53 protein-coding genes (2 of these 53 cut by a window edge) are annotated in these 57,671 nt (G+C 50.2%); 37 read left to right on the top strand and 16 right to left on the bottom strand.

Annotation, left to right across the window (positions count from 1 at the left end):
• From BLV87_RS04405 to tadA, 5 genes are all read left to right on the top strand, one after another.
• Positions 1–72: the 3' end of an NAD(P)/FAD-dependent oxidoreductase gene (locus BLV87_RS04405; RefSeq protein WP_093065789.1), read on the top strand. The gene continues 1,569 nt to the left of window position 1, outside the view; the window shows 72 of its 1,641 coding nt (coding positions 1,570–1,641); the start codon falls outside the window, past its left edge; its stop codon occupies positions 70–72.
• Positions 35–805 carry a ferredoxin--NADP reductase gene (locus tag BLV87_RS04400; RefSeq protein ID WP_093065787.1) on the top strand — a complete coding sequence of 257 codons (771 nt, stop codon included), beginning with the start codon at positions 35–37 and terminating at the stop codon, positions 803–805. Before BLV87_RS04405 ends, BLV87_RS04400 begins: the two co-directional genes overlap by 38 nt.
• 71 nt (positions 806–876) lie before the next feature.
• Complete coding sequence (locus BLV87_RS04395; RefSeq protein WP_093065785.1) at positions 877–1,830, top strand: acetyl-CoA carboxylase carboxyltransferase subunit alpha; 954 nt, start codon at positions 877–879, stop codon at positions 1,828–1,830.
• Positions 1,831–1,839: 9 nt separating this feature from the next.
• Entirely contained in the window at positions 1,840–3,090 is a 1,251-nt protein-coding gene (tilS, locus tag BLV87_RS04390) for a tRNA lysidine(34) synthetase TilS (RefSeq protein WP_093065783.1), read from the top strand.
• Complete coding sequence (tadA, locus tag BLV87_RS04385; protein WP_093065781.1) at positions 3,081–3,566, top strand: tRNA adenosine(34) deaminase TadA; 486 nt, start codon at positions 3,081–3,083, stop codon at positions 3,564–3,566. Before tilS ends, tadA begins: the two co-directional genes overlap by 10 nt.
• Here tadA and BLV87_RS04380 read toward each other — a convergent pair.
• The 4 genes from BLV87_RS04380 to BLV87_RS04365 form a co-directional block, all read right to left on the bottom strand.
• Positions 3,546–5,225 carry a hypothetical protein gene (locus BLV87_RS04380; RefSeq protein ID WP_093065779.1) on the bottom strand — a complete coding sequence of 560 codons (1,680 nt, stop codon included), beginning with the start codon at positions 5,223–5,225 and terminating at the stop codon, positions 3,546–3,548. The genes tadA and BLV87_RS04380 overlap by 21 nt on opposite strands.
• A gap of 72 nt (positions 5,226–5,297) precedes the next feature.
• Complete coding sequence (locus BLV87_RS04375; protein ID WP_093065777.1) at positions 5,298–5,756, bottom strand: MEKHLA domain-containing protein; 459 nt, start codon at positions 5,754–5,756, stop codon at positions 5,298–5,300.
• Complete coding sequence (parE, locus tag BLV87_RS04370) at positions 5,753–7,648, bottom strand: DNA topoisomerase IV subunit B (RefSeq protein WP_093065774.1); 1,896 nt, start codon at positions 7,646–7,648, stop codon at positions 5,753–5,755. The genes BLV87_RS04375 and parE overlap by 4 nt, the downstream gene beginning before the upstream one ends.
• 82 nt (positions 7,649–7,730) lie before the next feature.
• On the bottom strand, positions 7,731–7,979 hold the full coding sequence (locus tag BLV87_RS04365; RefSeq protein ID WP_093065772.1) for a hypothetical protein: 249 nt from the start codon (positions 7,977–7,979) through the stop codon (positions 7,731–7,733).
• Between the two features lie 59 nt (positions 7,980–8,038).
• On the opposite strand from BLV87_RS04365, the gene BLV87_RS04360 reads away from it, so the two are divergent.
• Genes BLV87_RS04360 through lolD form a run of 3 tightly spaced genes read left to right on the top strand, consistent with a single transcriptional unit; the run spans position 8,039 to position 11,223 of the window.
• Positions 8,039–9,286 (top strand): lipoprotein-releasing ABC transporter permease subunit, encoded by a 1,248-nt coding sequence (locus BLV87_RS04360; RefSeq protein WP_093065770.1) that lies wholly within the window; start codon positions 8,039–8,041, stop codon positions 9,284–9,286.
• Entirely contained in the window at positions 9,279–10,550 is a 1,272-nt protein-coding gene (locus BLV87_RS04355) for a lipoprotein-releasing ABC transporter permease subunit (protein WP_093065768.1), read from the top strand. Before BLV87_RS04360 ends, BLV87_RS04355 begins: the two co-directional genes overlap by 8 nt.
• Positions 10,543–11,223: a lipoprotein-releasing ABC transporter ATP-binding protein LolD gene (gene lolD / locus BLV87_RS04350; RefSeq protein ID WP_093065766.1), complete on the top strand. Its 681-nt coding sequence runs from the start codon at positions 10,543–10,545 to the stop codon at positions 11,221–11,223. The genes BLV87_RS04355 and lolD overlap by 8 nt, the downstream gene beginning before the upstream one ends.
• Here the strand turns inward: lolD and BLV87_RS04345 are convergent.
• A complete protein-coding gene (locus BLV87_RS04345) occupies positions 11,220–11,759 on the bottom strand; it encodes a DUF2062 domain-containing protein (protein WP_093065764.1) in 540 nt (179 codons plus the stop codon). The genes lolD and BLV87_RS04345 overlap by 4 nt on opposite strands.
• 55 nt (positions 11,760–11,814) lie before the next feature.
• Between BLV87_RS04345 and BLV87_RS04340 the strand changes: the two genes are divergently transcribed.
• The 7 genes from BLV87_RS04340 (at position 11,815) to BLV87_RS04310 (ending at position 23,757) form a co-directional block, all read left to right on the top strand.
• Positions 11,815–14,103, top strand: coding sequence for a DNA internalization-related competence protein ComEC/Rec2 (locus BLV87_RS04340; protein WP_093065762.1), 2,289 nt, complete (start codon positions 11,815–11,817; stop codon positions 14,101–14,103).
• A 126-nt stretch (positions 14,104–14,229) separates the two neighbouring features.
• On the top strand, positions 14,230–16,554 hold the full coding sequence (locus BLV87_RS04335; RefSeq protein ID WP_093065760.1) for a coiled-coil domain-containing protein: 2,325 nt from the start codon (positions 14,230–14,232) through the stop codon (positions 16,552–16,554).
• 101 nt (positions 16,555–16,655) lie between these two features.
• On the top strand, positions 16,656–17,045 hold the full coding sequence (gene queF, locus BLV87_RS04330; protein WP_093065758.1) for a preQ(1) synthase: 390 nt from the start codon (positions 16,656–16,658) through the stop codon (positions 17,043–17,045).
• Positions 17,046–17,118: 73 nt separating this feature from the next.
• Positions 17,119–17,742 (top strand): peptidylprolyl isomerase, encoded by a 624-nt coding sequence (locus BLV87_RS04325; RefSeq protein WP_175517837.1) that lies wholly within the window; start codon positions 17,119–17,121, stop codon positions 17,740–17,742.
• Between the two features lie 184 nt (positions 17,743–17,926).
• Positions 17,927–19,438 carry a circularly permuted type 2 ATP-grasp protein gene (locus BLV87_RS04320; protein ID WP_093065756.1) on the top strand — a complete coding sequence of 504 codons (1,512 nt, stop codon included), beginning with the start codon at positions 17,927–17,929 and terminating at the stop codon, positions 19,436–19,438.
• Positions 19,438–20,397: an alpha-E domain-containing protein gene (locus tag BLV87_RS04315; RefSeq protein WP_093065754.1), complete on the top strand. Its 960-nt coding sequence runs from the start codon at positions 19,438–19,440 to the stop codon at positions 20,395–20,397. Before BLV87_RS04320 ends, BLV87_RS04315 begins: the two co-directional genes overlap by 1 nt.
• Complete coding sequence (locus BLV87_RS04310; protein WP_093065752.1) at positions 20,398–23,757, top strand: transglutaminase family protein; 3,360 nt, start codon at positions 20,398–20,400, stop codon at positions 23,755–23,757.
• Positions 23,758–23,827: 70 nt separating this feature from the next.
• Here BLV87_RS04310 and pckA read toward each other — a convergent pair whose 3' ends face one another.
• Positions 23,828–25,441, bottom strand: a complete 1,614-nt coding sequence (gene pckA, locus BLV87_RS04305) for a phosphoenolpyruvate carboxykinase (ATP) (protein WP_093065750.1) — start codon at positions 25,439–25,441, stop codon at positions 23,828–23,830.
• 254 nt (positions 25,442–25,695) lie between these two features.
• Between pckA and BLV87_RS04300 the strand changes: the two genes are divergently transcribed.
• From BLV87_RS04300 to BLV87_RS04285, 4 genes are all read left to right on the top strand, one after another.
• Entirely contained in the window at positions 25,696–27,003 is a 1,308-nt protein-coding gene (locus BLV87_RS04300) for a DEAD/DEAH box helicase (RefSeq protein ID WP_217629934.1), read from the top strand.
• Between the two features lie 5 nt (positions 27,004–27,008).
• Positions 27,009–27,890: a hypothetical protein gene (locus BLV87_RS04295; protein ID WP_093065748.1), complete on the top strand. Its 882-nt coding sequence runs from the start codon at positions 27,009–27,011 to the stop codon at positions 27,888–27,890.
• A gap of 92 nt (positions 27,891–27,982) precedes the next feature.
• Positions 27,983–29,440, top strand: coding sequence for a DegQ family serine endoprotease (locus BLV87_RS04290; RefSeq protein WP_093065746.1), 1,458 nt, complete (start codon positions 27,983–27,985; stop codon positions 29,438–29,440).
• Between the two features lie 196 nt (positions 29,441–29,636).
• Complete coding sequence (locus BLV87_RS04285) at positions 29,637–30,242, top strand: hypothetical protein (RefSeq protein ID WP_093065744.1); 606 nt, start codon at positions 29,637–29,639, stop codon at positions 30,240–30,242.
• On the opposite strand, the gene BLV87_RS04280 is transcribed toward BLV87_RS04285, so the two are convergent.
• On the bottom strand, positions 30,232–31,659 hold the full coding sequence (locus tag BLV87_RS04280; protein WP_245706914.1) for an FAD-binding oxidoreductase: 1,428 nt from the start codon (positions 31,657–31,659) through the stop codon (positions 30,232–30,234). The genes BLV87_RS04285 and BLV87_RS04280 overlap by 11 nt on opposite strands.
• Before the next feature lie 136 nt (positions 31,660–31,795).
• On the opposite strand from BLV87_RS04280, the gene BLV87_RS04275 reads away from it, so the two are divergent.
• Positions 31,796–32,788 (top strand): zinc-binding metallopeptidase family protein, encoded by a 993-nt coding sequence (locus BLV87_RS04275; protein ID WP_093065742.1) that lies wholly within the window; start codon positions 31,796–31,798, stop codon positions 32,786–32,788.
• On the opposite strand, the gene BLV87_RS04270 is transcribed toward BLV87_RS04275, so the two are convergent.
• Positions 32,774–33,523, bottom strand: a complete 750-nt coding sequence (locus tag BLV87_RS04270) for a proteasome-type protease (RefSeq protein ID WP_093065740.1) — start codon at positions 33,521–33,523, stop codon at positions 32,774–32,776. The two genes, BLV87_RS04275 and BLV87_RS04270, sit on opposite strands and share 15 nt — an antisense overlap.
• A gap of 123 nt (positions 33,524–33,646) precedes the next feature.
• Here BLV87_RS04270 and BLV87_RS04265 point away from each other — a divergent pair, with 123 nt between their 5' ends.
• Positions 33,647–34,375, top strand: a complete 729-nt coding sequence (locus BLV87_RS04265) for a UDP-2,3-diacylglucosamine diphosphatase (protein WP_093065738.1) — start codon at positions 33,647–33,649, stop codon at positions 34,373–34,375.
• Between the two features lie 108 nt (positions 34,376–34,483).
• On the top strand, positions 34,484–34,846 hold the full coding sequence (locus BLV87_RS04260) for a hypothetical protein (RefSeq protein WP_093065736.1): 363 nt from the start codon (positions 34,484–34,486) through the stop codon (positions 34,844–34,846).
• A gap of 93 nt (positions 34,847–34,939) precedes the next feature.
• On the opposite strand, the gene mscL is transcribed toward BLV87_RS04260, so the two are convergent.
• The 3 genes from mscL to BLV87_RS04245 all read right to left on the bottom strand — a co-directional run bounded on the left by mscL (position 34,940) and on the right by BLV87_RS04245 (position 37,726).
• Positions 34,940–35,353 carry a large-conductance mechanosensitive channel protein MscL gene (gene mscL / locus BLV87_RS04255; protein ID WP_093065734.1) on the bottom strand — a complete coding sequence of 138 codons (414 nt, stop codon included), beginning with the start codon at positions 35,351–35,353 and terminating at the stop codon, positions 34,940–34,942.
• A gap of 147 nt (positions 35,354–35,500) precedes the next feature.
• Positions 35,501–36,244 carry a HesA/MoeB/ThiF family protein gene (locus BLV87_RS04250; protein ID WP_093065732.1) on the bottom strand — a complete coding sequence of 248 codons (744 nt, stop codon included), beginning with the start codon at positions 36,242–36,244 and terminating at the stop codon, positions 35,501–35,503.
• Between the two features lie 135 nt (positions 36,245–36,379).
• The gene (locus BLV87_RS04245) at positions 36,380–37,726 is read right to left on the bottom strand and encodes a hypothetical protein (protein ID WP_093065730.1); all 1,347 of its coding nucleotides are present in this window, start codon (positions 37,724–37,726) and stop codon (positions 36,380–36,382) included.
• A gap of 319 nt (positions 37,727–38,045) precedes the next feature.
• Between BLV87_RS04245 and BLV87_RS04240 the strand changes: the two genes are divergently transcribed.
• A complete protein-coding gene (locus BLV87_RS04240; protein WP_093065728.1) occupies positions 38,046–39,248 on the top strand; it encodes an SEL1-like repeat protein in 1,203 nt (400 codons plus the stop codon).
• 135 nt (positions 39,249–39,383) lie between these two features.
• Positions 39,384–39,887, top strand: a complete 504-nt coding sequence (locus BLV87_RS04235; protein WP_093065726.1) for an Rrf2 family transcriptional regulator — start codon at positions 39,384–39,386, stop codon at positions 39,885–39,887.
• Positions 39,888–39,995: 108 nt separating this feature from the next.
• Here the strand turns inward: BLV87_RS04235 and BLV87_RS04230 are convergent, their stop codons facing one another.
• Positions 39,996–40,310, bottom strand: a complete 315-nt coding sequence (locus BLV87_RS04230; RefSeq protein ID WP_093065724.1) for a BolA family protein — start codon at positions 40,308–40,310, stop codon at positions 39,996–39,998.
• 92 nt (positions 40,311–40,402) lie between these two features.
• Here BLV87_RS04230 and BLV87_RS04225 point away from each other — a divergent pair, with 92 nt between their 5' ends.
• The 7 genes from BLV87_RS04225 to BLV87_RS04195 all read left to right on the top strand — a co-directional run bounded on the left by BLV87_RS04225 (position 40,403) and on the right by BLV87_RS04195 (position 48,151).
• Positions 40,403–41,374: an AAA family ATPase gene (locus BLV87_RS04225; protein ID WP_093065722.1), complete on the top strand. Its 972-nt coding sequence runs from the start codon at positions 40,403–40,405 to the stop codon at positions 41,372–41,374.
• Positions 41,374–42,309: a DUF58 domain-containing protein gene (locus BLV87_RS04220; RefSeq protein WP_093065720.1), complete on the top strand. Its 936-nt coding sequence runs from the start codon at positions 41,374–41,376 to the stop codon at positions 42,307–42,309. Before BLV87_RS04225 ends, BLV87_RS04220 begins: the two co-directional genes overlap by 1 nt.
• The gene (locus BLV87_RS04215; RefSeq protein WP_093065718.1) at positions 42,306–42,782 is read left to right on the top strand and encodes a DUF4381 domain-containing protein; all 477 of its coding nucleotides are present in this window, start codon (positions 42,306–42,308) and stop codon (positions 42,780–42,782) included. The genes BLV87_RS04220 and BLV87_RS04215 overlap by 4 nt, the downstream gene beginning before the upstream one ends.
• Positions 42,775–43,758 (top strand): vWA domain-containing protein, encoded by a 984-nt coding sequence (locus BLV87_RS04210; protein WP_093065716.1) that lies wholly within the window; start codon positions 42,775–42,777, stop codon positions 43,756–43,758. The genes BLV87_RS04215 and BLV87_RS04210 overlap by 8 nt, the downstream gene beginning before the upstream one ends.
• Before the next feature lie 4 nt (positions 43,759–43,762).
• Positions 43,763–45,541, top strand: coding sequence for a VWA domain-containing protein (locus BLV87_RS04205; RefSeq protein ID WP_245706913.1), 1,779 nt, complete (start codon positions 43,763–43,765; stop codon positions 45,539–45,541).
• On the top strand, positions 45,535–47,226 hold the full coding sequence (locus tag BLV87_RS04200; RefSeq protein WP_093065714.1) for a BatD family protein: 1,692 nt from the start codon (positions 45,535–45,537) through the stop codon (positions 47,224–47,226). The genes BLV87_RS04205 and BLV87_RS04200 overlap by 7 nt, the downstream gene beginning before the upstream one ends.
• 82 nt (positions 47,227–47,308) lie before the next feature.
• The gene (locus BLV87_RS04195; RefSeq protein ID WP_093065712.1) at positions 47,309–48,151 is read left to right on the top strand and encodes an XAC2610-related protein; all 843 of its coding nucleotides are present in this window, start codon (positions 47,309–47,311) and stop codon (positions 48,149–48,151) included.
• On the opposite strand, the gene BLV87_RS04190 is transcribed toward BLV87_RS04195, so the two are convergent.
• From BLV87_RS04190 to BLV87_RS04175, 4 genes are all read right to left on the bottom strand, one after another.
• Positions 48,148–49,497 (bottom strand): TrpB-like pyridoxal phosphate-dependent enzyme, encoded by a 1,350-nt coding sequence (locus BLV87_RS04190; RefSeq protein ID WP_093065710.1) that lies wholly within the window; start codon positions 49,495–49,497, stop codon positions 48,148–48,150. The two genes, BLV87_RS04195 and BLV87_RS04190, sit on opposite strands and share 4 nt — an antisense overlap.
• Positions 49,498–49,596: 99 nt before the next feature.
• Entirely contained in the window at positions 49,597–51,597 is a 2,001-nt protein-coding gene (gene rep / locus BLV87_RS04185) for a DNA helicase Rep (RefSeq protein ID WP_093065708.1), read from the bottom strand.
• Between the two features lies 1 nt (position 51,598).
• A complete protein-coding gene (locus tag BLV87_RS04180; protein ID WP_093065706.1) occupies positions 51,599–52,279 on the bottom strand; it encodes a DUF3226 domain-containing protein in 681 nt (226 codons plus the stop codon).
• Entirely contained in the window at positions 52,279–53,328 is a 1,050-nt protein-coding gene (locus tag BLV87_RS04175) for an AAA family ATPase (RefSeq protein WP_093065704.1), read from the bottom strand. The genes BLV87_RS04180 and BLV87_RS04175 overlap by 1 nt, the downstream gene beginning before the upstream one ends.
• A gap of 83 nt (positions 53,329–53,411) precedes the next feature.
• Here BLV87_RS04175 and BLV87_RS04170 point away from each other — a divergent pair, with 83 nt between their 5' ends.
• The 6 genes from BLV87_RS04170 to ribD all read left to right on the top strand — a co-directional run.
• A complete protein-coding gene (locus BLV87_RS04170; RefSeq protein ID WP_245706912.1) occupies positions 53,412–53,756 on the top strand; it encodes a thioredoxin family protein in 345 nt (114 codons plus the stop codon).
• On the top strand, positions 53,753–54,328 hold the full coding sequence (gene ampD / locus BLV87_RS04165; RefSeq protein WP_093065700.1) for a 1,6-anhydro-N-acetylmuramyl-L-alanine amidase AmpD: 576 nt from the start codon (positions 53,753–53,755) through the stop codon (positions 54,326–54,328). The genes BLV87_RS04170 and ampD overlap by 4 nt, the downstream gene beginning before the upstream one ends.
• Before the next feature lie 144 nt (positions 54,329–54,472).
• Complete coding sequence (locus BLV87_RS04160; RefSeq protein ID WP_093065698.1) at positions 54,473–55,075, top strand: META domain-containing protein; 603 nt, start codon at positions 54,473–54,475, stop codon at positions 55,073–55,075.
• 118 nt (positions 55,076–55,193) lie between these two features.
• Complete coding sequence (glyA, locus tag BLV87_RS04155) at positions 55,194–56,471, top strand: serine hydroxymethyltransferase (protein WP_093065696.1); 1,278 nt, start codon at positions 55,194–55,196, stop codon at positions 56,469–56,471.
• Positions 56,472–56,477: 6 nt separating this feature from the next.
• Positions 56,478–56,987: a transcriptional regulator NrdR gene (gene nrdR, locus BLV87_RS04150; protein WP_093065694.1), complete on the top strand. Its 510-nt coding sequence runs from the start codon at positions 56,478–56,480 to the stop codon at positions 56,985–56,987.
• A protein-coding gene (gene ribD, locus BLV87_RS04145; RefSeq protein WP_217629933.1) for a bifunctional diaminohydroxyphosphoribosylaminopyrimidine deaminase/5-amino-6-(5-phosphoribosylamino)uracil reductase RibD crosses the window boundary here: on the top strand, positions 56,984–57,671 show its 5' portion. The gene runs 428 nt beyond the window's last position; the window shows 688 of its 1,116 coding nt (coding positions 1–688); the start codon lies at positions 56,984–56,986; the stop codon falls past the right edge of the window. Before nrdR ends, ribD begins: the two co-directional genes overlap by 4 nt.

Below are 57,671 nucleotides of genomic sequence, written 5' to 3'. Positions count from 1 at the left end.
GAGGCATTAGCGACTCAAATGCTGGAGGCTCACCATGACCGGAATCATTCGCACCACCTGGCACAACGCTGAAGTACTGAGCAATCAGCGCTGGACGGAGCGTTTGTTGACCTTACGTATTCGTACCGAACCGCTGCCGTTTACGGCGGGTCAATTCGTCACCTTGCGACTACCTATCACCACAGGTGACGCTACAGAACTGGTGGCGAAATCCTATTCGCTAATCAATGCACCTGACGAAGAGGCATTGGAAATTTTCTACAATATTGTCCCCAACGGTAAACTCTCGAACGCTTTAGCACGATTGCAGCCGGGTGATAGTCTGGAAATTTCGCAACCTGCCAAAGGTTTTTTTGTGTTGGATGAAATTCCCGCAGTGCCGAATCTGTGGATGATTGCCACAGGTACTGGCTTGGGACCTTATTTGTCGATTCTCAAAACCCCGCAGCCTTGGCAGCGTTTCCAGAAAATCGTGTTGGTACACGGTGTGCCGCTGGTGAATGAGTTGGCGTATGCCGAATTGATCCAAACGTTTGCTACACAATACCCTGAGCAATTCCGTTTTATTAGCTGTGTGACCCGTGAAGCCAATCCGCACGGGCTGGAAGGGCGGATTACCACTCACCTAGAATCTGGCACGTTGGAACAAACGGCAGGCACAACCATTACCGTAGACGATACCCACGTCATGCTGTGCGGCAACCATAATATGCTCAATGATATGAAAGCCTTGCTGGGCAATCGCGGGATGCAGCGCCATTTGCGCCACAAGCCGGGGCATATCACCACAGAACAGTATTTTTAAAGTCGTAATCTGGGCGCAAGCACTGTAAAATTAACCGCTTGATTACATGGGTCAACGGATAAACAACAGGCATGAACCCGGATTTTCTGGATTTTGAACAACCGATCGCCGAATTACAGGCGAAGATCGAAGAGCTGCGTTACGTCGGTGACGCTGAAATTAACCTGAGCGAAGAGATTGGCAAGCTGGAAGAAAAAGCTGCCTCGTTGACCCGTTCCATTTTTTCCAAACTGACCCCGCGTCAGATTTCGCAGCTTGCGCGGCATCCCAAACGCCCGTATACGCTGGATTTAATCCGTTATTTGTTTGAGGATTTCAAAGAGTTGCACGGTGATCGTGCCTTTGCGGATGACAAGGCGATTATTGGTGGCATGGCACGGTTTCGTGGTCAATCGGTCATGGTCATCGGGCATCAGAAAGGGCGTGATACCAATGAAAATATCAAGCGCAACTTCGGAATGCCGCGACCAGAAGGGTATCGCAAAGCCTTGCGCTTGATGCGGATGGCCGAAAAATTCCAACTGCCGATCATTACCTTTATCGACACCCCCGGCGCATACCCCGGTATCGGCGCGGAAGAGCGCGGTCAAAGTGAAGCGATTGCCCGCAATTTGTACGAAATGGCGAAATTGCGTACTCCGATTATTTGCACAGTCGTGGGCGAAGGCGGTTCGGGTGGTGCGTTAGCCATTGGGGTGGGCGACCGGGTGATGATGTTGCAATACGCGACGTACTCGGTGATTTCGCCGGAAGGTTGCGCGTCAATCTTGTGGAAAAGTGCGGAAAAAGCGGCGGATGCGGCGGATGCGATGGGCATTACGGCAGATCGTTTGAAATCGTTGGGTTTGATTGAGCAGATTATTCCTGAGCCATTAGGCGGGGCGCACCGTGATATGGAAGCGGCGGCGCAACATATCGGTGAGGCGTTGGAGGCTAATTTACGCAATCTTAAAACCATGAATCTCGATAAGCTGCTGGATAAACGTTATCAGCGCATTATGGGCTTCGGGCAGTTTGAGGAGTAGGGAAGGCGTATGCCATGCGCCCCTGCTGAGCATTTATTACATTTTTTTCAACAACATCCAGCACCTGGTTATCTGATTGGTTTCAGTGGGGGACTGGATTCGCATGTATTGCTTCACGCCTGTGCGGGTCTGCGCGGGCAATACCCTCATTTATCCTTTCGCGCCCTGCACATTGATCACGGTTTGCAGGCGATGTCTGCGGCATGGGCGGCGCATTGCAGTGAGGTGTGCACCGATTTGGAAATACCGCTGCTGGTTGAAACCTTGCAATTGGTGATTCCGGCGGGGTCGAGTGTGGAAGCCGTGGCGCGGACGGCGCGGTATGCTGCCTTCAGCAAACACTTGCAAGCGGGTGAACTTGTGTTGACCGCGCATCATCAGAATGATCAGGCGGAAACCTTGTTGCTGCATTTGCTGCGCGGAAGTGGGGTGGATGGGTTGGCGTCGATGCCGGAGATTCGCTCATTTGCATCAGGGGCGTTGGGACGACCGCTATTGGCGTGTAGTCGGGCGGAATTGGCAGTGTATGCCAAACAGCATAGGCTGAATGTTATCGATGACCCCAGTAATCAGGATAGCCGCTTTGATCGTAATTTTTTACGCAATCAAGTGATGCCGCTATTGGAACAGCGTTGGACTGCGGTGGGTAAAACCTTGGCGCGGGCAGCGCGTTTGCAGGGTGAAAAACGTCAGTTGTTGGCAGGTTTTTTGCGTGAGAAATTGCCGAGTTTGCAAGGTACTAAGCCGGATACCTTATCCGTTAGTCGTTTGTTGGTGCTGGATGAGGCGATGCAAAAAGCGGTGTTGCGCGAATGGTTGGCACAGCGTGGTTTTCGTTTGCCGGAAGAGAAAAAGCTGCGGCAAGTATTGCGCGATGTGTTGCAAGCGCGAGCGGATGCTATGCCCTGTGTGCGGTGGGATAGCTGCGAAATTCGCCGGTATCGGGATAATGTTTATGCTATGTCGCCGTTGTCCTCCCATGACCCTAAGCAGGTGTTGGTGTGGGAGACGCGAGAGCCGTTGGTGATTGCATCGTTAGGGCGCACCTTGGTGGCGGAGGCGGGATATCCTGAAACGGTGATCGTGCGGTTTCGGCAGGGGGGAGAAAGCGTGTATCTGCCGCAGCGCGGTGGTAATCATAGCCTTAAGCATTTGTTGCAGGAGTGGTGTGTGCCGCCGTGGGAGCGGGAGCGCTTGCCGTTGGTGTATGCGGGGGAGCGGTTGATGTGTATTCCGGGAGTATTGAGTTTATGGCACTAGACGACGAACACTGGATGCGCCACGCCCTGATCCTTGCCCGCAATGCATGGCAGCAAGGCGAAGTCCCTGTCGGAGCAGTTATTGTTCGCGATGGTAAAATCCTCGCCGAAGGCTGGAATCAACCGATTACCTTGCACGACCCTTCTGCTCATGCCGAAATGCTGGCTCTACGCACAGCAGGTCAAACAGTCGGTAATTACCGCCTGCCTAATACAACCTTATACGTCACCTTAGAGCCTTGCCTGATGTGTGTCGGCGCGATGTTACATGCAAGGGTGGAACGGGTAGTCTTTGGTGCGTATGACCCCAAAACCGGCGCGGCGGGCAGTGCCTTTGACTTGCTACAACACCCGCGCCACTACCACAAAGTAGCAGCGGTGCAAGGCGGTGTATTACAGGAAGAATGCGCCGCACTGTTGCAGGCATTCTTTCGTGAACGGCGGGCAGCGGCAGCGTTAGCCAAACCAGCGCCGTAACAAGCGACTCAACCAAGAACCAGAGGATACTGGGGGTGTTGTTGGAGTGGGTGTCGCAGGTGCTGGCGTTACTGGCGTAGGTGTCGTTGGAGCCGGTGTGGTGGGTGTTGTAACGCTTGGTGGTATGGGTGCAGTCGGTGCAGCAGGTGTCGGGCTTGCTGGTGCTGGCGTCGCACTGGTAGCAGGTTGTGCACCATTCGCAAATTTAATGATGTGTTCCACAATCGCCGCGAGTGGCTGCCCCTTCGGACTGGCTAACTTTGCTGCCGCCCGCCAAGTAGTCGGTACGGGGGTGCCCGCTGTCCAAGTTCCGGTTGCTTGAGATTCATAAGTAGTTTTGGCACGCATCTCCTTGCCGGGTGTCCACAAGAAATCGGGGTGTTTATTGGTATACCACTCACCGCCGACGATAGTACCGGTCGCATCCAGTTCCACATCGTAGTAATACGTCACTTTTTGGATAGAATCACGTTCTGGGCTGTCACTGGTGTTGTGGTTGGGGCTGGTTTCGACTACATAGGAAACATCCATGCGTACCCCAACCACTGATTGGCTTTGTGCTCCCCGGTAAGCTTTGAACTTATCGTTGGTGAAAGCCGCTTTCGTTACGGTTGCTTCTGCCAGTGTGTTGGCATAAACCATTTTTTGCGGGTTGAAATAGCGGTATTCGTAAGCATAGAGGGGTTGATTCCAGACTTCGTAGTCGAAGGTGACATCCAGCACCATGCTGCGCTTGCCTGCACCAAGCTGGTTGACGATGGCAAGATGCCAGGCACCGGGGTTGGTATCAAAACAATCCGCCGATTTGACCCGCCCCGTGACCGGATCGGTTTCTGGCGCTTTGGTATTGCAACGCCCGCCGATAAAGCGCGTAGCACTGGCTGCATTTGCCCATAGCAGCGATGCTAAAGCTTTGATGTCAGAAGGGTAAAAGGTAATGGCAACGTTGCTTGGGGTTTTGAGCGTGACGCTTTTGGTGGGGCGGGCGAGCATGTAAGCGGCGGGTGCCCAACCGTGACAAATGCCCATCCAGGTTTCGACCGAACCGGTTTTGTCGTAATAATATTTGCCGTCTGCCCACATTTTTTTGGTGAGAGTTTCGTTAGTGTCACCGATTAGGGCATCGTATTTTTCTGCTGGTGACAGGTTGTTGATTTTAGTGGCGTTACCGCTGGCAAGAATGCTGGCAGCAGGTATGGCACGGATGTAGTCATAATTCTTTTTCCAGTTCGTATCTTCCGGAAAATTAGGGTCGGCATAACGTGCACCGAGAATACCTTTGTAAATGGCCCAATAATCGTCTGACCAAGGGGATTCCGTTAGTGTGGCTTTTTTCATGCCAGCCGTTTCCATGTCACTGAGCTTTTGGTACTTCAGTGCGTCGACTAGGTTGACCGGCTTGTCATTGGAGGCAATCGCAGCACGGGTAGAAACGTCGCCGGGTTCGCCATCGGAGGGTTGCAGAATTTCCATGCGCTGCTCGTCACGGGCGGCGATATAGTCCAGATGTTCAATGGCGGTGCGGGAAAACAGGGTTGCACCGCTGATAGGGTTGCCTGCGGCATCCATTTTGGGTGGTTGGCGATTCATGAAGGCTTTGGGGTCTTGCGCAAAAGCCGCGAGGTCAGCATTGATTTGTTGCTCAATGGTGGTCGGCATACTTATATCTCCTTGTCCGCTTGGCGGGTTGCCCGATGTTATTGAGCTTTGATTATAGACCTGAACGCTGGTTTAAGGCAGAAATTCCCAATGATCAAAGTAAGCGGCTTGCCCAGCGTAGTTGCCGTGCGCATCCCGTAAGTTCCACACAATGGCTTGGCGAATCAGAAAACGTCGCCCAGTGCTGGAAATGCGTACCCCCGCGTAATTGTCAATGTAACCTTGGCGAGCAACGGTTTGCAGCAAGTGTTCGCGCTCTTCACGTACTAACGCTTCAGCAGAGTAGCGCGAGGGCAATTGAGTGAGCGTTTCCCAATCTATTTCAAATACTTCCAGCGCTTTCTGATTGCCGTAAGTGAAGATTGGATCAGCGTCGGTATTGTGTGAGAGCAACACAAACGGTGCAGTATCGAGGGTATTGGCTGTGCTTTCACCTTGCCAAGGTAAATCCGCCAGATTATGCCCGACGTAATGGCGGAAGCTGGAATGCAGCAAGTGCAAATGCGCGGTAAGTTGGGCGGCATCCATCATACGCTTGCCAGATTGCCTTTGGTTTCCAGCCATTGCTTGCGGTCGGATGCACGTTTCTTTGCCAGCAACATGTCCATCATCAGATCGGCTGCGTCGGTGTCGTCGAGGCTGAGTTTCACCAAACGGCGCGTGTCGGGGGAAATGGTGGTTTCACGCAATTGCAGCGGGTTCATTTCACCCAGACCTTTGAAACGGGTGACAGCGACCGTGCCGCGTTTTTTCTCGGCGGTGATAATGTCGAGACGTGCCTGTTTTTCGGCTTCATCCAGCGCGTAATAGACTTCCTTGCCAATGTCGATGCGATACAGCGGCGGCATGGCGACAAATACATGACCCGCTTGCACTAAGGGGCGGAAGTGTTTGACAAATAAGGCACACAGCAGAGTGGCAATGTGCGCCCCATCCGAATCCGCGTCGGCGAGAATACACACTTTACCATAGCGCAATTGGCTCAAATCGACATTGCCGGGTTCTACGCCGATGGCGACGGAAATATCGTGTACCTCTTGCGAACCCAGCACTTGTTCGGAATCCACTTCCCACGTATTCAGGATTTTACCGCGCAACGGCATGATGGCTTGGAATTCGCGGTCACGCGCTTGCTTGGCGGAACCGCCTGCGGAATCGCCTTCGACTAGAAACAGTTCGGTGCGGGTGGTGTCTTGCGAGGAACAGTCCGCGAGTTTGCCGGGCAGAGCGGGGCCTGCGGTGACACGCTTGCGGATGACTTTTTTGCTGGCTTTCTGGCGTTTGGTGGCGTTGTTGATCGCCAGTTGCGCGAGTTGTTCGCCGATGACGGTGTTGTTATTGAGGTAGAGGCTGAAAGCGTCCTTGATTGCGCCGCTGATGAAACTGGCGGCTTCGCGGGAAGATAGGCGTTCTTTGGTTTGCCCGGCAAATTGCGGGTCTTGCATCTTGAACGACAGCACGAAGGCGATATTTTCCCACACGTCATCAGGGGTGAGTTTCATGCCGCGTGGCAACAGGTTGCGGAATTCGCAGTATTCGCGCAAGGCATCGGTGACACCCGTGCGCAAACCGTTGACGTGTGTGCCGCCTTGCACGGTCGGAATCAGGTTAACGTAGCTTTCTTGAATGGCTGTGCCGCCTTCGGGCAACCACAGCAATGCCCAATCGAGCGTTTCACGCGGTGCGGTCAGTGAGCCAGTGAACGGGTCTTCGGGCAGGGTGATGAATTCGCTGACGGCTTCGTTGAGGTAATCGCGTAAACCGCTTTGGTAATACCATTCGGTGACTTCCGGTTCGCTGGTCGAAGCGTCGGTGAAACGGATGCGCAAGCCGGGGCAGAGTACCGCTTTTGCGCGTAAATTGTGCTTGAGGGCTTTAACGCCGAATTTTACGGTATCGAAGTATTTGCCATCCGGCCAAAAATGCACCGTCGTGCCGGTTTCACGCTTGCCTGCTTTGCCGATGACTTCGAGTTCGCTGGCTTTGTTGCCATCAGCAAACGTCATGCGGTAAAGCTGGCTGTTGCGCTTGATGGTGACTTCGAGCTTGCGTGACAGGGCATTGACGACGGATACGCCGACACCGTGCAAGCCGCCGGAGAATTGGTAGTTTTGGTCGGAAAACTTGCCGCCTGCGTGCAAGGTGCAGAGGATGACTTCGATCCCCGGTTTGCCTTGTTCGGGGTGGATGTCGACTGGCATCCCGCGCCCGTTGTCGGTGACGGAAACCGAGCCGTCAGCGTGTAGGGTCACGTCGATTTGGTTGGCGTGTCCGGCGAGGGCTTCGTCGACGCTGTTGTCGATGACTTCTTGCGCTAGGTGGTTAGGACGCGTGGTGTCTGTGTACATTCCAGGGCGTTTGCGCACGGGGTCGAGTCCGGTGAGGACTTCGATGGAAGAGGCGTCGTAGGTGTTGTTGCTCATTATTCTCGTCGGGCTTGTTCTGAATGTGCATCAAAATAGCGGGTATCAGCGCATCCGTAAACCCCTGCTGAGAAAGGAGCTTCTAATGCAACACGGTATGTAATACGGTACTACGTTCAAAATACACTGAAAACGTTCCGTAATGCCATACGGTGATACGAGGCCAACGCTTTTTAACCGGAGGGGCGGACTGACGTACCGACTGCGGTTCACCATACTGCGCCTTGACGCTATTCATGCTCATGCCACGGTTGGGGTAGTCCGCAAAGGCTATATTGGCAAAAAAAGGTACGGTCAGCAACAAGGCACTAAACCATTTAGACAAACGCATGTCTGATCTCCCGATACTTCACTATTAAACGACACTCATCATCTGTACAATCGCCACCCATGTTTACACCACTCGAATTATTCATCGGACAGCGGTACACGCATTCACGGCGGCGTAACCGTTTTATCTCGTTCATTTCGTTCGCCTCGATGCTCGGCATTCTGCTGGGGGTCACAGTGCTGATCACGGTGTTGTCGATCATGAACGGGTTTGAAAAGGAACTCAGGGACAAGATACTGGGTGTGGTTGCCCATGTCACGGTTTCGGGGACAAATGGGCAACTCTCTGATTGGACGGCAAAGCTGGACGGATTAAAGGCGCAAAAACACGTCCTTGGGGCAGCGCCTTACGTGCAAAAACAGGTCATGCTAACCAATGGCAACTTGATGCGCGGCCTTGTGTTGCAAGGCATTGACCCTGCACTACAAGGCCAGGTCAGTGATGTGAATTTCAAAATGTTAGATGGCAGTTTCAGCAATCTTGCCCCGCGTGAGTACGGCATTGTGTTGGGGGTTGAAGCTGCCGCAGCACTTGGGGTCATTCCCGGTGATAAAGTGACGGTAATCGTGCCTCAGGTGCAAGTAACACCTGCTGGGATTTTGCCACGTCTGAAACGCTTTACCCTAGTGGGTATCTACCAAATAGGACACCCCGAATACGATGGCATGACCGGTTTTATTGAGCTGGGTGATGCTTCACGTTTATTCAGGCTGGGGGAAAATGTTGGTGGAGTGCGGTTGAAACTGGATGATATGTTTGCAGCGCCCGCTATTGGTCATAAGTTGCAGGCTACCTTGGGTAAGGACTTTGAGGTGGTGGATTGGAGTGAGGAACACGGCAGCTTTTTCCGGGCGGTGAAAACCGAGCGCATTGTGATGACCATGATTCTATTTTTAGTGGTATGCGTCGCACTGTTTAATCTGGTGGCCTCGTTGATGATGGCAGTGAATGATAAGGAGTCGGATATTGCTATCCTGCGGACTTTTGGGATGTCCGGGCAGCGCATTATGCGAATTTTCATGATTCAGGGCAGCATTATTGGGGTGTTTGGCACGTTGGTAGGGGTTGGTTTAGGGGTATGGTTATCCCTGAATATTGATACTGTGATTCCGTTTTTGGAAAGCACCTTTGGGTTTAAGATTTTTTCGTCTGATGTGTTTTACATCAGTGAAATCCCCTCGGACATGCGTTGGGAAAATGTGATGTGGATTGGGATTGCTTCCCTGATTGCATCCGTATTGGCGACCCTTTACCCGGCTTGGCGTGCCTCGCAAATCCAGCCTGCGGAGTCACTGCGCTATGAGTAAAATGTTCCAGCCGATGGAGCTGTTTGTCGGCTTGCGCTATACCCGGTCGCAGCGGCAGAAGCATTTCATTTCCTTCATCTCACTGGCCTCGATGATTGGCATTGCCATTGGCGTTTTGGTGTTGATCACTGTGCTGTCAGTGATGAACGGTTTCGAGCAAACCATGCGTGAACGCATTATGGGGATGTTGGCGCATGTCACGGTATCCGAACACGATTTAGGGGTATCCGACTGGCAAAAAGTACAGAAAGAGCTGCTGGATTTCCCGCATGTGAAAGCCGTTTCGCCGTTTATTGAAAAGCCTGCGATGTTGAATCAGGGGGATGAAGCCCGCGCTGCCGTGTTGCAAGGCATTATCCCCGAACAAGAAGCGCAAGTGAGCACCGTCTTCAAGCACGTTGTCAAAGACAAGGGCGATATGATGAAGCTGCAACCGGGCAGTTTTAACATTGCGATTGGTGCAACGATGGCGAAAGAGCTGAACGTCGATGTTGGTGACGCACTTACCCTTGTCAGTCCTAGCGAAAACTCACTGGAAACGGGTGAAATGCCTGCGTTGCAGCGCTTCACGATTGTGGCGATTTTCCGTGTGGATATGCAGCAATTTGATACCACGTCAGCTTATGTGAACCTTGAGGATGCGGCTAAAACATTCGGGATGGACGCAGATGTGACGGGGTTGCGCATGACCTTGGATGATTTGTACCTTGCGCCCAAAACGGCTGAAACGATTTTGCAACGCATGGGGCAAACATGGCCGGATATGTGGGCCAATGATTGGACGAATTTGAACAAAAACCAGTTCAAGGCAATTCAAGCGCAAAAATCGGTGATGTTCATTATTTTATTGCTGATCATTGCCGTGGCTGCGTTTAATTTGGTGTCAACGTTAGTGATGGTTGTCACCGATAAGGAAGGCGATATTGCTATCTTACGTACTTTAGGCTTGTCATCGGGTCGTATCATGAAAATTTTTATGGTGCAAGGGACACTGATCGGTGTGTTCGGAACCCTGATTGGGGTTGTGTTGGGCGTGTTGCTGGCGACGAATCTGGATGTGATTGTGCCGTTTCTGGAGCGTCTGTTTGATACGCATTTCATTAATGCCGATGTTTATTTTATTAGCGAACTCGAATCACGGGTGAATCCCGGTGATGTCATGGTGATTGCCTTGAGTGCGCTGTTTATGTCGATTCTCGCGACGCTTTACCCTGCTTGGCGTGCGTCCAAAGTTCAGCCTGCGGAGGCGCTGCGTTATGAGTAAGGTGATTATTTCCTGCCAACAACTGGGCAAGCGCTTCACGGAAGGCCGTTTAGACGTGGAAGTGTTACGCGGGGTGGATTTACAGATTCATGCGGGTGAAAAAGTAGCAATTTTAGGTAGTTCCGGTAGTGGTAAAAGCACTTTGTTGCATTTGATGGGGGGCTTGGATTTGCCATCCTCAGGGCATGTGGAAGTGCTAGGCAAGCGCATGGATCAGTTATCGGATACAGAACGGGGGGTGTTGCGTAATGAGTCAATGGGCTTTATTTACCAGTTTCATCATTTGCTACCTGAATTTACCGCATTGGAAAATGTAGCAATGCCGCTGTTGATTCGTGGGGTAAAAGTCGCAGAAGCCAGCGCTCAGGCAGCGGATATGTTGACGAAGGTAGGTTTAAAAGAGCGACTCAACCATAAACCGGCGCAACTGTCTGGTGGGGAACGTCAGCGTGCGGCGATTGCCCGTGCTTTGGTGACACGCCCGCAAGCGGTATTAGCCGACGAACCTACGGGTAACTTGGATCACCACACGGCTGAGAATGTATTTAATTTGATGCAGAGTTTGAATGATTCTTTGGGAACCGCGTTTGTGGTGGTCACGCATGACCTGCAATTGGCTGCAAAAATGGATACGGTGTATCGCTTGACCGATGGTGTGTTGAGTCATGCTTAGTCTTGCGGCGGTGGTGTTTTACGGTGTTTGCGTTCGCGCCGCTCTTTTAAATGTCGGATCAGGTGCAAGCGCCACAATAGATGAACCATGTAATAGCCTGAGATGGATGACAACACCGCACTAATGAAGATACCGAGTAAAAACGGTTTCCAGATTAATATCAGTCCATTCATTAACCAGTCAAGGCTGGGTTCAAAGTTGAAACCCGCAGGAGGATGCCCGACGATGGCAGCCCCTAACAAGTAAGCTGCATAGAGCATTGGGGGCATGGTGACGGGATTGGTGACAAAGACTAAGACGACGGCTAAGGGCAGGTTTGCACGGAAAAAAACGGCTAATAATGCGGCGATAATGGACTGGAATGGTACAGGAATCCACATGCAAAACAGCCCGATAGCAAATGCTGAGGCAACATTCCGTCGATTCAAATGCCACAGACAAGGCAAATGCAGCGTATCCCCTAAAAACTGAAGATGTTTGTGCTCTTTGAGTTTCTCAGGGTCGGGAAACAGTTTACGCAGAAATTTTCGCGGCATGAAGTTTTAACAGCAATAAGAATAAAGGTTATTCATTATCCATGGTTTGCGAAATATGCGCACCTTTTCAGTGAGTTTTTTTATAGGCACGTTGGTGTTGCTGGTTTTGCCGCGTCTACCGGTTATGGATGCACTGTTTTGGGGTGTTGTTGCGAGTCTCACGGGCTTGATTGTGGGTTTGAGTTTGTACCGGCGTTGGGTTGCGGTGACGCTATTGGCAGGGATGTTGCTGGGTAGTGTTTACGCCTTATGGGTTGCACATGGGGTACGGGCGGATTGGTTGCCGGAAGCTTGGGAAGGTGAGGACATTCTCCTAACGGGTATGGTTGCTGATGTGCCGGAACAGCGGGTTGATGGCTTAAGTTTTCTGTTTGCGGCTGATACGCCACATTACCGTGGACATTTAAAGGTAGCTTGGTATGCGGATGATGTTCCTTTTATTCGTGCGGGTGAGCGCTGGCAATTGCTGATACGCGCTAAACGCCCTAACGGTTTCATGAACCCTAATGGTTTTGACTATGAGCAATGGTTGTTTACGCAACGCATTGGAGGAAGTGGCTATGTGCGCAAGTCTGCGGATAATCAACGCTTAGACGCAGCCGATTGGTGGCAACCGAATCATCTGCGCCAGCATTTGCAGGAAAAAATTGCGACGGCCTTGTCAGGTTCCGAGATGACCGGGTTGGTGCAGGGGTTGGCAATTGCCTATACCGAAGCGATTCCTCAGCAACAATGGGAGGTGTTGCGCAAAACCGGCACGATTCATCTGTTAGCGATTTCGGGTTTGCATATCACGATGGTGGCGAGTTTGGGTATTTTGCCGGTTTGGGGAGTCTGGCGTTTGTTCCCTATGTTGTATTTGTGGTTGCCCTTACGGGTAGCAGCAGCCTTAACCGGTGGTGTGTTGGCAACGGGTTATGCATTGCTAGCGGGCTTTAATATTCCAACCCAGCGTACCTTGATTATGTTGCTGGTGGTTATGGCGGGTTTGGTGTGGCGACGACACGTGCCGTTCAGTGTCACCATGAGTCTTGCTTTGTTGCTGGTGTTATTGCTTGACCCGTTAGCCAGTTTATCCGTGGGTTTTTGGTTATCGTTTTCAACGGTGGCGTTACTGGTATGGTTGGGAATACGCCAACGTAAACTGGGCAAATCCGCAGTGGTGTGGATGCAGTTGGTGTTATCACTGGGGACGATTCCTTTGGCTGCTGGTTTTTTCGGGATGATTTCGTTGAGTTCGCCCTTAGCGAATCTGTTGGCTATTCCCATCGTCACGTTTGTGGTGACACCCTTGGTATTGTTGGGGATTGTGCTGGCAGGGTGGTGGGCAACAGCCGCAAGCTGGGTTTGGATCCTAGCGGCTACCTTGTTGGAGTGGCTGATGTGGGTGTTGGAGTGGTTGGCATCGCTCCCCTTTTCGGCAATGTACATGCCGTTACTTCCCATGCCTTGGTTATTTCTGGCGTTATTAGGCTTTGTTATCTTGTGGTTGCCGCGTGGAATGCCTGGACGCTGGTTGGGGATGTTACTGATGTTGCCATTGGTATTATGGCAACCGCCCAAGGTAGAGAACGGTGCTTTTCGTGTCAGCGTGTTGGATGTTGGGCAAGGTTTAGCCAGCGTGGTGCAAACAGCGCATCATACTTTGGTTTTCGATACTGGCCCTAAAGTATCCGATAGTTTTGATACGGGGGCGTTAGTGGTATTACCCTGGTTGCGTGGGCAAGGTATTACGCAACTCGATACCTTAGTCGTGTCTCATGCAGATAATGATCATAGCGGTGGGGCAGCGGCGCTAGTGAGCGCCATGCCGGTTAGTCAGGTGTTAGTCAGTAGCGTGGATACCTTGCCAGCTCATCATGCCGATTTGTGTACGGCCGGTCAGGCATGGCAGTGGGACGGGGTTGAATTCATGCTCTTGCATCCAGATGAAAAATTTCCAGATGTCACACAAAACAACCGTTCTTGTGTATTAAAAATAGCAAATGCCTACCACAGTGTATTATTAACGGCTGATATTGAGCGTCCGGCAGAGAAGTGGTTAGTCAAGCAGGCCGCAGACTTACGCGCTGAGGTATTATTGCTACCGCATCATGGTAGTAAGACATCTTCCAGCCCCGCCTTTATTCAGGCGGTTGCGCCAACCTTGGGTATTGTGACCAGTGGCTACCGTAATCGTTTTCATCATCCGCATCCTAGCGTTATGCAACGTTATGTTGCCCGTGATATAAAATTGCTAAACACGTCTGAAACGGGGGAATTGCGCCTAGATTTCCCTGCTTCTGGTGAAAATAGACAAGTACGCGAATGGCGCACCGCACAAATGCATCTGTGGAATCGCTAATGTAAAAAGTAGCATGGCGAAATATTATTATTTATGCCAAAATCCAGAGCATTTCTCCATGAGTTTTTGCACAGATAGGGCAAATGTCTGCTAATGGTGCGTGCTGGTAGTGCTTAGGAAGCAATCATGAAATTAGAAGAAAAGGATCTCGATATTTTTAAGAAACTGGATTCAAATGTTTATCTCACATTGAATGATAAGCAGGCATTGAAAACCAGCGTGGATGAGTTGGCGCTACGTTTACAAGAGCGCGATCAGCGCTTGCGCGAAATATCAGGCTTATTGCTAGAAAAAGATGGGCACATTCGGGTGCGTGATGCACGGATCGACGAACGTGATAAACGCATGGAAACGTTGGCACGGTTGCTGGGCGAAAAAGAAAAGCTATTAACACAGCAAAATCAATTGCTAGAAGACAAGGAAAAAGCCTTACGTCACCGTGATGACGTCATGATCGCGCGGGATCGTGCCGTTCAACAGCGGGATACCATGCTGGAGGATCGCGAAACCCGCTTAAATAACCTCGAACAAAACTTAGCACATTACGAAAAATTGTTGCAGGAAAAAGAACTGCAAATCCAAATGCGTGACCGCAGTCTTGAAGACAAAGACCGTTCGCTGTCACGTATCGACCAAGCCATTCAAAGTAAAGATAAGCTGCTGCAAAGCCGTGATGACAGCATTATCAAAAAAGACCAGCAATTGTTGGATCGCGAAACTTTATTGCAGGAACGTACCCGCCAAACCTTAGAGCAGGAAAAAATGCTCAAGGAACGTGACAAACACCTGAGCGAACGGGATAACCACCTCTCGGAACGTGACCGCCAGTTGGCTGCCCGCGATTCCCATATTGATCTGGCGAATCAGCACTTACAATCCCGTGATCGCACCATTGCGGAGCGTGATCAGCAAATTCAAGCCCGTGAACTGTTACTGAAGGAAAAAGCCAGTCTGCTGCAAGAGCGTGATCAGCGCATCGGTATTCAGCAGCAGCAAGTAGAAAAGCGTGATGCAACCTTAAGCCAGCGTGATCGGGAAATCAGCGAACGCGATCGCACGGTTGCTGAGCGTGATAACGAATTGCGTTTGCGGGAAGAGGCGATTCGTAGTCGTGATCAGCAAGGGTTGGATTTTCTGCAAACCATCCGTGAACTAGAAGATCACTTACAGGCACGCGATAGCCAGCTTACGGAGCGTGATCGCCAATTAATGATGCGTGATGAACGCATTAACAAAGCTGACGAAGACCTGCGGGATCGTGATACCCGCCTGTCTAGCCGTGATCGCACGGTTGAAGAACGTGATGTGCAAATTACAGAACGTGATCGCCGCCTGAAGGAACGTGATATTTCGTTGCGTGAGCGTGACACGCGCATCAGTGGGCAAGACTTGCAACTGCGCGAACGTGACAAGCAATTGCAGTTACGTGATTCCCAAATGCAAAGCCGTGATGTCACCATCGGCGAACGGGATCACAGCATCAAAGAACGCGATGGGCATATTGCGCAACTCAACGGGCAAATGCAGGAGCGTGACGAAACCATTCATTTCCGGGATTCGCTGCTTACAGAGCGTAATGCCGCTATTCAGCAACGTGACGACACCATAAGGGAACGTGACTTTCAACTGACTGAGCGTGATCATACCGTTCAGCAGCGGGATACTTCTTTGAATGAGCGCGACCAACACATCCAAACCTTAGGTGAGTTCCTGACAGAGCGCGATACGAGTCTGCAAGTGCGTGACACGGAAATTTCTGCCCGCGATGAGCAAGTACGTAACCTGCAACTCGAAGTGCATCTGCGGGATCAAAGCATTGCAGAACGTGATGTGCAGTTACAGCTTCGTGACCAAACGGTGCAAGATCGCGATGAGTTTCTTTCAGAACGTGAAGAAACCATCGCAGAACGTGATGCCACCATCGCCGAGCGTGATGCGCAACTCGAACAGCGTGATTTGCACCTCCAGCACAAAGAAGAGGCATTACAAGCACGTGATCAACAGATTCACCTACGTGATACTGAAGTGGCAAAGCGTGATAGTAGCCTGCATGAGCGCGATACCACACTTTCCTTGCGCGATGCTCAGCTTCAGGCACGTGATGAGCAACTCAATAAACGCGATACCAGTTTGCATGACCGTGATCAAACGATTATTGCCAAAGAAGCACACATTCGTCGTCGTGATGAACGCCTTCAGGAATTAACGTTACGCATCCAATCGTTGGAAAACACACTGAAAGAACAGCTTCAGCAATTGCAGAACCGTGATGAAGCGCTGCATCAACGTGATTTAATCATTGCCCAACGGGATCGCCAAATCGACAAACTCGATAAAAGCGTGGTTAAGTACGCTGCCGGAGTGCAAAGCGTGTTTATCAAAGGTGCTGTCACGGGGTTGGTTGCAGCCTTGGTCTTTGTTCTCGGCTTAAGGTTAATGACCATTTTTTAAATGGTTAAATACCGGGGTTCTGGACAAATGCCGGTATCGTGGTATAAACCTGTGCCTTTTCAACTTATCCCGACTGTTCATCGGGAGGCACAGGAGCAACCATGTCCACACGCCCCAGCAAAGACCTTGAAACTTTCCCTAACCCTAACCCACAGCGTGATTACACGATCCGCATTGACATGCCGGAATTCACGTGCATTTGCCCCAAAACAGGCCAGCCAGATTTTGCGCAGTTCAAGCTTGAATACGTGCCTGACCAGAAAAATGTTGAACTGAAATCCCTGAAATTGTACATGTGGAGCTACCGTGAAGAGGGGGCATTCCACGAGGCTGTCACCAATAAAATCTTGGAGGATCTGGTGGCTGCGACTGAGCCACGTTTTATGCGCTTAACCGGGGTGTGGAATGTACGTGGTGGTATTTACACAACGGTGGTTGTCGAGCATCACCAAGCAGGCTGGCAGCCAGCACCCAAGGTTGAACTGCCGTAATCGGTTGGAAAAACAGGAAGTGCGCGGTATGATGCGCACTTCCTGAACACAATCAAAAATACGGGGTTTATGCATGAAACGTGTTGTAAGTTTTCTTTTTGCCATGATGATTGGCCTGTTCGCTTCTGTTGGCTGCAATGCCGCCGATAAAGTCGCTGACAAGGCCGCTGAACCATCCAAATCTGGAGATAAAATGTCTACTATTCTGATCGAAACCACCAAAGGCAACATTACAGTTGAATTGGACGCTAACGCTGCACCTAAAACTGTCGAAAACATTCTGGCTTATGTCAATGAAGGTTTTTACAACGGTACGATTTTTCACCGTGTGATTCCGGGCTTTATGATTCAAGGTGGCGGTTTTACCGAAACCATGAAGGAAAAAGCAGACAAGCGTCCGCCAGTGAAGAACGAAGCCAACAATGGTCTGAAAAATGACCGTGGTACCTTGGCAATGGCGCGTACTAATGACCCGCATTCAGCATCTTCACAGTTCTTTATCAACGTTAACAACAACGATTTCCTGAACTTCCGCTCCGAAACACCACAAGGTTGGGGCTATGCGGTATTTGGTAAAGTAACCGAAGGCATGGATGTAGTTGATGCAATTGTTGGCGTGAAAACGGGTAATTTTGGTCCGCACGGCGATGTTCCTGTGCAACCGATTATTATGAATAAAGTGTCCGTGGTCGAGTAAGTTAACTATCTCTCACCCTAGCCCCTCATCTTCTATGGGATAGGGGCTTTTTCGTTTTTATGTTCCTGCTTGTCATGTTTCCTAATCAGTGGGCATGAATCTTGCTAGATGTATTACAACAATAAGGTTTGCAGGCTGTTGACAGCCGCTGTTTACAACATCGACTCCTGACTGGAATAAGTCTATGAAAAAAGAATGGAATCAGTACGATCCCGGTTCGTTATATGACGAATTGATTGCTGCGGTGCATCAACCGCGAGAAGCCAGCTACAAGCTGGTGGAGTATCTACGTCACCTCACCCCCGACCGTTTTCGCCAATGTGTGCAGGAATCCGAAGCGGTTATCCGCGAAATGGGCATAACCTTCACGGTTTACAGCGATGCGGGTAATATTGACCGCGCTTGGCCGTTCGACATTATTCCGCGCATTATCCCCGCCACGGAATGGGATCGCACCGAAATAGGGCTAAAACAACGCATACGTGCACTAAATATGTTCATTCAGGACATCTATAATGGCGGTAAGATTCTCAAAGACGGCGTAATGCCCGCTGACATCGTACTGCAATCCAAAGGCTACCGCCAAGCGTGCATCGGCATGACCCCACCGCACAGTGTGTGGGCGAACATTTGTGGCTCCGATTTGGTGCGTCACAGCGATGGCGTGCTGTATGTGCTGGAAGACAATCTGCGTGTGCCGTCCGGCGTGGCGTACATGCTGGAAAACCGCAACATTACCAAGCGCGTATTGCCCGAAATCTTCAACACCTTGCCAATTCGTCCGGTGAGCAATTACCCCGCGCAATTGTACGAAATGCTCGCCTCATTGCGTCCTGATTTAGATGACCCGACCATTGCCTTAATGACACCCGGCATCTACAACTCCGCCTACTTTGAACACGCTTTCCTCGCGCAGCAAGCGGGTTTGGTATTGCTGGAAGGCGCGGATTTGGTGGTGGGTAACGACAACTATGTCTACATGAAAACCATCAAGGGCTTAGAGCGTGTTGACGTGATCTATCGCCGTATTGATGACGATTTCATCGACCCCGAAGTGTTCCGCGAAGATTCGATGTTGGGCGTTCCCGGCATTATGCGTGCATGGAAAGAGGGTAAAGTTGCCATCGCCAATGCACCGGGATGTGGCGTAGCAGATGATAAAGTGATCTACGCTTACGTACCGGACATGATCCGTTACTATCTTGGCGAAGAGCCGAGCTTGCCGAATGTGCCAACTTACGTGTGCCGTCGTGAACAAGACCGCGAATACGTGCTGGAACACCTTGCCGAATTGGTGGTGAAACCTGCCAATGAATCCGGTGGTTATGGCATGTTGGTGGGGCCGCATTCCACGCCCGAAAAAGTCGAGGAATTCCGCAAGCTAATTCAAGAAGACCCTAACAATTACATTGCCCAACCGACTTTGAGCCTTTCGGTCACACCAACGTCGTGCGAAACTGATACCGAAGCGGACGTGCATCGCCGTGCGGACGATCCGAAAAGCCGAATCAAAATCGCCCCGCGCCATGTGGATTTACGCCCGTTCATCCTCAGTGGTAAGGACATTTTTGTTACACCGGGCGGTTTGACCCGCGTGGCCTTGGTGGAAGGTTCATTGGTGGTGAATTCGTCCCAAGGCGGTGGCAGCAAAGACACTTGGATTGTGGGCGACGTTGTGGAAGGGGAGGAAGTCTGATGTTATCCCGTGTAGCTGAACGTGTTTACTGGATGGCGCGTTATTTGGAACGTGCCGAAAAAACTGCCCGCCTGATCAACGTGCACACCGCTTTGCTGATGGATTTGCCGGGGCGCATGGAAATCAATTGGTTCACCCTGATCCGCTTGTTCAATGCTGAAAAGGTTTTCAGCGAACATTACGAACGTGGCAATGAAGCCAATATCATGCAGTTTTTGATTGCGGATACCAACAATCCGTCATCTCTGGCCACGTCCTTGGCAAATGTGCGCGAAAACGTGCGTACTTCACTGGATGTGTTGCCGGAAGAAATCTGGGAACAGGCTAACCAGATTCATTTGCTGATGACTAACAGCTTACCGCGCATTTCTGATCGTTACTCCCGCCAGATTTTCCTGCGCGAAGTGATGAAACATTGCCAGTGCATCCGAGGCGCGTTGGATAGCAATATGAGCCGCGACCACAGCTTCGATTTCATGCAAATCGGCAAGCATCTGGAACGCACCGACATGACCAGCCGGATTCTGGAAATGACCTCATTGCTATTGTCGGATGATCGTAGCGATACGCTGCGCAAATACGACGGCATTTTGTGGACAAACCTGTTGCAAGCCCTGAGTGCGCGGCAGATGTATTTGCAGCACATCCATTCACGGGTCGAAGGTCAGCGTGTAATGCGCTTTTTGATGAATGACAACGTATTCCCCGGTTCGGTTGGCTATTCTTTAGCCGCAATGGGGCGGCGGATGCGCTATTTACCTGATCCGGAAATGCCGACGGCGATGGCGCAACGGGTTTTGGAACATTCACAAGCGCAAGATGTTGGCGCGATTCCCGCCGAACAGGTACACACCTTGATGGACTATTTGCAGAGCGAACTGGGTATGTTGCATACCGAGATTGCCAAAACATGGTTTTACCCCGACCGTAACGGACAACAGCAATCGCAAGGGCTTTAAATGAGTATTCACGTCGCTTTAAACCATTACACCGGGTACAAATTTGATCGCCCGGTTAGCTTGTCGCCACATGTGGTGCGCTTGCGCCCTGCGGTGCATTCGCGCACGCCGATTCTGGCGTATTCCCTGAAGATCAAGCCGGAAAAGCATTACATCAACTGGCAGCAAGACCCGTTTGGTAACTGGCTGGCAAGGCTGGTATTCCCCGAAAAAACCACCGAATTCAGCGTGGAAGTTGATGTCATCGCCGATATGGTGACGATCGACCCGTTCGATTTCTTCGTGGAAGATTACGCCATGAAGTACCCCTTCCAGTACGACAAGGCGTTACAGAAAGAGCTGATTCCGTATTTGGAAATTGCCGAAGACGGTGAGTTGCTGAAGGAATGGTTGAAGGGTGTTGACCTCAAGCAGCCTAATACGGTGTTGTTTCTGGTTGCGATTAACAGCCGCTTGCAAAAAGACATCGGTTACAACATCCGCCTTGAACCAGGGGTGCAATCGTGTGAGCAAACCCTGACCAAGAAAACCGGTTCTTGCCGCGATTCGGCATGGTTGCTGGTGCAAATTTTGCGGCATCTGGGGCTGGCGGCGCGGTTCGTGTCGGGGTATTTGGTGCAGTTGACGGCTGACCAAAAGGCGTTGGATGGCCCTAGCGGGACAGAGGTGGATTTCACCGATTTGCACGCTTGGACAGAAGTGTATCTGCCGGGGGCGGGCTGGATTGGGCTTGACCCGACATCGGGGCTGTTTGCAGGTGAGGGACATATTCCGTTGGCGTGTACGCCTTCGCCGGGCAGTGCTGCGCCGATTGATGGTTTCACCGATAAATGCGAAGTCGAGTTCGATTTCCACAATAATGTGCGCCGGATTCTCGAAGACCCGCGTGTGACCAAGCCGTATTCGGATGAGCAATGGGCAGACGTGCTGGCACTGGGCAATCAGGTCGAAGCCGATTTGGTGCGTGGCGATGTGCGCTTGACGATGGGCGGTGAACCGACCTTCGTTTCCATCGACGATATGGATGGGGCGGAGTGGAACACGGCAGCCTTGGGTGAGCACAAGCGCGAACGGGCGGGCGTGCTGTTGCGGCGGATGCAGAAAGTATTTGCACCGGGCAGTGTGTTGCAGTTTGGGCAGGGCAAGTGGTATCCGGGTGAACCGTTCCCGCGTTGGGCGTTGGGGTGTTTCTGGCGACCGGATGGCGTGCCAGTGTGGAAAGACTCAAGTCTGGTAGCCGACGATCAAAAGGATTACGGTTACAACGATACCCACGCCAAGCTGTTTGCCGAAACGGTGTGTGCCAAGTTGGGTTTGCATACCAAATACCTTGTGCCGGGTTACGAAGACCGTTTGTATTATTTGTGGAAAGAGGCGAATCAGCCCGTGAATGTGGACTGGTTGACCCTGAGCCTGCGTGACAGCAAGCACCGCAACGATTTGGTACTGGCATTACAGCGTGGTCTGGATGTGCCAACAGGGTACGCGCTGCCGTTGCGTTGGGATGCACTGGCGTCGAGTTGGGCAAGTGCGCCGTGGGAATTCCGCCGTCAATCGATGTATTTGATTCCGGGCAATTCGCCGATGGGTTTCCGCCTGCCGCTGGATAGTTTGGCGTGGACGGCGGAGGATGAGCGCGAAGTCGAGGCGCAGCCTTGCCCGTTTGAAGACCGCCCGCCGTTGGCAGATTTCCACGGTGAAGTGGAGCAGCGTTACAGTGCGTATGTCGCGCCGCCTGAGCCGACCTTGCAACACGCCGATGCAACCAAGACGATGGTGATGGAATGGCGCGAAGTGCCGCGCACCACCTTGTGCGTACAAGCGCGGGAAGGACGCTTGCATGTGTTCCTGCCGCCGTTGCATTTCTTGGAGCATTATCTGGATTTGGTGGCAACCATTGAAACCACTGCCGCTGAATTGCAGATGCCGATTTTGCTGGAAGGCTACGAGCCGCCGTCTGATCCGCGCTTGAAGTCGTTCAAGGTGACGCCTGATCCGGGGGTGATTGAGGTGAATATTCACCCGGCGAAGACGTGGCAAGAACTGGTTCAGAATACTGAGCTGCTTTACGAAGAGGCGCGGTTGTCACGGTTGGGCGCGGAAAAATTCATGCTGGATGGGCGGCATACTGGCACGGGTGGCGGTAATCACGTCACCCTGGGTGGGGCTACGCCGAGTGATAGCCCGTTCTTGCGTCAGCCAGATGTGTTGCGCAGTTTGTTGACGTTTTGGCAGCACCATCCGGGGCTTTCGTACCTATTCTCTGGCATGTTTATTGGCCCGACCAGCCAAGCGCCACGGGTCGATGAGGCGCGGGATGAGAGTTTGTATGAGCTGGAAATCGCCTTCCAGCAAATGCCGCAGGGACACAATGACCAGCCGTGGTTGGTTGACCGTTTGCTGCGCAACTTGTTGATTGATATTACCGGGAATACGCATCGGGCGGAGTTCTGCATCGACAAGCTGTATTCGCCGGATTCTTTCAGCGGTCGCCAAGGCTTGCTGGAATTCCGTGGCTTTGAAATGCCGCCTCATGCGCGGATGTCGTTGGTACAGATGTTGCTGATCCGTACCTTGATGGTGCGTTTCTGGAACACGCCGTATGCGCATCGGCTGGTGCGTTGGGGGACTGCGTTGCATGACCGTTTCATGCTGCCGCATTACGTGTGGGAAGACATGAAGGATGTGTGCGCGGACTTGCAGGCGGCGGGGTATCCGTTCCAGTTGGAGTGGCTGGCACCGTTCCACGAGTTCCGTTTCCCGGTGTATGGGCGGGTGCAATATTGCGGTATTGAGCTGGAGTTGCGGGCAGCGTTAGAGCCGTGGAATGTGCTGGGCGAAGAGTTGAGCAGTCAGGGCACGGCGCGGTTTGTGGATTCGTCGCTGGAACGGGTGCAGGTGAAAATCAATGGGCTGACCGATTCGCGTTACGTGGTGGCGTGTAATGGGCGGCGTGTGCCGATGAAGGCGACGGGCGTGAAGGGTGAGTATGTCGCTGGGGTGCGTTTCCGCGCTTGGCAGCCGCCTTCCGCGTTGCATCCGACCATTGGGATTCATGCACCGTTGGTGTTTGACATTATTGATACTTGGAATGGGCGTTCGGTGGGTGGTTGCACTTACCATGTGTCGCATCCGGGGGGGCGCAATTCTGAAATCTTCCCGGTGAATGCATATGAGGCGGAAAGTCGGCGCTTCTCGCGTTTCCGTGAGGAACATACGCCGGGGGTGCTGGAGCCGAAGTTCTTGTCGGAAGCCACGCGCTCGTTCTATGAGCATGGCGCGAAGCCGCAGCCGATGAGTCCGCCGCCGGAAGAGGTGAATGCGGATTATCCGTATACGTTGGATTTGCGGCGGGGTTAACTAGCCGGAAGAAAATCCTCTCCCCCAACCCTTCCTTTTTGCAAAGGAGGGGGTAAGGGAGTCTGTGTATTTAAGCGCGACCTTTTAATGGCCCAGCAGCACAGATGGTTTCTGCAACACCTTCGCTGTATTTGGCAAAGTTTTCGTGGAACAGAGACGCCAGATACGTGGCTTTGGCTTCATAAGCGGCTTTATCTACCCATGTTGATGAAGGTTCCAGCACTTCCGTGGGTACATTCGGGCAAGCAACCGGGATGTTTAAGCCGAAAATAGCATCGCGACGAGTAGCGACTTGATCCAAATCACCATTCAACGCAGCGTTGACCATGCTACGGGTATGATGAATGTTCATCCGCTTGCCCACACCATAGCCACCGCCTGTCCAGCCGGTATTCACCAGCCAGCACGAAACACCGTGTTCATTGATTTTTGCGCCCAGTAAGTCCGCATACACGGAAGGGTGCAGCGCCATGAACGGTGCGCCAAAGCACGTGCTGAAGGTGGCGGTTGGCTCAGTCACACCTTTTTCGGTTCCCGCGACTTTGGCGGTATACCCCGAAATAAAGTGATACATCGCTTGTTCTGTCGTCAATTTGGAAATCGGTGGCAATACGCCAAACGCATCACACGTCAGCATGATGATGTGCTTGGGGTGACCGGCTTTACCCGGATATAACGCGCCCGGAATCTGGGTGATCGGGTAGCTGGCTCGGGTGTTTTCGGTGATGCCGTTGTCATCCAAATTCAGTTTACGCGTCGCTTGATCCATAACCACATTTTCCAGCACTGTGCCGAACGTTTGGGTGGTTTTATAGATCATTGGCTCTTGTTCTGGCGACAAGTTGATGACTTTGGCATAACAACCGCCTTCCAGATTGAAAACGCCAGTGTCGCTCCAGCCGTGTTCGTCATCACCGATTAGGGCGCGATTAGGGTCTGCGGAGAGGGTGGTTTTGCCCGTGCCGGATAAGCCAAACAAAATAGCCACATCGCCCTTTTTGCCAACATTGGCAGAAGCGTGCATGGACATAATGCCGCGTTGTGGCAGTAGGTAGTTGAGGACTGAGAAAATGGATTTCTTGATTTCACCCGCGTAATGTGTACCGCCAATCAGAATCAGGCCACGGGTCAGGTTTAACAGGACAAATGCCCCGGAATGTGTGCCGTGCTTATCTGGGTCGGCTTGCATATCCGGTACATGGATGACGGTGAATTTAGGTTCAGTAACGTCAAGGGTACGGTTCAGGTCATCGGGTCGAATGAACATATTACGTGCAAACAAAGCGTGCCATGCATACTGCGTAATAATCCGCACGGGGAGTTCATCGGCGGCGTTTGCCCCTGCCAGTAAATCTTGTACGAACAATTCCCGCCCCTCTAAAAATTGCAGGGCATCGGCTAAGACTTGATTGAATTGGGCTTCGCTCAGAGCCTTGTTGACTTTGCCCCACCATACCTTGTCGTGTGAACCGGCATCATCCACGATGAATTTGTCATTGGGGGCGCGTCCTGTAAAGGTACCGGTATAAGCCACAAAAACCCCGTCTTCACTGATTTTACCTTCGCTACGGTTGAGTGCTTGTTCGTAAAGAACTGGGGAAGACTGATTCCAATAAAGATTAGTGGTATTTTTTAGCCCCAATGTACTGGCGAGATGCTGTGCCAGGGTATCTGTTGTACTCATAATTACGCCTCCGGTAGCGCCGCATAGTGTCGACAATATGTCGTATAGGTGTTAAGAAGGCAAAGAATAATAGCGCACGATGTCGACTATTAGAATATGTTTTAGTGTAAATTTAGTGATAAATAGCAACATTGTCGACATATTAATATTGATGTGTCGACAGCATGTCATTGCCTAGGGTTTTCTTGAAAAATTGATAAAAGTTGTTGTGCTTTTTGTGCTGACTTGCAGAGTCAGTGTGATATTCTCCAGCAATGGAAAATTTCTACTTAAGTCAAACACGTTTCACTGATTTCCCGTTGGATGAGCGCTTATTAGCATCGCTCGATGAGACGGGGTTTGAATTCTGCTCGCGTATTCAAGCAGAAACCTTGCCGTTGGCCTTGGCGGGGCAAGATATTGCGGGTCAAGCGCAGACGGGTACGGGCAAAACCGGTGCATTTTTGGTGGCGGTGTTTCAACATTTGTTGAAAAATCCACTGCCGAATCCGGGGGCTGGTACGGTGCGTTGTTTGATTCTGGCACCGACCCGTGAATTGGCGATTCAAATTGCCCGTGATGCTGAAGCGTTGGGCAAGCATACTGGCTTACGTTCCGTGTTGGTGTACGGCGGTGCGGGTTATGACAAGCAACGTCGTCAGTTTGAACAGGCGGTCGATGTGTTAATTGGTACGCCGGGGCGGGTAATTGACTATTACAAGCAGCACGTATTTACCCTGAAACATGCCCAAGCCTTGGTGATGGATGAAGCTGATCGTATGTTCGACATGGGCTTCATTCAAGATGTGCGTTACTTGATGCAGAAACTGCCGCCACCCACGAAACGCTTGAACATGCTATTTTCGGCTACGTTGTCACAGCGTGTGTTGGAATTGGCTTACGAACACATGAATAACCCGCAACAAATCAAAATTGAAGCGGAATCGGTGCGGGCGGATAATATCACTGAACATGTTTATTTCCCGGCAAATGAAGAAAAAATCCCCTTGCTGATTGGTTTGATTCGTCAGCTAAACCCTTTCCGTGCCATTGTGTTTGTGAATACGAAGCATATCGCTGAGAAAATTGATGATTACCTGCGTGCGAATGGCATTAGTTCTGACCTGATTTCGGGTGATGTGCGCCAGAATAAACGTGAAAAGCTGTTGCAAGCGTTTGAAGCGGGGGATTTTCAGGTTCTGATTGCCACCGATGTGGCAGCGCGGGGCTTGCATATTCCTGATGTATCGCACGTTTTCAATTTCGACTTGCCACAATTAGCGGAAGATTATGTGCACCGTATCGGGCGTACTGCGCGTGCCGGGGCATCGGGTGAAGCGCACAGCTTTGCGTGTGAAGATACGGCGTTTTATTTGCCGGATATTGAGCAATACACGGGTAAATCCATTCCAGTAGCTAAGATCACCGCCGCGTTATTGCCAGCAGAACTCCAGCGTCCACAGCGTAGCCAACGTGAGCGGGTGGGGCATCATGGTCAGGATAAACACCGTTCACAGACCGGTAATAGCGGCGGTGAGCAGCGGCGGCGTAGACGACCCCGTTCTAACCCTAACGCAGGTTAAACCGTATGGATGCCTATGCCAAACGCTTACACAACCCTTTTAATGGTGTTTTGCAGGTGGTGGCTAATGAGCAGATGCGTGCCCTGAGTTTCAATGGTGTGGACTGGGAGCTTCAGTTTAAATGCATAACGCCACGCGGTGTTGGGTATGCGCGGATCGGGCGCTGGGAACGCAGTGCCGGTTTCAAGCCTTATCCTCTCGACCCCAGTATTGACCCCCTCGCAGTAGAAGGCGCGTATGTGGCGGTTGTGACGGTGCTGGAAACGGCACAAATGCCATTGCCTCAAGACGATTACTATGAGTTTTGGTTGTTAGAAGACACTACCCGCCAGCCCTTAGCTTTATTAGCCAGTTGTCGCCAGAGGCAGGAAATGCGCCAGGCAACGGTTCACCCTGTCTGGAAGTGCATCAGTGCCAGTCAATTGGATCTGGACAATACCCCAGAAGAAGCACGTCGTGGGCTACCCCCGCTCAGTTACCGTTTGGAGCAGCAGGTTAAACACTATGCTGGGCAAAATCCGCAAGCCCAATGGTTTTTACGGGCGGTAGATGGTACGGGTCAGGCATTGAATGCTAATGGCGAGATTGCCAGTGACGTGCTGGCAGCAAGTCATTTTCCCCCATTGTTATTGCGTGAAACGTGGGGCAAAGTGGCAGAAAATGCGTTGTGTACCCGTTATTTGCAGCGCATTGCCCCACGTTTATTAACCTTGCAGGCATTATCACTGGAAAGTCGCGATAGGGTAGAGCAAATGGCAAGTCGTTACGCGCAGGAAGTGGCTGCCCATTTTCATTTATACCCCGCTGTAGCCGATAAACAGCGCATGACGGCGTTACGGGTGGAGGCTCGCTTGCGTAGCGCCTGTTTTAACGAGCGCAGAACATGAAGATTTTGTAACCTTTCCGCAAACCCTTGGTAATGTTGCTTCTGCCACAATCATGGCTATACACAGCATTATTGCAAAGGAGTAAGCCATTCATGTTCAAACGTAAGCAGCGGATGTTAAGCGCAGGTTTGCTGATGAGTTCTGTACTGGTGTTGGGAAGCCTGCCTGTATTGGCAGAAACCACAGCGCCGTTAGTATCAGCCCCTGTAACCACGCCAGCGCCTGCCCCGATTGCAGGCTCATTGCCAGAATTGACGACATTAATTAAACAAAATAGTCCGGCTGTGGTGAACATCAGCGTTGAAGCCAGCGCGTCGTCTAAGCGTATGGGCGGTTTACCGGAAGGTTTTCCACCTGAATTGGAGCGTTTTTTCCGGGGCTTGCCTGATAGCGAAAGTCCGCGTTCGGAGCGTGCACGAGCCAGTGGTTCAGGATTCATTATTTCAGCAGATGGCTACATTGTTACCAATGCCCATGTGGTGGAGGATGCTAAATCTATTACTGTCGGCTTGAATGATCGTCGTGAGTTACCTGCTGAAATCATTGGAGTTGATACCCTCAGTGACGTTGCTTTGCTGAAAGTAAAAGCCGAGAACCTGCCTACCGTGCAATTGGGTGATTCGAATGGCTTGGAAGTAGGGCAGTGGGTAGTAGCGATTGGTGCACCGTTTGGCCTTGACCTCACGGCGACGCAGGGCATTGTCAGTGCTTTATCGCGCAGCTTGCCGGATGGTACTTATGTTCCCTTTATCCAGACTGATGTGGCGGTGAACCCTGGTAATTCCGGTGGCCCCTTATTCGACTTGAGCGGACGTGTGGTCGGGGTAAATTCGCAGATTTATAGCCGTAGCGGTGGCTACATGGGGATTTCGTTTGCTATCCCGGTGAATGTGGCAAAAACCGTCATCGAACAGCTTAAGAGCAAAGGTAAAGTCGAACGCGGTTGGTTGGGTGTTGCGATTCAGGACATGAATCAAGATTTAGCCAGCTCTTTTAATTTGAATCAGCCTGATGGTGCATTGGTTTCTAGCGTCCAGCCGGGTAGCCCTGCCGATAAAGCCGGTGTGCAAGCGGGGGACGTTATCATCGGGTTTGGTGAGGGGAAGGTGAAATCTTCTTCTGACTTGCCATTGTTAGTGGGTAATACGCCAGTAGGTACACAAGTCCCCCTCAAACTCCTGAGGGCAGGGGCAGAAAAGAGCTTGGATGTTACGATTGCAAAATTAGGGGATGATGAAGAAGTTTCGCCAGTTGCAACGACTCCCGGTGAAAGTGGGATGTTAGGAGTGGCTGTTGCAACATTGAGTAGTGAAGAACTCAACACGCGCAAGTTGACCCATGGTGTTGTGGTCGAACAAGTTTTAGCAGATAGTCCAGCCGAACAAGCAGGCTTGACGGTGGGTGATGTTATTGTCTCCGTCAATAACCAACCGGTTAAAACGGCGGCTGATCTCAAGACGGTGGTACAGGCTGCACCAGCCGGTAAACCTATTGCCATGTTGATTATGCAAGGGGAACAAACCCGCTTTATTGCAGTCAACAAACCATAAGCACACATTAAGTACACCATTCTTTTCTTGGCACACTCCAAGCACTTTCCCCCGTCAGCGGATACGCACCGTGGCGGGGGATTTTTTTGTAGCTTGCCGGTTATCTGAAGATCACGAGAGTTTATTTGACGAACAGAAGACAGCGAACGTACAAGCCCGCATTATCAGTGTAATAAGCAACCCAAGGAATTGTCCTATGCCTGATGACATTGAAACTTACACTCCCCCGCTTGAAGAAACCCTTATGCCTGAAGCCAGCAGTTTGGAAGACAGCACGCCTGATGTAGAGCCTGACATATCGGCATTAGCACCTGAGCAGTCGGTTAACCCGCCTGCCGACTCGAATGATAAGGTGCTTACCTCTGCATTAGGTGTTTACCGTCAGCTTGTGGAGCAATTGGAAGCCAATAAGCAAACCATCCATACCAATCGCCATGAGCTTGCACACATCCGTCAACAAATCCGCGAACTTTCCGCACTCAGCAAGCGTGATCCCCGTGTGGAAGACGAAGCGGATAGCCATGGATTACACACCAGCAAAGTAGCCGCACAATACGACGATTGCGGTAGTATTATCGCTTATGCCGAACAAGTGCGGCGGCATGTGTATGACAATATTAATGAAGCAGAAGAACTGTTGTCACCCATGACCCAAAGCGTGGAATTGCTCAAATTACGGGTGCGTCACATTCGTTTGCTGGAAGGGTTGCTGGCAGCGCAGGAAAATGGCTTGCGGCTTGAAATTCAGCAGCGCAATGCGGATGCGTGTATCTGGCAATTGGCAGACATTCTCAAAGTTTGACGCTTTGTGGGTGACGAATCAGGTTGTCTGGGTCGAATTGGCGCTTGAGTGCCTGTAAACGGGGGTAAGAGTTGCCGTAATACGCTGCTTCCCAATTTGGTAATTCCACATCTGGGTAATTGCGGTAATGCGCTTTGATGCCCCCGGCAGTCAACATTCCTTGGATGTCACGCACGATGTGTTCCGCCATGTTAGTTTGTGTTGCTTTGTCGTAGTAGGTTTGCAATTCACCCAGATAGCCGAATGCGCGATGCGGGTAAGCAGCAGTAGCCTCTAATGTCGGGTTATTAATTGCCCCACCTAAGGTGTTAATTTGCAGAATAGTGGTCAATTTGGCGGCAGCAATTTGCTTACAAATGGTTGGTAACAGCGTTTTTATGTCCGTGAAATCACGGTAATAACCGGCAGAAACGTTCTTAAAATACATCGGATCCACTCCGCCTTTGTAACGTTGGATACCGGGTAAGAAAGCATCCTTGCGTGGGGTCAGGGTTTCAGTTGCCCCCGCTTTTAGTTTGGCAAGAATGGTTTTCAGGGATGTTGATGCGGTATTGCTAGTATCTGTCACAATCACGGTGACATGTTTACCATTCAGTACCCATGAGGAATAGGCAGTATTGGGCAAAGTTTTCATCCAGTCAAACCAGCGTTCTGCGAGTTGGGTAGCACTGCTTGGTGTCAAATTACGGTACTTGTAGCGGTAACTGCTGAAATAACTTGGGGCTGGGTGTGTATTAAATTCCAGCTCGGTAATGATACCGAAATTGCCATTGCCACCGCCTTTACAGCCCCATAACAATTCGGGGTTGTTGTTGGAATCGTGTAACTGGCCCTTACCATCCACCATGCGTACTCGTTGCAAGCTGTCACAGGTTAACCCCAATTGCCGGGCAAAAAAGCCGTAGCCACCCCCTAAGGTCAACCCTGCGACGCCAACCCCTGCACACGAACCGGCAGGGATCAAGCGCCCGTATTGATGCAAATATTCATACACCTTGCCGAGTTTCGCGCCCGGTTGGATAGTCAGGCGTTTCGTGGTTTTGTTGTACTTCGGTTTATTCATGCCGGATAAATCCAGCATTAGCCCGCCGTCATTGGTTGAGAAGCCTTCAAAGCTATGCCCGCCACTTTTGATCGCAACGGGGAGCTTGGCTGTTTGTGCGTAGGTAACGGCTTCTTGCACGCCTTTTTCATTGATACATACCGCAATGATTTTAGGCATGGCAGTAATGCGTTTGTTGAAAATCTGACGATGTTTGGCGTAATCGGCGTCATTCCGCAGCAGAAAGCGCACGTTGCGGCTGGAGATGGGGGCGTTACTATCAGCCTTGGCAGTGAGAGGGGAGTAGAAAGCGGGAAAGCTGGCAGCCAGCACCAAGGTGTCGAGTAAGAATTGGCGGCGGGTGGTGGTCGGCATAAGGATACTCTCTCGCTGGGTGATGTTTGAATCATACACGTTCTTGACCTAACCACAGAGAAATTTTATGTTGCCAATCAGGATGTTTGCCCCATACTTCACCCTAGTATGAAAATAGCACCGATGGAGGTCTTTCTTGAAGCGTTTCCACTGTATTTGCGGGCAAGAAGTTTTTTTCGAGGATAAAGACTGTCCCTGTTGTGGTAGCCCTTTAGGTTTTAACCCCGATACCTTACAAATGATCGTGCTACTTCGTGCGCCTCATTTGCGTGCTTGTGCGTTGCGTGATCACCCTGTTGGTTGCAATTGGGTGCTAACACAGGGGGATAGTCACAAGCAATGCCGTTCTTGCCGTTTGACTCGTACCGTTCCTGCGCAAAATATTCCAATTAATGTCCAGCGTTGGAAGGTTTTAGAGCGTGCTAAACGGCGCTTGGTATATTCCCTTATTGCGTTGGGATTGCCATTAGTTGGGCGCGAACAAGATCCTTGTCTGGGGTTGGTGTTTGATTTTCTGGAAGATCAGCGTACTAATCCATTGGTGAAAAAAAGATTGGTTTATACAGGGCATAAGAGTGGTGTCATTACGCTACATGCAGTGGAAGCGGATGATGCGCACCGTATGACGGCGCGAGAACAAATGAATGAGCGTTACCGAACGGTGCTAGGGCATATGCGCCATGAAAGTGGGCATTATTACTGGGATGCGTTGGTTAGGGATTCGGCATGGTATCCGCGTTTCCGCTACCTGTTTGGGGGAGAGGAAAACTATCGGCAAGCATTAGATTATTATTATGCTTATGGGCCTGTTCCCAACTGGGAAAAGCGCCATATCAGCGCGTATGCGAGTGCGCATCCATGGGAGGATTGGGCGGAAACATGGGCGCATTACCTGCACATTATGGATACGTTAGAAACTGCAACAGGTTTTGGTTTGATCCACCGTGATGCAGTTGACTCTAGTGGCTTTCATCTGTTGATGCAGGAATGGCGACAACTTACCCGTATGATGAATGCACTGAACCGCAGCATGGGGCAAGCAGACGCTTACCCCTTCACCTTATCACGGCAGGTGATTGTCAAGTTACGGTTTATTCACCAGTTGGTGACAGGTTCAGAAGGTATGTAGGTTGCTATCAGGTTGTGCATGGCTTTCTAGCCTAGGCATTGAGCGAAATGCACGGTTTAACTGATTGGCCCATTCGTGGCGAATTTCGAGCAAATACGGGTCTTCAGCTTCAAACTTGTAGTGTTTTGGCTTATTAAATTGATCGCGTGGGTAAATCAGCACTTCAATGGGGGGCCCCACACTGGCATTGCTTTTCATGGTGGAGTCCATCGAAATCAACGAGCAGATAGCAGCATCTTCCAAAGAGGCATCACGGGTGATGAAGCGATCCAGCACGGGTTTGCCGTATTTGCTTTCGCCAATTTGCAAATAGGGCGTGTCATCCGATGAGGTAATGTAGTTACCTTGCGGGTAGATCATGTAAATGTTGGGGTTGCGCCCTTGAATCTGCCCTCCCAAGATCAGGGTGGCATCGGGTACAAAGCCGGTTTGCTCCGTATGTTTACGGATGCGAGTGACCAATACATCCCCTAGGTATTCAGCAACATCGGCTAGGTAATTCAGCGTATTGATATTGCGTGGTGCACCTTCTTGGACATCACGGCGAATTTGTTGAATCACGCCTTGGGTAGTTGCGAGGTTCCCTGCACTCATAATCACTAAACAACGGTCGGGCGTGGTGATGCAACGGTGCATCTTGCTGTAAGTGCTGACATGATCAATACCTGCATTCGTGCGAGAATCAGAGGTTAATACAAGCCCAGCATCGAGAGAAATGCCAATACAATATGTCATGTCGGTTTAAGGGGTAGTTAAGGTTAAGATAACTTATTAGACTCTTTGCGGCAGGTCAATGTTCTCGTGACGTTGTTTGTTATTTTGCGACGATAATAATGGTTTTTAGGATAAGTGATAGCTATGTCAAGCTGGTTTATTGCAGATTTACACTTAGATGCGTCTCGACCCGGCACTATTCAGTTGTTGCTGGAGTGGTTGGCACAGCTTGAGGAACACACAGAAGCTTTATATATTTTGGGGGATTTATTTGAATATTGGGTAGGTGATGATGCTTTACAGACGGAATATACTGTTCGGTTGCAGCCGGTAGTGGCGCGTTTGCGGCAATTGCGTGAACGTGGGGTACAACTTTACTTCCAGCACGGCAACCGTGATTTTTTGGTAGGTGAAGCATTCGCGGCAGCGACAGGATGTATCTTATTACCAGAGCGCCACCTGATTGACCTGTATGGTACACCGACGTTATTGCTACACGGTGATACGTTGTGTACGGATGATGTGGACTATCAGCAAGTCCGTCAGTTATTTCGTAACCCACAATGGCAGCAGCAATTTTTGGCTTTACCCTTAGCAGAGCGTATCCGCCAAGCTGAAGCGATGCGGGCGCAAAGTCGCCTGAGTATGCAGGGCAAGTCAGAAACTATTTTGGATGTCAATCAACAAGCTGTGGTGGATACCTTGCGTGAAGCCGGGGTATTGCGTTTGATTCATGGGCATACGCACCGCCCAGCTATCCATGATGTCAAGTTGGCGGATGCTACAGCGCAACGTTTTGTATTGGGTGACTGGCACGAAGACAAGCTCAGTTTTCTACGTATTGATCATGAGGGTTTGCACTTGGAATATTAAAGTCGAGGCATGGGATGGATACATGCGTCCGTTATTGTGGTTGATTCACTTCAAAATTATCCGACGTATTGTACTAATATCTAAACAACCAATGTCGAGAGAAGTGTGATGGATAAATCAGTACAAATGGATGCAGTCAATGCTTTGAAAGACTGGAGTCGTTGGCTAATCGGGCTAAATACCGTATTAGGTGGCGGCTGTCTGGCAATCCTGCAAACCGGTAATATGGCAGGCATGTCCCGGATGTTCATGGTGCTTGCCATTGTGGCTTTTTTAGGATCAGTATTGTGTGCCATTCTGTTGGGGAGGGCACTAGCTTCGCTGGTAGAGCATATTCCGACAGTGAACAGTATTTACGAGTTTACTAACGGGATGGGGTTGTCAGTCAAACGTCTTGCCCAACTGCAATTGCTGATATTTCTGCTTGCTTGTCTATGCATGGGGATATGGTTGGTGTTAAAAATTAACTGATATAGCCTTAGCAGCAAGGCTGGCGGGGTATTGATGATGCGAGATGCATATAGAGGCATGGGATACATGCCCCTATCGTTAATAGGGAGCAACTTACTTTTGTTTCAACAAGTCGCGGATTTCACCAAGTAATACTTCTTGGTTTGACGGTGCAGCAGGTGCTTCAGGTGCTGTTTCTTCTTTACGCTTAAGCTTGTTCATGGCTTTGATGGCAATGAAAATGGCCAGTGCCACAATGGTAAAATCGAAAATGGTTTGAATGAATGCGCCGTAAGCCAATACTAGATCAGGTATAGGAGGTACAGCGTTTGGATCCCCTGCTTTTAGCATGATCCCCATTTTACTAAAATCGACCCCGCCTACGAGCAAGCCCAGTAGTGGCATCACGATACCATCCACGAATGATGAGACGATTTTTCCAAAGGCTGCACCAATGATGACACCGACGGCGAGATCCACAACATTACCCTTCATGGCGAACTCTTTGAATTCACTGACAAAACTCATAAATACCTCCAGTTATTTAAAAAACCGTTTATTAGACGATAAAGATACCCTTCTGGTTCATTTTGCGACCTTAAGTGTAGAGCATCTATTGAGCTATCGCTTTCAGATAATACCGAACATTTTCGGTATGAATAGCAAGGTTGCTGTTTAGTGAACCTGACAAACAGGGCAGGTTGGATCCTGTTTTAGGTGCATTTCGCGCCATTGCATGTATTTCGCGTCCAGCAGTAAGAGCCGTCCATGCAGCGTTGGCATCTGGAGCAATGCTTTGAGGGTTTCGGTAGCTTGCATACTACCGATAATGCCTGCGACGGGTGCAAGAATGCCGGTCGTGCTACAGGTATCTTCATTGTCACCGTCTTCGCTGTACAGGCAGCGGTAGCAAGCGACACTGGGTTGGCGAAAGTCAAAAGTGGTTATTTGACCTTCCATACGAATCACAGCTCCTGAAATCAAGGGTTTTCCGGCAGTTTTACAGGCTACGTTGAGTTGAAAGCGGGTAGGGAAGTTATCGCTACAATCCACAACGACGTCGTGTGAAGTAACCGTACTAAGCAGTTCAGTGTATTCAAGTTTTTGTTGAATGGTGTGTATTTGAATGGTCGGGTTTAAAGCCCTGGCAGTTTGCGCAGCAGATTCCACCTTGGGTTGTCCGATAGTCGTGGTGGTGTGGATGACTTGGCGTTGTAAATTGCTTAAATCCACCGTATCGAAATCGACCAAGGTGAGTTGCCCGACACCAGCGGCGGCGAGGTAAAGTGTAACCGGTGCACCTAAGCCCCCCATGCCGATGATGAGCGCTTTTGAGGCTAACAGGCGTTCTTGCCCGCTGATGTCAACGTCGGGTAACAGAATTTGGCGACTGTAGCGGAGTAGGTATTCATCGTTCATAAAATTTATATCAATCTACGTTTGAAGCAACAGATTGTATGATTTACTGGTAGGTCTTGAAACAAGAATGTGATAACGGCGACAGGTAGTGATTACCTGCCCCGTATTATTTGCTTAGACGTTGTAAGCTAAAAATCAGGGTTGCAGCGGTGTACTGACCCCTGTCCATGTGCTGGTTTCAACATCATCAATTACGCCATTTTCCAGTTGCGCGAAAACACCTTTGAAGGTGCTGTTTATATCTCCGCCAGCCAGTGCGAAGTAGAGAGTCTTCGTCGTACCAAAGGTTGCCTGAATCAGGTTGCTGACGCCGGGAGTCTCAGAAGCTGACAGGGTGTACTCGGAAAACTCACCACCACACCTCTCCCTGATGATCAAATTAGAGTGGGCGAATGTGAAAGTACGGGCGCTGCATTCTGTTTCATCACTGGTGTCATCAGCAAAGTGCTTGCCTTCCAGTGCCGCGAGGGTCAACGGTTTGGCTGGATGCCATTGAACTAAGCTGGCTTCACCGGAGCCGTCGGTATTTTCAGCCATGAAGTCAAGGGTATTGTCATCCTGACTGAGTTTGTGGAGTTTGTATTGGGAACTCTCACCTGCTGTGAATGTGAATAACAGTTCACCGTTATTCAATTGCCAAGTACCGCCCATGGATTCAGGTTCAGAATCACTAAAGGTGCTGGAGGTATTACCAGTCGTGGTGCTAGGAATGGGACTAGATATGATAGGAGCAGTGACGCCAGGAGCAATGATAACGTTGTTATAAGGAACTGATCTATCTTCGGAATAAATTGAGAAGGTTCCATCCGTTTTAACAACGGCAAGTTCGGTATATCCACCCTTTACCGTAGTAAAGACTTTGCCGGATACGTCGCTGCTTTGCCAAGGGATGGAGCCTGCTGACTGGTAAACGTGGTGGCTTGCAGCGTCTTCGCTGACGACACTCTGATGAACCAATGCAACTTGGCTATTCGTCTGGATTGTGGTCAATGTCGGCGCATTCAAGATCGTTTCGATGCACTTGATATTGCGGCATTCACCGCCATTCGCAATCAGCGCGGTCAGATCATTTTTGACGGATGTATCCAGTTTGATTTTGGATACATCAATCAGATCAGGATTCACATCCGTGTCGAGGGTTTGCAGAAGCTGTGCGATATGTATATTTCCCTGTGAAATCGCAGTGACCAATACTCTCGTTTGTGCTTGGGTTGAGCCGATTTCAACACCGTCGATGATAAAGGTAACGGTTTCACCAGCGATGAACTTGAATTCGCCCTTCTCATTGGTGACGCCGCTTTGTGTGGGCGTTTTGTAAGCCAGCCCTTTCACGGGGGCGTCGATGAAAACCCCGGTTTTAACGCTGGTGTCAGTGGCAGTTATCGAATTACTACCGCCGCCGCAAGCAGATAGCAAAACAAGACTGGAAGCCAGCAGAGTAGTGGCGGCAAAAGTCGCAAAACGCGATGTCATCTGATGCATGATTTATCCCCAAATTATGGAACACAAAAAAGCAGCGCACCGGTTAGCCCGGAGCGGCAAGCCCTATTCGTTGTATGTTTTATGCCCAATCAACGAACTAACGGGAGATTAACACAATGCAAGTAATGAATGGTTTACATGCCATCAATTTTTTAGCACTTTTATAAAAATTTTTCGATAGGTGAACTTGCCAGCATCTTTAAAGGCTAACATTTTGCTAAAAAAGAATGTTCATCTGGGGTTAGGGTGATGGTCTGCAAAATAACCGTTAGTTATTATATTGATAATCATAAATTCTTTATTGAGTATCGGGGCGGTCATGAAAATAATAAAAGTTTTGTTATTGGGGATGATGGCGAGTGCCATATTGCCACTTTCTGTTACTGCTAACCCGCAAATTGCACCCGCACAGCCGGTTAACATGAGTGAAGCTCCGCCACCGTGGAATGCTAATACAGAACCTCAAGTAGTGGCGACACAGCCTGCGGTAATATCTCGCCAAGGTTCTAGCGTGGAAAATTGGTATCGCAATCGCCGCAAAACAGAGACTAGCGTGGATGCGGATTTGGCGGCGTTACAGGCGTCTGCCGAGAGGGGTGATGCTAAAGCGCAATACAAGTTAGCGATGTTGTACCGTAATGATGAAAATCCACAAGCCGATCTCAAAAAGTCTTTGGATTGGCAACAACGTGCGGCGCAAGCAGGGTATATGGAAGCCCAATATGGTTTAGGCTTATTGTATGCGAATGGGCAATATGTCCCCGCTGATAATCATCAGGCACGCCACTGGTTTGAGAAAGCTGCGGCACAAGGCCATGTGGCTGCTCGTTTAGCACTGCTTTCCTTGGATAGTGGTGCACCAGCACAGGCAGTAGCTGCATCAACCAACCTTCAGACTGAATCCCCACCACAACCTGCTGATATTCAGTCTATTGCAGCTTTGCAGCAGCCTGTTAGTACCCCTACAGTTGCCGCAAGTTCTGTTCCTGTAATCCCTATTATCAACCCAGCCAGTCGTCCGGAGCCAGTGGCGACACCTGTTTCCCGCCCCATGATGGCGCAACAAGAGGATCAGGACGCAGGTGCTGCGGGAAGCTTGGATTTAACGGGTATCGAACCTGAGGTATTACGTCAGTCAGCAGATTCAGGCGATAAGCAAGCGCAACTGATGTTGGGTACAATGTATGAAGATGGCCTTGGTGGTCTCCCTTCTGATTTACGGGAAGCGGCTTATTGGTATGAGCAAGCAGCGAAGCAAGGCTATCCCAAAGCGCAGTACAACCTCGGCTTATTGTATGAAGATGGACGTGGCGTTAACCAAAATGATAACCAAGCGGCTTACTGGTACGACAAGGCTGCGAAAGCAGGCTTCACTGAAGCACAAAACAACTTAGGCGTTTTGTTTGTATTGGGCAAAGGTGTGAAGCAAGATCGCAAAAAAGCTGAAAAGTTATTTAGCGATGCTGCGAATAAAGGCAATGCAGATGCTCAGCGAAATTTGGATATGTTACGAAAAGGTTAAATAATTGTAATGTTTTCAACAAAAAAGTTCGATTATTTCGATGTTTTTTAATAAAAAATTCGACTTTTTCTTAATGTTTGGTTCTCGTATAGTGCTTGTCAGAGATGAATGACAAGAACTCATTAGGAGACAGACATGAAACTATCCACACAAGGTCAACATGCCATTATGGCGATGCTGGCATTGGCTATCCACGATGACGAGGGTGCAGTGCGCTTGGGTGATCTGGCAGCACAGCAAGGAATTTCGTTGTCTTATCTGGAACAGATATTCGCCCGATTACGTCACGAAGGCTTAGTTGAAGGCATTCGCGGCCCCGGCGGTGGTTACCGGTTAAGCCGCCATGCTGATGAAATTACCTTGGCAGAAATTGTCCAAGCTGCTGAGGACGATGCGGTTGTCGAGATGAATGCCTTGCAAGGTTCTGCCGGGCGTGATCAGCATTTAGTGCAACAAATGTGGTCAGACCTGAGCGGTCAGTTTTACCGCTTCATGGAAGACATTACGCTCGACAGCTTAATGGAAGGCCATGAACTGCCGCGTAAATCTTACCAGATGGGCGAAACCGCCAGTTTAATTGCCAGAATGTTCCCCGCAAGGGAACTAAGACCCAGCATGGCGCATCAAATGGCTATGTAGATTGAAAGATAATAGATAACGCAAACGTTTTCGCATTGCTGCCCAGACTCCTCCAAATAGGGCAGCATCTCCCAGCGGGGTTGTCCTGAGCCAACAACCCTGCTTTTTTTATGCCTTGCCGCCCCCCATACACAACGGCGATTCTGCCACTTTCCCACCTTTGGCAAAATGTTCCTCCGGTGTCAGCGTATGCAGTGCCAAAGCGTGAATTTTGCCATTCAGCTCTTCTGCTAAAATGCCATTAATCTGTCGATGGCGTGCAATCAGCATTTTTCCGTTGAACTGTGCGCTCACAACAGTCACTTTGAAGTGCGATTCGGAACCGGGTGGTACGTTGTGCATATGGCTTTCATTGAGGACTTCGAGAAAGTCAGGCTGCATAGCTTGTTGGATTTTCTGTTCAATTTGAGTCTGGATGGTCATAATCTTCACACTTGAATTAACGATGATTAACTTGAAACCACGGGAACGGGGCGCGTATATTCCGCCCTACACCCACATAATGACCTGCGAACATGAACCAAAAAGAAAACTTTGACAAGTTGTCCCAGTATTTGCAAAGCAAAATCATTGGGCAAAAATCCCTGATCAATCGTCTCATGATTGCCTTATTGGCAGATGGGCATTTGTTGGTAGAGGGTGCACCGGGTTTGGCGAAAACCCGTGCTATCCAGATGTTAGGGCAGGGTATCGAAGGGGATTTTCACCGCGTCCAGTTCACCCCCGATTTGTTGCCAGCGGATATTACTGGTACGGAAGTTTTTCACCCGAATGATGGCTCATTCCACTTTCAAAAAGGCCCATTGTTCCATAACCTGATTCTTGCGGATGAAATCAACCGTGCCCCGGCAAAAGTGCAATCCGCTTTATTGGAAGCGATGGCAGAACGTCAGATCACGGTCGCGGGTACGACATGGAAATTGCCGGAGCCGTTCTTGGTTATGGCAACCCAGAACCCCATTGAGCAAGAAGGCACCTACCATTTGCCAGAGGCGCAACTTGACCGTTTCCTGATGCACGTTATCGTGGATTACCCCACCCCGGCAGAGGAAAAAGTCATCCTGCATTTGGGGCGTAAAGAAGCCATGCAACAAGTCCGTCATGAAAAAGAAGCGGTTGCACCCTTGGTTAGCCGCGAAGATGTGGCAATGGCACGTCAGGATGTGCTGAATATTTACATGACCGATAAAGTGGAAACGTATCTGTTACAACTGGTACTGGCTACCCGCAACCCTGAACGTTACGGCAAATCCTTAGCGGGTAGCATTGCTTATGGCGGTAGCCCGCGAGCAACGCTTTCCTTGGATCGTTGCGCCCGCGCTCATGCGTGGTTGGCGGGGCGTGATTTTGTCAGCCCGGAAGATGTACAGGCGGTGGCACATGACGTCTTACGCCACCGTTTGCTGCTAACGTTTGAGGCGGAAGCCGATGGCATGACAGCTAATCACATTATTGATGAATTACTCGCATTGGTGGCAGTACCCTGATGGCACAGGCAGCGGTTGAACGTACCCACAATCAGGCAGGTGAGGGTATTGTGTTTAGCTCCTTGCAATCCCTATTGCGTTTGCAAGGGCAGGTAAGGACGCTGCATTTGGCGAAAAAACACATTCGTTCGCGTCATGCAGGGTTACACCGTTCAGTCCACAAAGGTCGGGGCATGGACTTTGCGGAATCACGGATGTACCAGCCCGGTGATGATATTCGTACCATTGACTGGCGGGTAACGGCACGTAGTGGGCGTGTGCATACCAAAGTGTTTGAGGAAGAACGTGAAAAGCCGGTGTTATTGTGGGTGGATTTACGTCCGTCGATGTTTTTTGCTACCCGTGGGCGTTTTAAATCCGTGTTGGCAGCACAAATTGCGGCATTACTGTTGTGGAAAACCCTTGATGACGGTGACCGCATTGGTGGGATTTTGCAAAATGGTCAACATGCCGAATTTAAGCCATCGCGTAGTCGTTCCGCTGCTTTGCACCTGTTGCGCCAGTTGAGCGATATGACCCTCGCTTCGACTGAGCGTAGCCAAAGCGATTTGCAAGCCAGTTGGACACGGTTACGACGGGTGACACAACCCGGTAGTCAGCTTTTTATTCTGAGCGATTTTCGGCAAGTGACTCCTAGTGCTTTGCGGCAACTGGCGATGATCGCGCAACATTCCCAACTGACATTGATCGCGATTCATGACCCATTTGAGGAACACCTGCCCAAGACGGGGAGTCTGCGTTTGACCGATGGCAAACGTCATGTGTTACTGAATTTGGGGCTGCGGCTTTGGCGCGAACGTTACCTCAATCGGGTCGCTCAATCCGCTAAAACATTGCAGGAATTCAGCCGTAGCTACCGTATTCCGTTAGTACAATTATCCACTGCTGATAGCGATAATGAGCGTTTGCTGAAAGTATCACGGGGGTTGCGATGAACCCGGATGAATTACCGTTACGCGATATTCACCTGCCTGAACCCGTTAGTTGGTGGCCGCCAGCAATAGGATGGTGGTTCATGGCTGGTTTGATGCTGTTTGTCATTGTGTGGTTGTTCTGGCGTTGGCAGCAGCAAAAACGCACCGAACAGCGTTTGGAAACAGCTTTGTTGGAGTTGGAGCGTTTACAAGGTCAATACGGGGCTAATACGAAAGAGTTGTTGCGTGAATTGTCGGTGCTATTGCGTCGTGTGGCGATTAGCGAATACGGGCGACAAAGGGTTTCTGGTTTGACAGGCGCAGCTTGGGTCAAGTTTTTAGATGAAAAAGCGGGCAAACCGCTATTCAGTGGCAAGTTGGCACATTTGTTGACAGAAGTGCCGTATCGCCCCGAAACACAAGCCGAAACGAAGGCGGTGTTGCAAGCCATTCGTGAGTGGATCAAGTTGCAACGAGGGAAACAGCATGTATGAGTTTCTCTGGTGGTGGATGTTTTTGTTGTTACCTTTGCCCCTGTTGGTACGTTGGTGGTTAAAGCCTGCTGAACCCAAACAAGGAGTTGCGTTGAAAGTTCCATTTTTGGAGAATTTTCAGCAAGGTGGCAAGGTATTGGGGCGTTCGTGGTTTGGATTGCTGGCCTTATTGCTGGCAAGTGTGGCTTGGGTCATGTTGGTAGCGGCGGCTGCACGTCCGGTATGGGTTGGTGATAGTTTGGCTATGCCAGTGTCAGGACGGGATCTGATGTTAGCGGTGGACTTATCCGGCAGTATGCAAGAACAAGATTTTATCCTTAACGGACAGGTGGTTGACCGACTGGTGGCGACCAAAGCCGTGGCAGGTGAGTTTGTCCGCAAGCGTACCGGGGATCGTATCGGTATGGTGTTATTCGGTGACCAAGCGTATTTACAAGCACCGTTAACCTTTGATCGTCAGACTGTATTGCAATTGTTGAACGAAGCGCAAATCGGTTTGGCAGGTGAACGTACCGCGATTGGCGATGCGATCGGCCTTGCGCTCAAGCGCTTACAAGATAGCCCGGAAAAAAATCGGGTGTTAATTTTGATGACGGATGGCGCGAATACGGCGGGTAGTGTTAGCCCTTTGGAAGCGGCTGAAATGGCAGCAGCGGTTGGTTTGAAAATTTATACGGTGGGAATCGGTTCGGAAAGTGATCAGATGCGCAGTGTGTTCGGTTTTCAATTAATGAATCCTTCAGCGGATTTGGATGAGCGCACCTTGAAAGCGATTGCCTCCAGTACAGGAGGGATGTATTTCCGCGCCCGCGATACTGAAGAGTTCCACAAAATCTATGAGGAACTTGATCGGTTAGAACCTGTAGAAAAAGAAGCGCAACAATGGCGTCCGCAGCAAGAATTATTCCGTTGGCCATTGTTGGCAGCGTTGTTATTTATGCTGTTGGCAGTCACGTTGCGGATGAGACGGGGGTAATGGCATGGTATTGAACGATCTGCATTTTCTGCACCCGGAATGGTTATGGTTGTTAGGCGTCATTCCGTTTGTTTGGGGCATAAAGTGGTTTCATGCTCGCCAGCAAGGGGGCTGGGAGCGGCTTGTTGATAAGCAATTGATGCCGTTTGTATTGAGTGGTTCAGCAGGTAGTTTGGGGTGGGGTACATTGGTCTGGCTCTCGTTGGTGTTACTGGTCGGCATTTTAGCCATGGCAGGCCCTGCGTGGGATAAGCGGGAAGTTCCGGTGTTTCGCAATCAACAAGCCTTGGTGGTGGCAATGGATTTTTCTGCTTCTATGTATGCTGAAGATGAAAAACCCAACCGGATTACCTTGGCGCGTTTTAAACTGCTGGATATTCTCAATTCCCGCAACGATGCACAAAATGGATTGGTGGTGTTTGCAGGGGATGCCTTTACCGTTACACCGCTAACGGATGATATTGATACGATTGAGGAGCAGGTCAAAAACCTTTCGCCAGAGATCATGCCAGCGCCCGGTAGTTTATTAACACCTGCGATTCAACGTTCAGTCGAATTATTGCAACAGTCGGGGATGAAGCAGGGCAATATTTTACTGATTACTGATGGAGTATCGGATACGCAAGCCGCGCTTTCCGCCGCTGAAGAAGTGCGAGGTTTGGGCTACCGGGTATCGGTATTGTCGTTAGGTACAGCAGAGGGAGCGCCGATTGCCCGTGCTAAAGGTGGTTTCCTGCTCGATAGTTTTGGCAAAACGGTAATTGCTAAGGTCAATCTGGATGATTTGGAACGGATTGCTGATGCCGGAGGCGGTATATTCGTTAAAGCAGCCTTGGGTGATGCTGATGTGAGTGCGTTGAGCCAACGTTGGCAGACCATTGATAAGGGTATGTTGACCCAAGCCAAAGGTTTGCAGACCGATACTTGGGTCAATGAGGGGTACTGGCTGGTATTGTTGCTGTTGCCTGTTGTGGCGTTAGCATTTCGGCGTGGTTGGTTGGGGGTTGTCGTGGTCTGCGTTTTATTGCCACAACAGCAACCCGTCTACGCTTTTAGTTGGGATGAATTGTGGCAAACACCAGACCAACAAGCACAAGCCGCGCTGGAGAATGGTGAGTTAGAACGTGCTGCTGGTTTATTTCAAAATCCTGATTGGAAAGGTGCTGCTGCCTACAAAAATAAGGATTACGCCACAGCAGCGCAACTGTATGCCACGCAAAATAGCCTTGATGCACAATACAATTACGGTAATGCTCAAGCCAAGGCAGGTAAATTTCAAGAGGCGATAGCGGCTTATCAGCAAGTGTTGGCGGCTAATCCGAATCATGCTGATGCGCAACATAACCTAAAAATCCTTGAGGATGCGTTAAAACAACAGCAACAGGGGCAAAGCGACCCCCAGCAACAGCCTGAACAAAACCAGCAGCAAAATCAGCAACAGTCTGGTGCAGACGCACAACAGCAACAAGGTCAGCAAGGCCAGCAAGGTCAAGAACAACAGCAGCAATCGGCTGCTGAGGAACAGCAACCACAAGCAGATGCAGCTAAGGCGGCTGAGGAACAAGCCAAGCAACAGGAACAGCAACAAGACGCGCCAGAGCAAGCCGATAAGGCAAAGCAAGACGAAGCGGAAAGCAAAGAAGATCCGCAACAGCGTGAGCAAGAACAGGCGACGGAACAATGGTTACGGCGTATTCCTGACGATCCCTCTGGCTTGTGGCGACGTAAATTTCAGTACCAATATCAACAACGGGGTGCACAAACGCGAGGTGATGAATGGTAAGGTGGTTATTGTTTGCGATGTTGTGGTGTTTGTCACTGAGTATCAATGCGGCTACTATTGTTGCTCAGCTTGATCGTAACCCCGTGGCTTTGGGTGATCCCGTCGTCCTCACATTCACGGTGGACGGCATGGTCTCAGGCGAACCCGATTTTTCCCCCTTGCAACAGGATTTTGAGATACGCGGGCGTTCGCAAAGCAACAGTTTCACGGTCATTAATGGCGTTAGTACGGTCAATACGCAATGGGAATTGCGTTTATACCCGCGTAAAACAGGGACATTGCCGATTCCTGCCATTGCATTTGGGAGTGATCAAAGCCAGGCACTGGATTTGCAAGTCACGGAACAACCTCAGCCTGCTGCTGGCGGTACACCCGATATTTTCATTGAACTCACCGCCGAGCCGCAACAGCCGTTTGTGCAGCAGCAAACCATCATTACCCAACGTATGTTTCACATCACACCACTGGAGTCACAGGCCAGTTTGAGTCATCCACCGATTGACAGTGGTAAAGGTAACATCCAGCAAGTTGGTAATACACGCAATACCACGATGCTGCGTAACGGGCGTAACTATCAAGTGATTGAACGCCGTTATGCGTTGATCCCGCAGCAAAGTGGCAGCTTGACGCTGGGGCGTACTACCTTTGAAGGCGTGCTTGCCGAACCGGGCGCTGCGAGTAGCAATTTTGATCCGTTTGGTCTGAGTGGCAAGCGCATTCGCCGTTTTTCTGAACCATTGACGCTTCACATTCAGGAACAACCTGCGAATTACACTGGCAAGCAATGGTTGCCCGCGAATAGCCTCACGTTGAATGCTCACTGGCAAATCCCCGCAGACAAACTGAAAGCGGGTGAACCTGTGACGCTGACCTTAGCTATTGTTGCAGATGGTTTGGCTGCCGAGCAGTTACCTAAGTTGGAAATAGCCGTGCCTAACGGCATCAAAGCCTATACCGACCAGCCAGAATTACGTAATGATGCTGGCAAAAATGGTGTCGTTGGAGTGCGTCAGGAAAAATGGGTGGTCGTTGCACCTTACAATGGCGAGTATTCGTTTCCGGGTGTGACGGTGGATTGGTGGAATACCAGTACGAGCCAGCAGGAAACCGCACGGGTTGAGCCGGTGAAAATGGTGGTGACAGGTGGTCAGGTTGCCCCCGCAGGCACAATGTCTACACCTAGTCAGTCTCAGGCCATCGCGCCTTCTCCATCTAACCCCACCTTGGTGTCGGATAAGGTGATAACTGAGACGTCATGGTTTTCATGGCGTCGGTTCGCAGCAGCGTTATTGTTTGTGTGGAGTATGGTATCCCTTGCTTGGTTAGGGTGGCGCTGGTGGTCTTTCCGTAGCGGGGGGGAGCAGGTTTCCAATAAACCAGGCGTTAAGGCAGTGTGGAAACGCTTGGAACAGGCGTGTCAACACAATCAACCGCAAGCGACCCACGCAGCTTTGTTGCAATGGATTGATGTGGGTTTGAATATCCGCCCCGCCGTGCTGACGACATTGCGTGCGCAGGCATCCCCGCGTTTACAGGCTGAGATTGATGCGCTGAATGCGGTGTTATACGGGCGCAGTAGTGGTGGTTGGAAAGGTGCTGGTTTGTGGCAGGCACTGCAAGATTTCCAGTCATCGCCAACGGTACACGCCAAAGAATCAGCACTTGCAGTATTATACCCAGATTAATCTGAACGAAGTGAATGTTTGGGGTCTAAACAGGCAGGCAGGTCGAGTTCTATCCAGTCATATAATGTCATGAGGTGCAAGTATGCAGATGCCTATCAACCTTGGGTTAGTCTTATTGGGGGTGAGTCTGAATGCTGTAGCCTTCACGACACCCCAAGGCTACGCCACATTACCTGTCACGTTCTCGCCCACCGCTAAGTCAGAAGTGGTGATTTCTCAGAAAGGCAATACCATTAGTGCCAAACTGCCCAGTGGTAAATCCCAAGCATTGGGGGAAATGCCCGATGTACCAGAAGGCAGTCAAACGATTGATGGTTTAGTATTACAAGCCGACTTTAACTTTGATGGGCTGGGCGATGTTGCCATACTGGATGGTGTTGGCTACGGTGGCGTAAACCTATTTTACCGCCTGTATCTTTGGAATAAAGCAACGGGTAAGTTTCAGGAATACCAAGAAACCATCAGCAACCCTACCTTGACCCCTGAAACCAAAACTCTCAGCACGGCACAACGTTCGGGGCCGCGTTGGTACAGCACGGATTACCGTTTCAATAAAGGCAAGCCCTATGTGTGGTCGGAAGGCACGATGGTGGGGACAGAAGGCGATTTATTTTTCGTCAAAATCTATAATTCGGTAGGCAAGCTTATTAAGAAAGTCGTGGCGGACACACAAGATGCCTCTGACGTTGATGATAAAAGTGTTGCGGCTACCCGCAAGATCACTGTTGCTAAAGCCGTGCTGTATAGCAAGCCCAATACTGCCAGCAAAACCAAACAGTATTTGATCAAAGGCGATACCGTTACACTGTTGGATTACCGTGAAAATGACGATGGTTCGGAATGGTTTTTGGTGCGTTTCAAAGGTAAAAAAGTGATTGAAAAATGGGTGGAGTGGGGCGCGATCCAACGCGCCCCAGCCAATTAGCCAAATTTAGGTAAATGAGCGAGTGATTCCTTGATGGCTTCTTCGGGGTAATCGAAGTCAGTCAAATCACCTTGCAGATAGCGGTCATAGGAAGTCATATCGAAATGCCCGTGTCCTGACAGGTTAAACAGCAAGGTTTTGGCTTCGCCTGTTTTCGTGCAATTTTGGGCTTCACGGATCGTGGCAGCAATCGCATGACACGATTCGGGGGCGGCAATAATTCCTTCACTTTTGGCAAACAGCACACCCGCCGCAAAGGTTTCCAATTGCGGTACAGCAACGGCTTCGATCAAGCCCTCATGATACAACTGGCTGACTAGCGCCGACTCACCGTGATAACGCAAGCCGCCTGCATGGATACCCGGTGGCATAAAATTGTGCCCAAGCGTATACATCTTCATCATGGGAGTCAGGCCAGCGGTATCGCCGTAATCGTAGGTGTAAATGCCTTTGGTCAACGTCGGGCAAGAGGTGGGTTCAACGCCGACGAGCCGAACATTTTTCCCGGCTGCATTATCGGCAAGGAATGGGAAGGCGATCCCACCAAAGTTAGAACCGCCGCCGCACGGAGCAAAAATCATGTCAGGGTAATCGCCGACCATTGCCATTTGCTTTTTGGCTTCTAAACCGATGATGGTTTGATGCAGCAAGACGTGGTTGAGTACCGAACCGAGCGCGTAATTGGTATCTGCACGGCTGGCAGCTTCTTCCACTGCTTCGGAAATGGCAATGCCCAATGAGCCTTGTGAATCAGGATGTGCGGCGAGGATAGCGCGACCGGATTCGGTCATGTCAGTTGGGCTAGCGAACACTTCTGCACCCCATGTTTGCATCATGGAACGGCGGTAAGGTTTTTGCTGGTAGCTGATTTTGACCATGTAGACGCGCACATCAATGCCGAATATCTGCCCTGCCAATGCCAGTGAACTTCCCCATTGACCTGCACCCGTTTCGGTGGAGAGGCGTTTGATGCCTGCTTGTTGGTTGTAATAGGCTTGTGCGACGGCAGTGTTGGGCTTGTGCGAACCTGCGGGACTGACTGCTTCATTTTTATAGTAGATTTTTGCAGGGGTGTTGAGCATTTTTTCGAGGCGGTGAGCACGGTACAGTGGGGATGGTCGCCACATGGTTAGGGCTTCGCGCACCGGATCGGGGATTTTGATCCAGCGTTCGCTGCTGACTTCTTGCATCACCAAGGCTTCAGGGAAAATCGCCAGCATGGCTTCGGGTGGCACAGGATTACCATCCGGTCCCAAGTAAGGTGACGGCGGGTTTGGCATGTCAGCAACGACATTGTACCAATGGGTAGGCATTTCTGATTCGGGTAGGTATATTTTGGTGGTCATCTATTCCTCCTTTCTCCGTACAGGATAAAGGGTTTATGTTCCCACTTGCCCTAAATAGGTGCAATGCTAAAAACGAACGGATTGACGATTATGTACGTTTCAATCCTCCAACAATGCTTGTAAGTTGGAAATATACGCCCGTGCAGTCTCTTGGCGCTCCTCTGGTGTGATCGCGGTTTTTTTGTTTTCCCATTCCAGATGTTCTGGCGGCAGTTCTTCAAGGAAACGGCTGGGTTCGACCGTGGAGGCTTCGCCGTAGCGTGAGCGGGTTTTGGCATAGCTGATAGTGAGGTTCTTTTGGGCACGGGTAATGCCGACGTAGGCAAGGCGGCGTTCTTCCTGAATGCTGTGTTCGTCGACGCTATTGGCGTGGGGAAGCAATTCTTCTTCCACGCCAACCAGAAACACGCTGGGAAATTCCAGTCCTTTAGCAGCATGTAAGGTCATCAAGGCGACAGCATCCTGTTCTTTTTCTTCGCTATTGCGCTCCAGCATATCGACTAGGCTCATGTGTGCAATGATGTCGCCTAAGGTTTCTTTGCCTGCGCCATCGTCGTGGAGCTTGCGTATCCATTCGACGATTTCCCAAACATTTTTCATGCGTGATTCAGCTTGTTTAGGGGTATTGCAGGTGTTTTTAAGCCAGTCTTCATAGCTGATGTCGTTGATGACTTGTTTGACAATGCTGGCCGGGTCGGCATTTTCAGCGGCACGGGTGATTTCGTGTAACCAAAAGCAAAACGTTTCGATACGTTGGGTGGCTTTAGCGGACACGCGTTGGGCAAAGCCGAGTTCTTGCGCGGCAGTGAGTAGGCTGGTTTTGCGTTCGTGAGCGTATTCGCCGAGTTTTTCCAGTGTGGATGTGCCGATTTCGCGTTTGGGCGTGTTGATAATGCGTAAGAAGGCGGCATCGTCGTCGGGGTTGGCAATAACGCGCAGGTAGGCAAGGATGTCTTTGACTTCCGCCCGCGAGAAAAACGAGGTGCCGCCGCTGATTTTGTAGGCGATATTATTTTCGCGCAGGGCCTTTTCAAACAAGCGGCTTTGGTGATTGCCACGGTAGAGGATAGCGAAATCCTTGAAATCAGCACGGTCGCGGAAGCGGGCTTTGAGGATTTCGCTGACAACTTTTTCAACTTCGTGTTCGGGCGTGCGGCACGGCATGATGCGGATCGGGTCGCCTTCGCCGAGGGTACTCCACAGATTTTTCTCGAATAAATGTGGGTTATTGCCAATGAGTTTATTGGCACTTTGTAAAATGCGGCTGGTGGAGCGGTAGTTTTGTTCCAGTTTGACCACCTTGAGCATGGGGTAGTCTTGCTGCAATTGCGCAATGTTTTCGGGGCGTGCGCCGCGCCATGCGTAGATGGATTGGTCATCGTCACCCACGGCGGTGAGTGCGCCGCGAATGCCTGCCAGCAAGCGGATCAGGCGGTATTGGCAGGCGTTGGTGTCTTGGTATTCGTCCACTAGCAGGTAGCGTAATTTGTTTTGCCAGTATTGCAGCGCGTCAGGGTGTTGCTCGAAAAGTTGTACGGGCAACACGATGAGGTCGTCGAAATCGACGGCGTTGTAGGCTTTGATCTGTCGCTGGTATTTTTCGTATAAAATCGCGGCGAGTTTCTCATCGGTAGTATTTGCCAGTAATGCGGCTTGCTCGACGGAGATGAAGTCGTTTTTCCAGCGCGAAATAATCCAGCGCAGGTTGTCGGCTTCCTCTACATCCTCTTTGTGGGCGAGTTCTTTGAGGATGGCTTCGCTGTCTTGCGCGTCGAGGATGCTGAAATTTTTCTTGTAACCGAGGCGTTTGGCTTCACGCTTGATAATGTTTAAACCAAGGGTGTGGAAGGTGGAAACGGTGAGTCCCTTAGCTTCTTCCTTGGTCAATAGTTGGGTGGCGCGTTCGCGCATTTCGCGGGCGGCTTTGTTGGTGAAGGTGATCGCCGCGATTTGGTCGGCAGAATGCACGCCTTTGCGGATCATCCAGGCGATTTTCTGGGTAATGACGCGGGTTTTGCCACTGCCAGCGCCTGCGAGGACGAGGAGGGGAGAGCCGAGGTGGGTGACGGCGGCTTGTTGTTGGGGGTTGAGTCCGTTCATGTTATTGGAATACTGCTTGTAGCCAGAGTGTGAAGGCAGTGAGTGCTGCGGAATCAGTGTTGAATACACCCGCTTGGTAGGCTTTTCCTGCGGATGTACCGGGTTTCTTTTGCCATGCGAGTAGGGTAGATAGACGTGCTTTGGATAAATGCGTGTCTTTAAACGTGCGTAAGTCGCCTAATTCGTTGATTGCTGTGTCGGCTTTGCTTAGTAAAGATTGTTGCGTGGGATTGCCTAAGTTATCGAGAAGTAAATCTTCTAGCATTCCATCTATGCTATGGGTTGGCATAATCCATAAACCAACAGATGGAATGCCTGCTTTGGTGTGTGAAAATATTTCTCCCTGACTTATAGAACTCTGTAGTTCAGTAATGATGTAACCATATTGTTCTAATAACGTTGTGATCTGTGCGCGGCGTTTGATAAAGCCATAGCCCTGAACAGATGAGTCGGCATCTACAATAACGGCTAAATGTGTTATTTGTTTTTTGCTGAGACGAGTGAGAGCTAAAGGCAAAGCAATGGTGCGTAAGACATCAACGCCATCACTTTCTGCTTGCTGACATAAGCTTCTAGGTGTTTCAGGTTCGATAGTTACATACAGTTTCAGAGTACAAATCAGTTGTTGGCAGAAATCTTTATCACTTTCACCTTCAACTAAGAGAATGCGTTGATCGGTCATTAACGAACCTCCATGCCGGATTGAACAATCCACGCAAGAGTTTTCTCATCATAAACATCGGCGAGAATTTTCCCGTTATCAGCGATGGCGGCACTGCGTCCTAGGGAAATGAGTTTGCCGTCAACTTCATCGTCTGCAAGTGATACCTTACAAAAAGCTTTTACAGTATCTTCACTGTGAGTTGTTGCAAATACTTGAATATCAAGCTCTTTCGCTAATTTGAAGAGCTTCTCCCACACTTCTTCTTGAATTGAGTAGTGCAAGCCATTCTCAAATTCGTCGATTAGCCAAAAACCACCATATTCACCTGAAAACATACCAGACTCGAATCCCCGCAAAAGCATTTGCAATAAACGCTTGATACCTTCACCCATGCTTTGTAGTGGTATAGCATCATTTATTCCATCTATTTTTATCATTGCTATGATATTCTTTTCTTTTTTTAAGAAATATAGATGATTTATTTTATTATTTATTATTCTCAGCCATTCTAGTATTAAATGATGTAATCCTGTGTCATTGAATTCATCATCAGTTGATAAAAATCCATATAATGAGTGAATAAATTCTTCCGACTCTAATTTTGTCGATGAGAATGAGCTATAAATAGAAGATGAATTAAGACGTTCCCTTGGCTCACTATCAAATAGATCAAATAGTTCTTGTAATGTGTTTATTTTTAATGCTATTGCTTTATTTGATTTTGAATGATCTGTTGTTGGTTTTTCTATTTTTCCTTCAATTGAACGTACTGATATATCTCCATTAGTTAAGCTAATTTCAATTCCAGTAGTATGATCTAAGTTTCCTATATATATGGAAGATTGAGTCTTTGAGTTAAATAGCTCTTCAATTTTTTCGAGTGATCGTTGTTGTGTAATTTTACGAATATTAGAAATTACAGCATCATTACCAAGTATATCTATTGCTTCTAACAACGTAGTTTTGCCGACACTATTCTTCCCCACAATCAGATTTACCCGCCCCAGCGAGGGGATAGTCAAATCTTCAAAGCAGCGGAAATTTTTGATGTGCAAGCTGTCGAGCATGGCGGTTGTCCTTCATCCATAAGTCCCCAAACTATAGCAAGTTTCGTGCAGGGGCAGTAACAAGTGGATGTATAATGCGCGGCATGAAAAACATTGCAAGTCTGACTGATCTGAACTTTCACCATGTGCTGGCGGAAACCCCCGGCGCTGCACTGGTATTTTTCACTGCCCCCAACTGCGGCGCGTGTCGCAATCTCAAGTTGGCCTTGGGACGCTACTTGCACGAATACCCACCCTTGCCGCTATTTGAAGTGGATGCTGTTCACAACGGTGGGTTGGTGAATGCGTTCGATATTTTCCATCTGCCCGCAACTTTTTTGTACGTTGATGGGCATTACCACTGCGAATTGCGCTGTGAGCCGTTGCCTGCCCGTATTCACACGGCGATTCAAACTGCGCTGGCGCAACCTGCCGAGGATGAACCTTGAACATAGACCGAGAAACTGGCTTATTGGACGGCGCACGCCACTGTCCATCCCCTAACTACGACGAACGCCCGCAAGGTTGCATTCCTGAATTAATCGTCTTGCATAACATTAGTCTGCCACCCTACGAATTCGGTGGGCCGTGGATCGACCACTTGTTTACCAATCAGCTTGACCCTACCGCTCACCCTTTTTTTGCGGATATTTGCCATTTGCGGGTGGCAAGCCATTTGCTGATTCGGCGAAATGGTGAGCTTGTGCAGTATGTACCTTTCCATAAGCGTGCTTTTCATGCAGGTGTTTCTAGCTACAAAGGCCGGGAGCACTGCAATGACTTTTCGGTGGGGATCGAAATCGAAGGCTCAGATTTTGAGCCATTTACAGAGGCGCAATATGTTCAGCTTGAAACACTACTCCCCGTTTTGGTGGATGCTTATCCAACGCTGAACTTGGCAGATATTACGGGGCATGAACATATTGCACCGGGACGTAAAACGGATCCTGGGCCGTTTTTTGATTGGAAACGTTTGAGTGAGCGTTTGGGCGTGACGTTGCCTGCGGCTGCTTGCGAATAGAGTGTGGTATAAATCCAACACTAGGGGGTAGAAAATATTCAATGTGGTGAAAGGTTAGCATTGTTCTTATACTTAGGAGGGTGTCATATACATGTGACGTATCATTCACCCCACATAACCATCACCAATCATTGAGGGAAACCCATGAAAACGAATGCTGCCCAGTCTTGTCTTTTTGTTCAGGTTCGCCGCGTTTTGCTGCTGCTTCCTTTAGTATTAGGTAGTGTTTGCGTTCATGCAGATACGACTACACCCCCTGATACTTCTGTCACGCCATTGCCAGCAGGTGCTTGTCCGTTGAATAGTGGCGGGCCGTCGCTACTGAATACAGAATGGCGTTTGCTATCGGTGTATGGCAACACAGTACCTAATGAATTGAATATCAGTATGAAAGTAGGTGAGGTGGCGTTATCGGGTTCCGCTGGATGTAATGATTACAACGCCAATTTTAAACAGGTTGGGCATACCGGTTTTATGATCACAAGCATTGATAAAGGGCGGGACGGTTGCCCGATTGTGCGCCCTGAGGCAGGTAAGCAAACCATCAATGTTGGTGATTGGGAGGGGGCTTATCTGCGCACACTCCAGCGTGCTGGTAGTGTGGAAACGATTGGCAATACCCTGCATTTTTATAATCGTAGTGGTGAGCCTTCCGTGATTTTTGGCAAAAAGTTTGGTGGGCCAGATGCAGAAACTCCAAAAGATGAAACACCACCGGAAGCTAAACCACCGGTTAGCATGTACTAAACCGTCGATAATTTTGGTTTGAGAGGCATGTCAGCTTACAAAACAGCATAGGTTGAGCCTGAAAACAGTGGTATGCTATAACGCTTTTTTAGCTTTCAACGTGCAGGAGAAAAGCGGCATGTTTTCCAGCCAGATGACAATCGCAGGTTACGATGATGAATTGTGGAGTGCCATGCAGTCCGAAGTGCGCCGTCAGGAAGAGCACATCGAGCTGATTGCCTCTGAAAACTACGCCAGCCCGCGCGTCATGGAAGCGCAGGGTTCGGTGCTCACTAACAAATATGCAGAAGGTTATCCTGCCAAGCGTTACTACGGTGGTTGCGAATACGTTGATAAAGCGGAACAACTGGCGATTGATCGCGTAAAGCAACTGTTTGGTGCTGATTATGCTAATGTGCAGCCGCATTCTGGCTCGCAGGCCAATGCTGCGGTTTACATGGCACTGTTAAACCCCGGTGATACGGTATTAGGAATGAGTCTGGCGCACGGTGGTCACTTGACCCATGGCGCAAAAGTTAACTTCTCCGGCAAAATCTACAATGCAGTCCAGTATGGTATTACCGACGACGGCTACATTGATTATGCCGAAGTCGAGCGTCTGGCATTGGAACACAAGCCCAAAATGATTGTGGCAGGCTTTTCAGCTTATTCCCGCGTAATTGACTGGGGTAAATTCCGTGAAATCGCTGACAAAGTTGGCGCATACCTGATGGTTGATATGGCGCACGTGGCGGGTTTGGTCGCTGCGGGTGTTTACCCCAACCCGGTGCAAATTGCTGACGTAACAACCTCCACCACGCACAAAACTTTGCGTGGCTCGCGTGGGGGTATTATTCTCGCCAAAGCCAACCCTGATCTGGAAAAGAAATTCAACTCATTGGTTTTCCCAGGTATTCAAGGTGGCCCTTTGATGCACGTCATTGCGGCAAAAGCAGTGGCTTTCAAAGAAGCGCTGGAGCCTGAATTCACGATTTATCAACAGCAAGTGGTCAAGAACGCCAAAATCATGGCAGAAACCTTAATGGGGCGTGGCTATAAAATTGTGTCGGGTGGCACAGACAATCACTTGATGTTGATTGACTTGATCGACAAAGGGATTACGGGTAAAGCAGCAGATGCTGCGCTGGGTGCTGCGAACATCACGGTTAATAAAAACTCCGTGCCAAATGACCCACAATCACCGTTTGTCACGAGCGGAATTCGTATCGGGACACCCGCCATTACTACCCGTGGTTTCAAAGAAGCTGAATGTACCCAATTGGCTAACTGGATTGCAGATGTGTTAGATAATGTTGAAGATGTCGCCACCATCAATCGGGTAAAAGGGCTGGTGCTAGACATTTGTGAACGTTTCCCAGTGTACCGTTCCAGTACATTTGGCGATCACCCGGCGTAACTGCTGATGCGATGCCCTTTTTGCGGAGCGGATGATACGCGGGTCATTGACTCGCGTTTGGCGAACGAAGGCGACCAAGTGCGGCGTCGGCGGCGCTGCTCGGCTTGTGATGAGCGCTTTACGACGTATGAAGTGGCAGAATTGACGTTGCCGCGCGTGATTAAATCCAATGCGGCACGTGAACCCTTTGATGATGATAAGCTGCGAGGGGGTATTATGCGGGCATTGGAAAAGCGCCCGGTGTCGATTGATCGTATTGAGGCCGCGTTAAGTCACATCCGCAAACGCATTCTCATTAGCGGGGAGCGTGAAGTACCCTCATCCATGATCGGTGAATTGGTCATGGATGAATTGCGTCAATTAGATGAAGTTGCCTATATTCGCTTTGCATCGGTGTATCGCCGTTTTGATGCGATTGAGGAATTTCGTAGCATGATTGAGCATTTGGAAAGTGACCCCACGCCAGAGCAACGCAACCGCCAGATCAACTTACTGCCTATTATCCCCAAGGCATGAGTTTTACCCCAGAAGACCATCGCTACATGGCACGGGCGCTACAACTGGCGCGACGTGGCTTGTATAGCACTCAGCCTAACCCACGAGTGGGCTGTATGATTGTGCGTAACGGTCAAATCGTTGGCGAAGGTTGGCATGAACGTGCTGGCGAACCTCATGCAGAAGTCCATGCCCTGCACATGGCGGGTGAATCAGCACATGGCGCAGATGTCTATGTTACCCTAGAACCTTGTGCGCATTACGGGCGTACTCCGCCGTGTGCAAATGCGTTGGTGCAAGCAGGTGTTGTCCGCGTTGTGGTTGCTATGGTTGACCCTAATCCACTGGTGGCAGGCAACGGTTTACGGATTTTGCAACAAGCTGGTATTGCCACCGCATCCGGTTTGTTAGAAAGCGATGCCCGCGCTCTTAACCCCGGTTTTATCTCGCGTATGGAACGCAACCGCCCCTACATTCGCATTAAAATGGCCATGAGTTTGGATGGACGTACCGCGATGGCATCGGGTGAAAGTGTCTGGATCACGGGTGAGGCAGCGCGGCGTGATGTGCAGTTTCTGCGAGCGCAAGCTGGTGCAATTCTGACAGGTATTGGTACGGTGTTGGCGGATGATCCCTCCCTCAATGTGCGTTTAACGGCAGACGCGCTGGGTATTCGTGGCGAAGTACGTCAACCCGTTAGGGTAG

It is taken from the genome of Thiothrix caldifontis, from assembly GCF_900107695.1.
Lineage (GTDB): Bacteria > Pseudomonadota > Gammaproteobacteria > Thiotrichales > Thiotrichaceae > Thiothrix > Thiothrix caldifontis.
This window is presented reverse-complemented; position numbering and strand designations above follow the sequence as displayed.

Coding starts and splice junctions, on each gene's coding strand:
- BLV87_RS04400 (WP_093065787.1), top strand. CDS start 35: ATGACCGGAATCATTCGCACCACCTGGCACAACGCTGAAGTACTGAGC.
- BLV87_RS04395 (WP_093065785.1), top strand. CDS start 877: ATGAACCCGGATTTTCTGGATTTTGAACAACCGATCGCCGAATTACAG.
- tilS (WP_093065783.1), top strand. CDS start 1,840: ATGCCATGCGCCCCTGCTGAGCATTTATTACATTTTTTTCAACAACAT.
- tadA (WP_093065781.1), top strand. CDS start 3,081: ATGGCACTAGACGACGAACACTGGATGCGCCACGCCCTGATCCTTGCC.
- BLV87_RS04380 (WP_093065779.1), bottom strand. CDS start 5,225: ATGCCGACCACCATTGAGCAACAAATCAATGCTGACCTCGCGGCTTTT.
- BLV87_RS04375 (WP_093065777.1), bottom strand. CDS start 5,756: ATGATGGATGCCGCCCAACTTACCGCGCATTTGCACTTGCTGCATTCC.
- parE (WP_093065774.1), bottom strand. CDS start 7,648: ATGAGCAACAACACCTACGACGCCTCTTCCATCGAAGTCCTCACCGGA.
- BLV87_RS04365 (WP_093065772.1), bottom strand. CDS start 7,979: ATGCGTTTGTCTAAATGGTTTAGTGCCTTGTTGCTGACCGTACCTTTT.
- BLV87_RS04360 (WP_093065770.1), top strand. CDS start 8,039: ATGTTTACACCACTCGAATTATTCATCGGACAGCGGTACACGCATTCA.
- BLV87_RS04355 (WP_093065768.1), top strand. CDS start 9,279: ATGAGTAAAATGTTCCAGCCGATGGAGCTGTTTGTCGGCTTGCGCTAT.
- lolD (WP_093065766.1), top strand. CDS start 10,543: ATGAGTAAGGTGATTATTTCCTGCCAACAACTGGGCAAGCGCTTCACG.
- BLV87_RS04345 (WP_093065764.1), bottom strand. CDS start 11,759: ATGCCGCGAAAATTTCTGCGTAAACTGTTTCCCGACCCTGAGAAACTC.
- BLV87_RS04340 (WP_093065762.1), top strand. CDS start 11,815: ATGCGCACCTTTTCAGTGAGTTTTTTTATAGGCACGTTGGTGTTGCTG.
- BLV87_RS04335 (WP_093065760.1), top strand. CDS start 14,230: ATGAAATTAGAAGAAAAGGATCTCGATATTTTTAAGAAACTGGATTCA.
- queF (WP_093065758.1), top strand. CDS start 16,656: ATGTCCACACGCCCCAGCAAAGACCTTGAAACTTTCCCTAACCCTAAC.
- BLV87_RS04325 (WP_175517837.1), top strand. CDS start 17,119: ATGAAACGTGTTGTAAGTTTTCTTTTTGCCATGATGATTGGCCTGTTC.
- BLV87_RS04320 (WP_093065756.1), top strand. CDS start 17,927: ATGAAAAAAGAATGGAATCAGTACGATCCCGGTTCGTTATATGACGAA.
- BLV87_RS04315 (WP_093065754.1), top strand. CDS start 19,438: ATGTTATCCCGTGTAGCTGAACGTGTTTACTGGATGGCGCGTTATTTG.
- BLV87_RS04310 (WP_093065752.1), top strand. CDS start 20,398: ATGAGTATTCACGTCGCTTTAAACCATTACACCGGGTACAAATTTGAT.
- pckA (WP_093065750.1), bottom strand. CDS start 25,441: ATGAGTACAACAGATACCCTGGCACAGCATCTCGCCAGTACATTGGGG.
- BLV87_RS04300 (WP_217629934.1), top strand. CDS start 25,696: ATGGAAAATTTCTACTTAAGTCAAACACGTTTCACTGATTTCCCGTTG.
- BLV87_RS04295 (WP_093065748.1), top strand. CDS start 27,009: ATGGATGCCTATGCCAAACGCTTACACAACCCTTTTAATGGTGTTTTG.
- BLV87_RS04290 (WP_093065746.1), top strand. CDS start 27,983: ATGTTCAAACGTAAGCAGCGGATGTTAAGCGCAGGTTTGCTGATGAGT.
- BLV87_RS04285 (WP_093065744.1), top strand. CDS start 29,637: ATGCCTGATGACATTGAAACTTACACTCCCCCGCTTGAAGAAACCCTT.
- BLV87_RS04280 (WP_245706914.1), bottom strand. CDS start 31,659: ATGCCGACCACCACCCGCCGCCAATTCTTACTCGACACCTTGGTGCTG.
- BLV87_RS04270 (WP_093065740.1), bottom strand. CDS start 33,523: ATGACATATTGTATTGGCATTTCTCTCGATGCTGGGCTTGTATTAACC.
- BLV87_RS04265 (WP_093065738.1), top strand. CDS start 33,647: ATGTCAAGCTGGTTTATTGCAGATTTACACTTAGATGCGTCTCGACCC.
- BLV87_RS04260 (WP_093065736.1), top strand. CDS start 34,484: ATGGATAAATCAGTACAAATGGATGCAGTCAATGCTTTGAAAGACTGG.
- mscL (WP_093065734.1), bottom strand. CDS start 35,353: ATGAGTTTTGTCAGTGAATTCAAAGAGTTCGCCATGAAGGGTAATGTT.
- BLV87_RS04250 (WP_093065732.1), bottom strand. CDS start 36,244: ATGAACGATGAATACCTACTCCGCTACAGTCGCCAAATTCTGTTACCC.
- BLV87_RS04245 (WP_093065730.1), bottom strand. CDS start 37,726: ATGCATCAGATGACATCGCGTTTTGCGACTTTTGCCGCCACTACTCTG.
- BLV87_RS04240 (WP_093065728.1), top strand. CDS start 38,046: ATGAAAATAATAAAAGTTTTGTTATTGGGGATGATGGCGAGTGCCATA.
- BLV87_RS04235 (WP_093065726.1), top strand. CDS start 39,384: ATGAAACTATCCACACAAGGTCAACATGCCATTATGGCGATGCTGGCA.
- BLV87_RS04230 (WP_093065724.1), bottom strand. CDS start 40,310: ATGACCATCCAGACTCAAATTGAACAGAAAATCCAACAAGCTATGCAG.
- BLV87_RS04225 (WP_093065722.1), top strand. CDS start 40,403: ATGAACCAAAAAGAAAACTTTGACAAGTTGTCCCAGTATTTGCAAAGC.
- BLV87_RS04220 (WP_093065720.1), top strand. CDS start 41,374: ATGGCACAGGCAGCGGTTGAACGTACCCACAATCAGGCAGGTGAGGGT.
- BLV87_RS04215 (WP_093065718.1), top strand. CDS start 42,306: ATGAACCCGGATGAATTACCGTTACGCGATATTCACCTGCCTGAACCC.
- BLV87_RS04210 (WP_093065716.1), top strand. CDS start 42,775: ATGTATGAGTTTCTCTGGTGGTGGATGTTTTTGTTGTTACCTTTGCCC.
- BLV87_RS04205 (WP_245706913.1), top strand. CDS start 43,763: ATGGTATTGAACGATCTGCATTTTCTGCACCCGGAATGGTTATGGTTG.
- BLV87_RS04200 (WP_093065714.1), top strand. CDS start 45,535: ATGGTAAGGTGGTTATTGTTTGCGATGTTGTGGTGTTTGTCACTGAGT.
- BLV87_RS04195 (WP_093065712.1), top strand. CDS start 47,309: ATGCAGATGCCTATCAACCTTGGGTTAGTCTTATTGGGGGTGAGTCTG.
- BLV87_RS04190 (WP_093065710.1), bottom strand. CDS start 49,497: ATGACCACCAAAATATACCTACCCGAATCAGAAATGCCTACCCATTGG.
- rep (WP_093065708.1), bottom strand. CDS start 51,597: ATGAACGGACTCAACCCCCAACAACAAGCCGCCGTCACCCACCTCGGC.
- BLV87_RS04180 (WP_093065706.1), bottom strand. CDS start 52,279: ATGACCGATCAACGCATTCTCTTAGTTGAAGGTGAAAGTGATAAAGAT.
- BLV87_RS04175 (WP_093065704.1), bottom strand. CDS start 53,328: ATGCTCGACAGCTTGCACATCAAAAATTTCCGCTGCTTTGAAGATTTG.
- BLV87_RS04170 (WP_245706912.1), top strand. CDS start 53,412: ATGAAAAACATTGCAAGTCTGACTGATCTGAACTTTCACCATGTGCTG.
- BLV87_RS04160 (WP_093065698.1), top strand. CDS start 54,473: ATGAAAACGAATGCTGCCCAGTCTTGTCTTTTTGTTCAGGTTCGCCGC.
- glyA (WP_093065696.1), top strand. CDS start 55,194: ATGTTTTCCAGCCAGATGACAATCGCAGGTTACGATGATGAATTGTGG.
- nrdR (WP_093065694.1), top strand. CDS start 56,478: ATGCGATGCCCTTTTTGCGGAGCGGATGATACGCGGGTCATTGACTCG.